The organism is Streptomyces sp. NPDC014676 (genome assembly GCF_043084105.1).
Taxonomy (GTDB): Bacteria; Actinomycetota; Actinomycetes; order Streptomycetales; family Streptomycetaceae; genus Streptomyces.
Genome location: NZ_JBIBZI010000005.1, coordinates 195,645 through 252,383 on the forward strand (window position 1 = coordinate 195,645; position 56,739 = coordinate 252,383).

The 56,739-nt window shown below is 72.0% G+C and carries 48 protein-coding genes, 2 tRNA genes and 4 pseudogenes (2 of these 54 running past the window's edge); 23 read left to right on the forward strand and 31 right to left on the reverse strand.

The window, feature by feature from the left end:
• Window positions 1-52, forward strand: the 3' end of a protein-coding gene (locus ACF1DX_RS16355) for an endonuclease/exonuclease/phosphatase family protein (RefSeq protein ID WP_391791841.1). It extends 914 nt beyond the left edge of the window; the window shows 52 of its 966 coding nt (coding positions 915-966); its start codon lies beyond the left edge, outside the window; it ends in the stop codon at window positions 50-52.
• A 76-nt stretch (window positions 53-128) separates the two neighbouring features.
• Here the strand turns inward: ACF1DX_RS16355 and ACF1DX_RS16360 are convergent.
• Window positions 129-202 (reverse strand) — tRNA-Pro (locus tag ACF1DX_RS16360).
• Between the two features lie 99 nt (window positions 203-301).
• On the opposite strand from ACF1DX_RS16360, the gene ACF1DX_RS16365 reads away from it, so the two are divergent.
• Entirely contained in the window at window positions 302-832 is a 531-nt protein-coding gene (locus ACF1DX_RS16365; protein ID WP_391791842.1) for a DUF309 domain-containing protein, read from the forward strand.
• Between the two features lie 55 nt (window positions 833-887).
• Complete coding sequence (gene cobF, locus ACF1DX_RS16370; protein ID WP_391791843.1) at window positions 888-1,661, forward strand: precorrin-6A synthase (deacetylating); 774 nt, start codon at window positions 888-890, stop codon at window positions 1,659-1,661.
• A gap of 255 nt (window positions 1,662-1,916) precedes the next feature.
• Here cobF and ACF1DX_RS16375 read toward each other — a convergent pair whose 3' ends face one another.
• A complete protein-coding gene (locus tag ACF1DX_RS16375; RefSeq protein WP_391791844.1) occupies window positions 1,917-2,666 on the reverse strand; it encodes a cobalt-precorrin-6A reductase in 750 nt (249 codons plus the stop codon).
• Window positions 2,667-2,787: 121 nt separating this feature from the next.
• On the opposite strand from ACF1DX_RS16375, the gene ACF1DX_RS16380 reads away from it, so the two are divergent.
• Window positions 2,788-4,191 carry a diacylglycerol/lipid kinase family protein gene (locus ACF1DX_RS16380; RefSeq protein WP_391791845.1) on the forward strand — a complete coding sequence of 468 codons (1,404 nt, stop codon included), beginning with the start codon at window positions 2,788-2,790 and terminating at the stop codon, window positions 4,189-4,191.
• Here the strand turns inward: ACF1DX_RS16380 and ACF1DX_RS16385 are convergent.
• Entirely contained in the window at window positions 4,177-4,950 is a 774-nt protein-coding gene (locus ACF1DX_RS16385; RefSeq protein ID WP_391791846.1) for a sulfite exporter TauE/SafE family protein, read from the reverse strand. The genes ACF1DX_RS16380 and ACF1DX_RS16385 overlap by 15 nt on opposite strands.
• A 75-nt stretch (window positions 4,951-5,025) precedes the next feature.
• Window positions 5,026-6,213, reverse strand: a complete 1,188-nt coding sequence (locus ACF1DX_RS16390) for a thiolase family protein (protein ID WP_391791847.1) — start codon at window positions 6,211-6,213, stop codon at window positions 5,026-5,028.
• A gap of 329 nt (window positions 6,214-6,542) precedes the next feature.
• On the opposite strand from ACF1DX_RS16390, the gene ACF1DX_RS16395 reads away from it, so the two are divergent.
• From ACF1DX_RS16395 to ACF1DX_RS16415, 5 genes are all read left to right on the forward strand, one after another.
• Window positions 6,543-7,025: a Dps family protein gene (locus ACF1DX_RS16395; RefSeq protein WP_391791848.1), complete on the forward strand. Its 483-nt coding sequence runs from the start codon at window positions 6,543-6,545 to the stop codon at window positions 7,023-7,025.
• A gap of 40 nt (window positions 7,026-7,065) precedes the next feature.
• Window positions 7,066-7,398: a DUF3140 domain-containing protein gene (locus tag ACF1DX_RS16400; protein ID WP_391791849.1), complete on the forward strand. Its 333-nt coding sequence runs from the start codon at window positions 7,066-7,068 to the stop codon at window positions 7,396-7,398.
• 5 nt (window positions 7,399-7,403) lie between these two features.
• Window positions 7,404-8,060, forward strand: coding sequence for an endonuclease (locus ACF1DX_RS16405; RefSeq protein ID WP_391791850.1), 657 nt, complete (start codon window positions 7,404-7,406; stop codon window positions 8,058-8,060).
• Between the two features lie 117 nt (window positions 8,061-8,177).
• On the forward strand, window positions 8,178-8,990 hold the full coding sequence (locus ACF1DX_RS16410; protein WP_391791851.1) for an SAM-dependent methyltransferase: 813 nt from the start codon (window positions 8,178-8,180) through the stop codon (window positions 8,988-8,990).
• Between the two features lie 31 nt (window positions 8,991-9,021).
• Window positions 9,022-9,549 carry an NUDIX hydrolase family protein gene (locus tag ACF1DX_RS16415; RefSeq protein WP_030868386.1) on the forward strand — a complete coding sequence of 176 codons (528 nt, stop codon included), beginning with the start codon at window positions 9,022-9,024 and terminating at the stop codon, window positions 9,547-9,549.
• Between the two features lie 11 nt (window positions 9,550-9,560).
• Here the strand turns inward: ACF1DX_RS16415 and ACF1DX_RS16420 are convergent, their stop codons facing one another.
• The 9 genes from ACF1DX_RS16420 to ACF1DX_RS16460 form a co-directional block, all read right to left on the reverse strand.
• On the reverse strand, window positions 9,561-10,739 hold the full coding sequence (locus ACF1DX_RS16420; RefSeq protein ID WP_391791852.1) for an ABC transporter ATP-binding protein: 1,179 nt from the start codon (window positions 10,737-10,739) through the stop codon (window positions 9,561-9,563).
• Between the two features lie 25 nt (window positions 10,740-10,764).
• Complete coding sequence (locus ACF1DX_RS16425) at window positions 10,765-11,598, reverse strand: carbohydrate ABC transporter permease (RefSeq protein ID WP_391791853.1); 834 nt, start codon at window positions 11,596-11,598, stop codon at window positions 10,765-10,767.
• Complete coding sequence (locus tag ACF1DX_RS16430; RefSeq protein ID WP_391791854.1) at window positions 11,598-12,506, reverse strand: carbohydrate ABC transporter permease; 909 nt, start codon at window positions 12,504-12,506, stop codon at window positions 11,598-11,600. The genes ACF1DX_RS16425 and ACF1DX_RS16430 overlap by 1 nt, the downstream gene beginning before the upstream one ends.
• Before the next feature lie 5 nt (window positions 12,507-12,511).
• Window positions 12,512-13,795: an ABC transporter substrate-binding protein gene (locus ACF1DX_RS16435; protein ID WP_391791855.1), complete on the reverse strand. Its 1,284-nt coding sequence runs from the start codon at window positions 13,793-13,795 to the stop codon at window positions 12,512-12,514.
• 254 nt (window positions 13,796-14,049) lie between these two features.
• Window positions 14,050-14,123 (reverse strand) — tRNA-Pro (locus ACF1DX_RS16440).
• Between the two features lie 81 nt (window positions 14,124-14,204).
• Entirely contained in the window at window positions 14,205-14,591 is a 387-nt protein-coding gene (locus ACF1DX_RS16445) for an MmcQ/YjbR family DNA-binding protein (RefSeq protein ID WP_030868398.1), read from the reverse strand.
• 30 nt (window positions 14,592-14,621) lie between these two features.
• Entirely contained in the window at window positions 14,622-15,167 is a 546-nt protein-coding gene (locus ACF1DX_RS16450) for a GNAT family N-acetyltransferase (protein ID WP_391791856.1), read from the reverse strand.
• Window positions 15,164-15,751 carry a helix-turn-helix domain-containing protein gene (locus ACF1DX_RS16455; RefSeq protein WP_391791857.1) on the reverse strand — a complete coding sequence of 196 codons (588 nt, stop codon included), beginning with the start codon at window positions 15,749-15,751 and terminating at the stop codon, window positions 15,164-15,166. Before ACF1DX_RS16455 ends, ACF1DX_RS16450 begins: the two co-directional genes overlap by 4 nt.
• A 349-nt stretch (window positions 15,752-16,100) precedes the next feature.
• The gene (locus tag ACF1DX_RS16460; protein ID WP_391791858.1) at window positions 16,101-17,066 is read right to left on the reverse strand and encodes a FecCD family ABC transporter permease; all 966 of its coding nucleotides are present in this window, start codon (window positions 17,064-17,066) and stop codon (window positions 16,101-16,103) included.
• Window positions 17,067-17,131: 65 nt separating this feature from the next.
• On the opposite strand from ACF1DX_RS16460, the gene ACF1DX_RS16465 reads away from it, so the two are divergent.
• Window positions 17,132-17,980 (forward strand): YncE family protein, encoded by an 849-nt coding sequence (locus tag ACF1DX_RS16465; protein ID WP_391791859.1) that lies wholly within the window; start codon window positions 17,132-17,134, stop codon window positions 17,978-17,980.
• On the opposite strand, the gene ACF1DX_RS16470 is transcribed toward ACF1DX_RS16465, so the two are convergent.
• From ACF1DX_RS16470 to ACF1DX_RS16505, 8 genes are all read right to left on the reverse strand, one after another.
• Complete coding sequence (locus tag ACF1DX_RS16470) at window positions 17,943-18,533, reverse strand: ATP/GTP-binding protein (protein ID WP_391791860.1); 591 nt, start codon at window positions 18,531-18,533, stop codon at window positions 17,943-17,945. The genes ACF1DX_RS16465 and ACF1DX_RS16470 overlap by 38 nt on opposite strands.
• On the reverse strand, window positions 18,514-18,912 hold the full coding sequence (locus ACF1DX_RS16475; RefSeq protein WP_385051205.1) for a DUF742 domain-containing protein: 399 nt from the start codon (window positions 18,910-18,912) through the stop codon (window positions 18,514-18,516). The genes ACF1DX_RS16470 and ACF1DX_RS16475 overlap by 20 nt, the downstream gene beginning before the upstream one ends.
• On the reverse strand, window positions 18,909-19,355 hold the full coding sequence (locus ACF1DX_RS16480) for a roadblock/LC7 domain-containing protein (RefSeq protein WP_030868408.1): 447 nt from the start codon (window positions 19,353-19,355) through the stop codon (window positions 18,909-18,911). The genes ACF1DX_RS16475 and ACF1DX_RS16480 overlap by 4 nt, the downstream gene beginning before the upstream one ends.
• Window positions 19,352-21,766: a nitrate- and nitrite sensing domain-containing protein gene (locus ACF1DX_RS16485; RefSeq protein WP_391791861.1), complete on the reverse strand. Its 2,415-nt coding sequence runs from the start codon at window positions 21,764-21,766 to the stop codon at window positions 19,352-19,354. Before ACF1DX_RS16485 ends, ACF1DX_RS16480 begins: the two co-directional genes overlap by 4 nt.
• Before the next feature lie 322 nt (window positions 21,767-22,088).
• The gene (locus ACF1DX_RS16490) at window positions 22,089-22,481 is read right to left on the reverse strand and encodes a VOC family protein (RefSeq protein WP_391791862.1); all 393 of its coding nucleotides are present in this window, start codon (window positions 22,479-22,481) and stop codon (window positions 22,089-22,091) included.
• A gap of 171 nt (window positions 22,482-22,652) precedes the next feature.
• The gene (locus ACF1DX_RS16495; protein WP_391791863.1) at window positions 22,653-24,785 is read right to left on the reverse strand and encodes a cellulose binding domain-containing protein; all 2,133 of its coding nucleotides are present in this window, start codon (window positions 24,783-24,785) and stop codon (window positions 22,653-22,655) included.
• A 489-nt stretch (window positions 24,786-25,274) separates the two neighbouring features.
• Window positions 25,275-25,760 (reverse strand): hypothetical protein, encoded by a 486-nt coding sequence (locus ACF1DX_RS16500; RefSeq protein WP_391791864.1) that lies wholly within the window; start codon window positions 25,758-25,760, stop codon window positions 25,275-25,277.
• Window positions 25,761-26,087: 327 nt separating this feature from the next.
• Entirely contained in the window at window positions 26,088-28,910 is a 2,823-nt protein-coding gene (locus tag ACF1DX_RS16505) for a SpoIIE family protein phosphatase (RefSeq protein WP_391791865.1), read from the reverse strand.
• Between the two features lie 1,016 nt (window positions 28,911-29,926).
• On the opposite strand from ACF1DX_RS16505, the gene ACF1DX_RS16510 reads away from it, so the two are divergent.
• From ACF1DX_RS16510 to ACF1DX_RS16525, 4 genes are all read left to right on the forward strand, one after another.
• Window positions 29,927-30,055 (forward strand): hypothetical protein, encoded by a 129-nt coding sequence (locus tag ACF1DX_RS16510; RefSeq protein WP_391791866.1) that lies wholly within the window; start codon window positions 29,927-29,929, stop codon window positions 30,053-30,055.
• Between the two features lie 144 nt (window positions 30,056-30,199).
• The gene (locus ACF1DX_RS16515; protein WP_391791867.1) at window positions 30,200-31,498 is read left to right on the forward strand and encodes a glycosyltransferase; all 1,299 of its coding nucleotides are present in this window, start codon (window positions 30,200-30,202) and stop codon (window positions 31,496-31,498) included.
• Between the two features lie 1,203 nt (window positions 31,499-32,701).
• On the forward strand, window positions 32,702-33,100 hold the full coding sequence (locus ACF1DX_RS16520) for an NUDIX hydrolase (RefSeq protein ID WP_391791868.1): 399 nt from the start codon (window positions 32,702-32,704) through the stop codon (window positions 33,098-33,100).
• A complete protein-coding gene (locus ACF1DX_RS16525) occupies window positions 33,097-35,088 on the forward strand; it encodes an ABC transporter ATP-binding protein (protein WP_391791869.1) in 1,992 nt (663 codons plus the stop codon). Before ACF1DX_RS16520 ends, ACF1DX_RS16525 begins: the two co-directional genes overlap by 4 nt.
• 358 nt (window positions 35,089-35,446) lie before the next feature.
• Here ACF1DX_RS16525 and ACF1DX_RS16530 read toward each other — a convergent pair whose 3' ends face one another.
• Both ACF1DX_RS16530 and ACF1DX_RS16535 read right to left on the reverse strand, forming a co-directional pair.
• Entirely contained in the window at window positions 35,447-37,447 is a 2,001-nt protein-coding gene (locus tag ACF1DX_RS16530; protein WP_391791870.1) for an endonuclease, read from the reverse strand.
• 64 nt (window positions 37,448-37,511) lie between these two features.
• Window positions 37,512-37,742 carry a hypothetical protein gene (locus ACF1DX_RS16535; protein WP_391791871.1) on the reverse strand — a complete coding sequence of 77 codons (231 nt, stop codon included), beginning with the start codon at window positions 37,740-37,742 and terminating at the stop codon, window positions 37,512-37,514.
• Between the two features lie 252 nt (window positions 37,743-37,994).
• Between ACF1DX_RS16535 and ACF1DX_RS16540 the strand changes: the two genes are divergently transcribed.
• From ACF1DX_RS16540 to ACF1DX_RS16565, 6 genes and pseudogenes are all read left to right on the forward strand, one after another.
• Complete coding sequence (locus ACF1DX_RS16540; RefSeq protein WP_391791872.1) at window positions 37,995-40,043, forward strand: trypsin-like peptidase domain-containing protein; 2,049 nt, start codon at window positions 37,995-37,997, stop codon at window positions 40,041-40,043.
• Between the two features lie 183 nt (window positions 40,044-40,226).
• Entirely contained in the window at window positions 40,227-41,384 is a 1,158-nt protein-coding gene (locus tag ACF1DX_RS16545; protein WP_391791873.1) for a hypothetical protein, read from the forward strand.
• 240 nt (window positions 41,385-41,624) lie between these two features.
• A pseudogene (locus ACF1DX_RS16550) lies at window positions 41,625-41,729 on the forward strand (IS630 family transposase); the annotation flags it as partial.
• 387 nt (window positions 41,730-42,116) lie between these two features.
• Entirely contained in the window at window positions 42,117-42,524 is a 408-nt protein-coding gene (locus ACF1DX_RS16555; RefSeq protein WP_391791874.1) for a hypothetical protein, read from the forward strand.
• A 47-nt stretch (window positions 42,525-42,571) separates the two neighbouring features.
• The gene (locus tag ACF1DX_RS16560) at window positions 42,572-42,880 is read left to right on the forward strand and encodes a hypothetical protein (RefSeq protein ID WP_391791875.1); all 309 of its coding nucleotides are present in this window, start codon (window positions 42,572-42,574) and stop codon (window positions 42,878-42,880) included.
• Between the two features lie 633 nt (window positions 42,881-43,513).
• Window positions 43,514-43,612 (forward strand): annotated as a pseudogene (locus tag ACF1DX_RS16565) (IS481 family transposase); the annotation flags it as partial.
• On the opposite strand, the gene ACF1DX_RS16570 reads toward ACF1DX_RS16565, so the two are convergent.
• The 3 genes and pseudogenes from ACF1DX_RS16570 to ACF1DX_RS16580 all read right to left on the reverse strand — a co-directional run bounded on the left by ACF1DX_RS16570 (window position 43,613) and on the right by ACF1DX_RS16580 (window position 47,189).
• Window positions 43,613-44,131, reverse strand: a complete 519-nt coding sequence (locus ACF1DX_RS16570) for a quercetin 2,3-dioxygenase (protein ID WP_391791876.1) — start codon at window positions 44,129-44,131, stop codon at window positions 43,613-43,615.
• 848 nt (window positions 44,132-44,979) lie between these two features.
• A pseudogene (locus ACF1DX_RS16575) lies at window positions 44,980-46,163 on the reverse strand (XdhC family protein).
• Window positions 46,164-46,799: 636 nt separating this feature from the next.
• A complete protein-coding gene (locus ACF1DX_RS16580; RefSeq protein WP_391791877.1) occupies window positions 46,800-47,189 on the reverse strand; it encodes a winged helix-turn-helix transcriptional regulator in 390 nt (129 codons plus the stop codon).
• Window positions 47,190-47,274: 85 nt separating this feature from the next.
• Between ACF1DX_RS16580 and ACF1DX_RS16585 the strand changes: the two genes are divergently transcribed.
• A complete protein-coding gene (locus tag ACF1DX_RS16585; RefSeq protein ID WP_391791878.1) occupies window positions 47,275-48,174 on the forward strand; it encodes an LLM class flavin-dependent oxidoreductase in 900 nt (299 codons plus the stop codon).
• Window positions 48,171-49,481: an FAD-binding oxidoreductase gene (locus ACF1DX_RS16590; RefSeq protein ID WP_391791879.1), complete on the forward strand. Its 1,311-nt coding sequence runs from the start codon at window positions 48,171-48,173 to the stop codon at window positions 49,479-49,481. Before ACF1DX_RS16585 ends, ACF1DX_RS16590 begins: the two co-directional genes overlap by 4 nt.
• Window positions 49,482-50,004: 523 nt before the next feature.
• On the opposite strand, the pseudogene ACF1DX_RS16595 reads toward ACF1DX_RS16590, so the two are convergent.
• A pseudogene (locus tag ACF1DX_RS16595) lies at window positions 50,005-50,779 on the reverse strand (transposase).
• A 387-nt stretch (window positions 50,780-51,166) separates the two neighbouring features.
• Between ACF1DX_RS16595 and ACF1DX_RS16600 the strand changes: the two are divergent.
• Window positions 51,167-52,546 (forward strand): MFS transporter, encoded by a 1,380-nt coding sequence (locus tag ACF1DX_RS16600; protein WP_391791880.1) that lies wholly within the window; start codon window positions 51,167-51,169, stop codon window positions 52,544-52,546.
• A 43-nt stretch (window positions 52,547-52,589) separates the two neighbouring features.
• Here ACF1DX_RS16600 and ACF1DX_RS16605 read toward each other — a convergent pair whose 3' ends face one another.
• From ACF1DX_RS16605 to lnt, 4 genes are all read right to left on the reverse strand, one after another.
• On the reverse strand, window positions 52,590-54,578 hold the full coding sequence (locus tag ACF1DX_RS16605; RefSeq protein ID WP_391791881.1) for a helix-turn-helix domain-containing protein: 1,989 nt from the start codon (window positions 54,576-54,578) through the stop codon (window positions 52,590-52,592).
• 87 nt (window positions 54,579-54,665) lie between these two features.
• Window positions 54,666-55,466, reverse strand: a complete 801-nt coding sequence (locus ACF1DX_RS16610) for a 3-hydroxybutyrate dehydrogenase (protein ID WP_391791882.1) — start codon at window positions 55,464-55,466, stop codon at window positions 54,666-54,668.
• Window positions 55,467-55,520: 54 nt separating this feature from the next.
• Window positions 55,521-56,000: an NUDIX domain-containing protein gene (locus ACF1DX_RS16615; protein WP_391791883.1), complete on the reverse strand. Its 480-nt coding sequence runs from the start codon at window positions 55,998-56,000 to the stop codon at window positions 55,521-55,523.
• 65 nt (window positions 56,001-56,065) lie between these two features.
• Window positions 56,066-56,739, reverse strand: the 3' end of a protein-coding gene (lnt, locus tag ACF1DX_RS16620) for an apolipoprotein N-acyltransferase (protein WP_391791884.1). It continues 940 nt past the right edge of the window; 674 of the gene's 1,614 nt are visible here — the last part of the coding sequence; the start codon falls outside the window, past its right edge — the gene reads right to left on this strand; the stop codon is at window positions 56,066-56,068.

A 56,739-nucleotide genomic window follows, 5' to 3' on the forward strand; every position in this document is an offset into this window, starting at 1 on the left:
CGCCACCGGCAGCGACCATCTGCCGGTGACCGCGCGCATCACACTGCGTTGAGGGGACTTCGGGGGAACGACGCGAAGGCCGTATCGGAAGTTTCCGATACGGCCTCGTCGACCCGCTGTGTCGCAAGTCGGGACGACAGGATTTGAACCTGCGACCCCTTGACCCCCAGTCAAGTGCGCTACCAAGCTGCGCCACGTCCCGGTGCGCTCACGTGCGGTGAACCGCGTGATCGCGCGAACAGCACTTTACCCCACACCCCCGGGACACCCCGAATCGGGCCGGGCGCGGGACAATCGGCGTATGGGCAGCACGGAGAACACGTCGTCGGGCCGGACGGCCGCCGCGCGGGACCGGGACAGCGAGGGGCGGGCGCGCAACGCCCGGCCGCGGGACGGGCTCGGGCGGCCCCTGCCGTACGGCGCGCCGGGGGTGCCCCGGCAGCCCGAGGGGGTGGTGCGGCGGCCGGAGGAGAGCGTCGCGGAGGCGCAGCGGCTGCTGGACGAGGGGAAGCCGTTCCACGCGCACGAGGTGTTCGAGGACGCCTGGAAGTCCGGTCCCGAGGAGGAACGCGAGCTGTGGCGGGGGCTGGCCCAGCTCGCCGTGGGGCTCACCCACGCCGCGCGCGGGAACGTCACCGGCGGGGCGCGGCTGCTGCGGCGCGGGGCCGGTGCGACGGAGGCATGGGCCGCGGAGGCGGGGGCCGGACGCCGGCCGCACGGGATCGATCTTCCCGGTGTGATCGTCTGGGCCCGGGAGCTGGCGGCCGAGGTGGAGGCGGGCGTCCCGGTGGACGCGGGGGCGCGGGCGCCCCGGCTGCGGGGGGTCTCCTGACGGAGGGGCCGGGTGCGGTGCACGGGCCGTCGGTGCCGTGCGGCAGACTCGGGGCGTGCGAGAGATTCATGTCATCGGTATCGGCGCGGGCGACCCCGACCAGCTGACCCTGCAGGCGGTCAGGGCGCTGCGGAGCACGGACGTGTTCTTCATCCTGGACAAGGGCGAGGCGAAGGCGGACCTGACCCGGCTGCGCCGGGACATGCTCGACACGCACATACCGGAGGGTGGCTACCGCGTCGTCGAGGCACGTGACCCGGAGCGGGACCGGGCGGCCGGCGGATCGGCCTACTCCCCCGCCGTCGGGGACTGGCGCAGCGCCCGCGCGGACATCTACGAGCGGATGATCTCCGAGGAACTGGGCGAGGACCAGACCGGGGCGTTCCTGGTGTGGGGGGATCCGGCGCTGTACGACAGCACGATCGGCGTCCTCGAGGAGGTCCTGGAGCGCGGCGGCGTCGCCTTCGACTACGACGTCGTGCCGGGCATCAGCAGTGTGTCGGCGCTCGTCGCCCGGCACCGGACCGGGCTCAACCGGGTCGCCCGCCCGGTGCAGATCACCACGGGGCGGCGGCTCGCCGAGGGGTTCCCGGAGGGCGTGGACGACGTGGTGGTGATGCTGGACGCCCACCAGAGCTTCCGCGCGTACGCCGACCAGGACGTCGACATCTACTGGGGCGCCTACATCGGCACGCCGGACGAGATCCTCGTCTCCGGGCCGCTGGCCGAGGCGGCTCCCCGTATCGAGCGGCTCCGCGCGGAGGCCCGCGAGCGCAAGGGCTGGATCATGGACACGTATCTGCTGCGCCGCAGACCGGCCGAGGGCTGAGCGTCCGGTCGGGTGTGCCCCGGCCGCCGATCCGCCGGGGCACACCCGGGCGGAGTGCCGGGCCGCCGGGAGCGGCCAGTCGGCGCGGGGCCCCGGGACGCCGTCGACGGCGGTCACGCCGCACGGCGGAGGCGGGCGGCGCACGGCGACGGCCCGGAAGCCCGGGCTGCGGGCCTCGGTGAAGGTGACGCTCGGCCGCGTCCCGCGCGGCCGGGCATGGGCTGCGCGGCCGGGCGTGAGGGCGAGCCGTCCGGCTCAAGGCCGGGCGAGGGCGTCCAGCCGGCGCAGGACCGCCGGTACGTCCTCGACCGCCGTGACGCCGTCCGGCAGCGGCGGGCGTCGAACGACGACCACCGGGAGGCCGAGGTCGCGGGCCGCGGTGAGCTTGGCGGCGGTCGCCGCGCCGCCGCTGTCCTTCGTCACCAGGACGTCGACGCGGTGGTCGCGCAGGAGGGCCGTCTCGCCGGCCACGGCGAAGGGGCCCCGGGCCAGCAGGACGTGTGTGTGCGGGGGCATGGGCGGCTCGGGGGGCTCGACCGACCGGACGACGAAGCTCAGGTCCGTCAGGTGGGCGAAGGCCGCGAGGCCGAGGCGGCCGGTGGTGAGGAACACCCGGTGTCCGAGGCCGGGAAGCAGGCCGGCCGCCGCCGTCAGTGAGCGGACCGGGTACCAGCGGTCGCCGGGGCCCGGCTGCCAGCCCGGCCGGCGCAGGACGACCAGCGGGACCCCGGCCACGGCCGCGGCCCGCGCCGCGTTCACCGTGATGGCTTCCGCGAAGGGGTGCGTGGCGTCGACGACCGCGTCCACGCGCTGTTCGCGCAGCCAGTCCGTCAGTCCCTCCGCGCCGCCGAAGCCGCCGACCCGCACCTCACCGGCGACCGCGCCCGGCCGCCGTACGCGTCCGGCGAGGGACGTCGTCACCCTGGTTCCGGGACGGACGGACAGCTCGCCGGCCAGGGCGCGTGCCTCGGTGGTGCCACCGAGGACCAGGACGTGGGAGGACATGGCGCCGAGGGTACGAGGCCCGGATGCCACGACCGGCACCGGCCCGCCGGACGAAGATCGGCATCCGGCCGCACGTACGTACGCACACGTCCTACGATGACGCCGGGTGACGGGAGGAAGCATGACCGTGGAGTGGAGCAGGCGTGGCTATCACGCCCAGCGATGGGCGGCGCGGGGGGCGCTGGCCGCCGCCGCGCTCGCGGTGGCGGCCCCCCTCGTCTACGGCGGGCTGCGCGGCCTGCTGCTGCTGGTGTGCGGGATCGCGGGAGTGGGGCTCAGCGCGGCCGCCGTGTGGTGGACGCTGACCCTGCGGGGCCCGCTGCGGTGGGTGTCCGCGCTGATCGCCGTGTGCGTGCCGGCCGGTCTGATCGCCCTGTTCGCCGTGACCCTGTTCTGGTCGCTGCCGGTGTCCCTGGCCCTGTGGGGGCTGGCGGTGTGGAGCGGGCGGTTCGCGCTGCGCGGCGCGGGCGGCGGGCAGGCCCAGGTGCGGGAGCGGCGGCTGCCGCCGCCCCGGCGGCCGGTGCTGATCATGAATCCCCGGTCGGGCGGCGGCAAGGTGGGCCGGTTCCGGCTGCGGGAGAAGGCGGAGCGCCTGGGCGCCCGGGTGGTGCTGCTCGAACCCGGCAAGCAGCACGACGTCACCGCGCTGGCCCGGGCCGCCGTCGCGGACGGCGCGGATCTGCTGGGCGCCGCCGGCGGCGACGGCACGCAGGCGCTGGTGGCGGCCGTGGCCGCGGAGCACGACATCCCGTTCCTGGTGATCAGCGCCGGGACGCGCAATCACTTCGCCCTGGACCTCGGGCTCGACCGCGGTGACCCGGCCGCCTGTCTCGACGCGCTCACGGACGGTGTCGAGCTCCGTGTCGACCTGGGTTTCGCGGGTGAGCAGCCGTTCGTGAACAACGCCTCCTTCGGCGCGTACGCGGCGATCGTGCAGAGCCCCGCCTACCGCGACGACAAGATAGGCACCAGCCTGGAGATGCTGCCCGGTCTGCTCACCGGTCGGCAGGGGCCCCGGCTGGTCGCCCGCGCGGGGGACACGACGCTCATCGCGCCGCAGGCCGTGCTGGTCAGCAACAATCCGTACCGCACCGGCGACCCCTTCGGCCTCGGGCGGCGGGAACGGCTCGACTCCGCCGCGCTCGGCGTCCTCGGGGTGAAGCTGGAGGGCGCCATCAGTGCCGCCGCCCTGCTGCTGAACCCCGAGCCGAGCGGGCTCACCATCGTCACCGCCACCGAGGTCGTCATCGAGGCGGACCGTGCGGAGATCGAGGCCGGGGTCGACGGGGAGGCCATGATCCTGCCCGCCCCCGTCCACTGCCGCATCGCACCCGGCGCACTGCGCGTCCGGGTCCCGCGCAGGCGGCCCGGCGCCGCGCAGGCCCCGCCGCGCATGGACTGGCGGCGGCTGCGCAAGCTGGCGGCGACGGTGGGCCGTACCGCCGCGCCGAGCCGGCTCCACCACTTCCACGAGGCACCCCGCGAACCGCGGCAGCCGGCCGGTCCCCGCTCAGGACACCAGTAGCTGGACGCCGCCCACCACCGTCGCCGCGATCACCAGCCGTTCGAAGAGCCGCTGGTTGATCCTGTTCACCGCCCACGTGCCGAGGAACGCGCCGGGCACCACGAACAGCACGAGCGCCGCGTCGAGGAGGAGCGAGTCGGCGTCGATCAGGCCGAGACCGGCGCTGAAGGGCAGCTTGGAGGTGTTGACGATCAGGAAGAAGAACGCCGAGGTGCCCAGGAAGCCGAGTTTCCGGAAGCCCGCGGAGAGCAGGTACATCGACATCACCGGGCCGCCGGCGTTGGCGACCATGGTGGTGAAGCCGCCGAGGACGCCGTAGGAGCGGGCCTTGGCGCGGCCGGCCCGGGTGGTGACCCCGTCGGGCTCCTCCTCCGCGCCGGCCGTCCGCCGCCGCCACACCGTCACTGCGGCCATCAGCAGCAGGATCGCCCCGATGGAGATCCGGACGATCCCGTCGTCCGCCCACACCAGGAACAGGGTGCCCACGACGACGCCCGCCGCGACCGCCGGGAACAGCCGCCACAGCGTGGGCCAGTGGGCGTGCCGGCGGTAGGTGAGGACGGCGAGCACGTCCCCGGCGATCAGGATGGGCAGCAGGACACCGGTGGATGCCTTGGCGGGCAGCACGGCGGCGAAGACGGCGAGGCTGACCGTGTTGGCCCCGCTGACGGCGGTCTTGGAGAAGCCGACGAGCAGGGCCGCGAAGGCGAGCGCGGCGAATTCCCAGCCGTCGAGGTGCCAGGGCGTCATCATGTTCATTACGAGGACAGATGCTATGTGCAAGCATGCGATGCCCGTAAGGACCGTCTCACCCGATGGCTCCAGGGGTGCCGGTCAGTGCCTCTCGACCAGCACCGCGCTGCCCTGTCCCACGCCCACGCACATGGTCGCCAGTCCGCGTCCGGCGCCGGTGCGGCGCATGCGGTGCAGCAGGGTGGTGAGGATGCGGGCGCCGGAGCAGCCCAGCGGGTGGCCCAGCGCGATGGCGCCGCCGCTGGGGTTGACCCGCTCGGGGTCGATGCCGAGCTGGTCGACACAGGCCAGGGCCTGGGCCGCGAACGCCTCGTTGAACTCGGCCCCCTGGAGGTCGCCGACGGTCCAGCCGGCGCGGGCGAGCACCTTGCGGGTGGCGGGGACGGGGCCGATGCCCATGACGTCCGGGTGGACGCCGGCGGAGGCGCCGGCGACGTAGCGGCCGAGCGACTCCAGGCCCAGCTCGTTCAGGGCCTCCTCGCTGACCAGGATCAGGCCGGCGGCGCCGTCGTTCATCGGGGAGGCGTTGCCCGCGGTGACGGAACCGCCGGCGCGGAACACCGGCTTCAGCCGGCCCAGCTTCTCGAGGGAGGTGTCCTCGCGGACGCATTCGTCGGCATCGACGACCACGCCGTCCGGGCGGGTCACGGGCAGGAGTTCGTCGTCGAAGTGACCGTGTCCGCGGGCTTCGGCGGCGCGCTGGTGGCTGCGCAGGGCGAACTCGTCCTGCCGTTCGCGCGGGATGCCGTACCGGGCGGCGACCTCCTCGGCGGTCTCGCCCATGGCCAGCATCCCGTGGAGGTCCTTCATCGCGGGGTTGACCAGCCGCCAGCCGAGGCGGGTGTCGGCGGTCTCCATGCGGTGCGGGAGGGCCTCGTCGGGGCGGGGCAGGACGAACGGGGCGCGGCTCATCGACTCGGAGCCGCCGGCGACGACGATGTCGGCCTCGCCGGCCGCGATGGTACGGGCGGCGGTGGTGACGGCCTCGAGGCCGGAGGCGCACAGCCGGTTGACCGTGGCGCCCGGCACGGACTCGGGGAGCCCGGCGAGCAGCGCGGCCATGCGGGCGACGTTGCGGTTGTCCTCGCCCGCCTGGTTGGCGGCGCCCCAGTAGACCTCGTCGATACGGGCCGGGTCCAGCGCGGGCACGTCGGCGACCAGGCCGCGGATCACGGCGGCGGCGAGGTCGTCGGGCCGTACGGCGGAGAGGGCTCCGCGCAGTTTGCCGATGGGGGTGCGGCGGGCGGCCGCGAAGTGGACGGGACGCACGAGGGGACTCCTGACCGATGCCGACGGCTGTGCCGCGGTGCCGGTGACCATCCTTAATTAGCACCGCTAGTTTTTGACTATAGACCGCCGGGCGGCTCTCTGGGAAGCTCCCCCGTCGGCCATGGGCCGGGTTTGCGCCCGGGGGCCGGGGGCACCCGCGCGTTCACGGAGTGGTTGCGGAGCGCGGCCTGTACGGGAGGGGACCCGGAGCCGTCCTTCCCCGTCGGACCGACGGGGCCGGCGTCGCGGGACCTCGCCGCCGGCGAGAAGGGGCGCGAGGCACCGCTCCGTCCGACCACGGACGATTCGAGAAGGAGGAACAGCACCCCATGACCGTTGTGAGGAGCACCCTGCCCGACGAGGCCCGCCGGGTTTCCTGCGAGGCCCTCCAGGACACCCTGGTGGACCTGCTGGGGCTGTCGCTGATCGGGAAGCAGGCGCACTGGAACGTCGTGGGTCCACGGTTCCGTTCCATCCACCTCCAGCTCGACGAGGTGGTCTCCGCCGCGCGCACCCACGCCGACACGGTGGCGGAACGGGCGGCGGCGCTCGGTGTGCCGCCGGACGGCCGCCCGGAGACCATCGCCAAGGTCTTCTCGCTGCCGGCCCCGAACGAGGGCTGGCTGCGCGACTCCCAGGCCGTGGAGGTGATGACGGAGGCGCTCGGCACGGCCGTCACCCGCCTGCGCGAGCGCATCGACGCCACCGAGAAGGCGGACCTGGTCACCCAGGACCTGCTGATCTCGATCACCGCGGACCTGGAGAAGCAGCGCTGGATGTTCGAGGCGGAGAACTTCCCCGGCGAGTCCTGACCGTCACGGCGCCGGAGCACACGTACGTAAGGGGCACATCATGAGCGACGCCCTCGAGATGGACGCGCTGTGGGACGACTTCCACCGCGTGGTGAACATGACCTCGGCGGAACTGGCGGCCTGGCTGCGGGTGAGTGACGCCGGCGAGACGACCGAGCCGCTGCCGGACCGGGCGGGCAGCGAGACGGGACAGCACGTCCTCGCCATCCTGCAGAAACGCCGCACCGACCTCACCGAGGACGATCTGCGGGTGATGGAGGAGGTCGTGGACACCGTCACGGCGCAGACGGACCCGGAGAACGAGCCCGTGGCCGAGGACACGTCCCGCCGGCACCGTCTGATGACGCTCGGCCACGACCCGCTCAAGCCGTAACCGCTGTGGCCGGCCGGGACGAGCGGGTGGTCCGTGCCCTCGTCGACGCGCACGGCCGGACCTACGCGGAGGAGGCCGGCATCGGTCTGAAGGACACCCCGCAGCCGCTGTACCGGCTGCTGGTGCTGGCCCATCTGCTCAGCGCCCGTATCAAGGGGTCGATCGCCGTGGCCTCCGCCCGTGCCCTGCACGAGGCGGGGCTGCGCGATCCCGGCCGCATGGCTCGGGCCGGCCGGCGGGAACGGGTGGACGCGCTCGGCCGAGGCGGCTACCGGCGCTACGACGAGCGCACCGCGACCCAACTGGGCGACGGGGCCGGGCTGCTGACCGAACGCTGGGGTGGCGACCTGCGCGGGCTCCGCGCGGAGGCGGACGGCGACATCGGCGAACTGCGCCGCCTGCTGCGGAAGTTCCCCGGTATAGGCCCGGCGGGCGCCGACATCTTCCTGCGCGAGGTCCAGCGCGTCTGGCCGGAGGCGGCACCGCTGCTGGACGCCAAGGCCCTTGACGGCGCACGGCGCTTGGGGCTGCCGCAGGAACCGGACCGTCTCCTCGCCCTCGCGGGACACACCGAACCGGCCGTCCTGGCGGCGGCGTTGGTCCGCGCGGCGATCGACGAGCACGTGGCCGAGGACACACTCAGCCGGGCCGAGGACACGTGACCTCACGTCAACAGGGCTTTTCCCCTCCCCCCATTCGCGGGACAACGTGATCACCACGCGGCACAATGGCCGCGGCGGCCCGATCACGGCCGCGTGGGCGAGGAAGAGGGAGAGACCGTGAGTGAGAGCCACACCCCGCCGAGCGGCTCGGCGAGGCTGAACACCGGTGTGGCGCACAACGCGCGCGTGTGGAACTACTGGATCGGCGGCAAGGACAACTACGAAGTCGACCAGCGGGTCGGCGACCATGTCGCCTCGATCAACCCGGTGATCCGGGACATCGCCCGCGCGGACCGGGACTTCCTGGGCCGGGCGGTGACGTATCTGACCCGCGAGCGCGGTGTGCGGCAGTTCCTCGACATCGGCACCGGTCTGCCGACGGCGGACAACACCCACGAGATCGCGCAGCGGATCGCGCCGGACTCACGGATCGTCTACGTCGACAACGACCCGATCGTGCTCGTCCACGCCCGCACCCTGCTGACCGGCACGCGTGAGGGCGCCACCGACTACATCGACGCCGACGTGCACGACCCGGACGCCATACTGGAACGCGCCGCCGGCACCCTGGACGTCACGCGGCCCGTCGCGGTGATGATGCTGGGGATCCTCAACTTCGTGCTCGACACCGACAAGGCCCGGGAGATCACCCGCCGGATCATGGCGGCGGTGCCCTCCGGCAGCTTCCTGGTCCTCACCCACCCCACGTACGACCCCGAGGTCGGCGGCGAACTGCAGGTCCCCGCCATGGAGTTCTGGAACGCGAACGCCACTCCCCCGATCACCGCCCGGAGCGCCGCGGACATCGCCGCGTTCTTCGAGGGTCTTGAACTGGTGGAGCCCGGTCTGGTGTCCTGCTCGCAGTGGCACGCCGCCTCCGACTCCGCCGTCGCGGTGCCGCAGTACGGCGCGGTGGCCGTGAAGCCCTGACCGCTGAAAGTATGATCAAGCAATGTCTGACATGACCGAAACCACGCCGGGCTGGCTGTCCTCCGACGATCTGGAGATGGCACGCGCCCAGATGCCGATCCTGTACGTCGAGGCCGTGCCCGTGCGCGTCGACGACAGCGGTGAAGTCACCAGCGTCGGTCTGCTGCTGCGCATCGGGCCCGACGGAACGGTCAGCCGGACTCTGGTCTCCGGCCGGGTGCTGCACCACGAACGGGTCCGGGACGCCCTGCTGCGCCATCTGGAGAAGGACCTCGGCCCGGTGGCGCTGCCCCGCGTCCCGGCGTCGTTGCAGCCGTTCACGGTCGCGGAGTACTTCCCCACGCAGGGCATCACCCCCTTCCACGACCCTCGTCAGCACGCGGTGTCGCTGGCGTACATCGTGCCGGTGACGGGTGACTGCCGGCCCCGGCAGGACGCCCTCGACCTGGTGTGGTTCAGCCCGCAGGAGGCCGTGTCGCAGGCGGTGCAGAGCGAGATGCCGGGCGGTCACGGGGTGCTGCTGAAGCAGGCGCTGGCGCACGCGGGCTGCGTCATCTGAAGCGGAGTGCGTCAGCTCTCCGGGTGGGTCAGGTTGGTCCCGTTCGACGGGTCGAAGACATGGGCCTTGGCCATGTCCACCCGGAGCTCGACGGGTGCGCCCTCGCGGGCGCGGGTGGCGGCGTTCAGCCGGGCCACGATCTGCTGGGCCGCCCCGGCGCCCGCGTCGCGCAGGCCCGAGTCCGTGGCGAGTTCCTCCAGTTCGGCGGTGGTCACCGGGCCGCCCTCGGCGCTGAAGTAGACGTACGCGTCGGAGCCGAGGGACTCCAGTACGTCCACGGTGGCGGTGACGACGGGGCCGCCCGTCTCACGGGCCAGGCTCGCGTCCTCGAAGGCCTCGGGGCGCAGCCCCAGGATGACCTCGCGGGGCGCCTGCCGCTGTTCCAGCGCCCGGCGCGCGCGGTCGTCGAGCGGCAGGTCGCCGAGCGGGGTGCGCAGGCCGCCGGCGGTCAGGGAGGCGTTGACGAAGTTCATCGCCGGGGAGCCGATGAAGCCGGCGACGAACAGGTTGCGCGGCATGTCGTAGAGCTCGGCCGGGGTGCCGACCTGCTGAACGAGGCCCTGCCGCATCACCACGACCCGGTCGCCGAGCGTCATCGCCTCGGTCTGGTCGTGGGTGACGTACACGGTGGTGGTGCCCAGACGGCGCTGCAGCCGGGAGATCTGGGTGCGCATCTGCACGCGCAGCTTGGCGTCCAGGTTGGACAGCGGCTCGTCCATCAGGAAGGCCTTGGGGTCGCGGACGATCGCCCGTCCCATCGCCACCCGCTGGCGCTGGCCGCCCGAGAGGTTGGCGGGTCTGCGGTCCAGGAACTCGCCCAGGTCGAGCACCCGGGCGGCCTCCTCGACCTTGCTGTCGATGACGGCCTTGTCCACCTTGGCCAGCCGCAGCGGGAACCCCATGTTCTCCCGCACGCTCATGTGCGGGTACAGGGCGTAGCTCTGGAACACCATGGCGACGTCGCGCTCCTTGGGGGCGAGGTCGTTGACGACCCGGCCGCCGATGCGCAGGGTGCCCTCGGTGATGTCCTCGAGCCCGGCGATCATGTTCAGGGTGGTCGACTTGCCGCAGCCGGACGGGCCGACCAGGATCACGAACTCGCCGTCGGCGATGTCGAGGTCCACCTCCCGCACGGCGAGCGATCCGTCGGGATAGCGCTTGGTGACTCCCTCTAGGACGATCTCGGCCATGGGCGGCGCCTCCTTGCCTTCACGCTCATCCCTTGACCGCCCCGGAGGTCAGTCCGGCGACGATCCGCCGCTGGAAGAGCAGGACGAAGATGATGATCGGGATGGTGATCACCACGGCTGCGGCGGCGATCGACCCGGTGGGCTGCTGGAACTGCGAGCTGCCCGTGAAGAACGCGATCGCGGCGGGGACCGTGCGCGCGGACTCGGTGGAGGTCAGCGAGATCGCGAACAGGAAGTCGTTCCAGCAGAAGATGAACACGAGGATGGCGGTGGTGAACACGCCGGGCGCGGCGAGCGGCACGATGACCAGCCGGAAGGCCTGCGCGGGCGTGGCCCCGTCCACCTTGGCGGCCTTCTCCAGGTCCCAGGGGATCTCCCGGAAGAACGCCGACAGGGTGTAGATCGCCAGCGGCAGCGAGAAGGTCATGTACGGGATGATCAGCCCGGGCCAGGTGTCGAAGATCCCGATGATCCGCTCGATGTTGAACAGGGGGGAGACCAGGGAGATCGGCGGGAACATGGCGATGAGCAGCGACATGCCGATGAGGACCTGCTTGCCGGGAAACCGCAGCCGGGCCACCGCGTAGGCGGCCATGGTGCCGAGGATCACCGCGATCACGGTGGCGATCAGGGCGATGCCGATCGAGTTGACCAGCGCCCGGGTGAACTCGGAGGTCGCGAAGATGCCCCGGTAGTTCTCCCAGGTCCAGTCCCGGGGGATGTAGTTGCCGTCGGTGAGGGTGCCGGGGTCCTTGAACGACAGCGCGGCGATCCACCACACCGGGAACAGGGCGTACAGCACCACCACGACGTTGACGATGCCCCAGCGGGTGGCGTGGGACTTGCCCGCGGCGGCCATCAGCGCTTCACCTCCGCGCCCGGTGCGGCGGCGCCGAACAGCTTGACGAAGGTGAAGGCGATGATCCCGACGCAGAGGAAGATCAGGACCGAGATAGCCGACCCGATGCCCAGGTTCAGCGCGGTGAACAGGTTGTCGTAGCCGAGGATCGACAGGGAGCCGGTGCCCTGGGCGCCCGAGGTGAGGACGTAGATGTTGTCGAAGATCCGGAAGGCGTCGAGGGTACGGAAGAGCAGGGCGACCAGGATGGCGGGTTTCATCAGCGGCAGCATGACCTTGGTGAACCGCTGCCAGGGGGTGGCGCCGTCGACCATGGCCGCCTTGAGGGTCTCCTCGGGGACGAGGGCGAGGCCGGCCAGCAGGAGCAGCGCCATGAAGGGGGTGGTCTTCCACACCTCGGCGAGGACGATCAGCCACAGCGCGGGCCACTGTTCGGTGAGCGGGGCGTCGCCGCTGGGCAGCAGCTCGGCGAGGTAGCCGAGTTCGGGGGTCCAGGCGTACTGCCAGGAGAAGGCGGCGACGACGGTGACGATGCCGTACGGGACGAGGACGGCGGTGCGCACCGTGCCGCGCGCGAAGAGCGTGCGGTGCATCACCAGGGCGAGGCCCATGCCGAGGACGAGTTCGACGGCCACGGACACGGCGGTGAGGAACACCGTGACCCAGAAGGCGTCCCACCAGAACGGGGAGGACAGCACCGCGCCGTAGTTGCTCAGGCCCACGAACTCGGCCCGTGCCGGGAAGCGCAGGTCGTAGCGCTGGAGGGACAGGTAGACCGCGTAGCCGATGGGGTAGGCGGTGACGGCGGTCATGACGAGGACGGCCGGCGCGCACAGCAGCCAGCCCAGCCGGCGCTCCTGTCTGGCACCCGCGGAGAGCGCCTTCCTGCCCTTCGCCGGCTGTGCCATGGTGCTCACGGGATCACGCCCTCGGATCGCAGGGCCTGGTCGATCTGTTCCCCGATGGTGTCGACCGCGCTCTCGGGGTTGATCTCCGACGGCGGGGACAGGGTGTGGGAGACGGCGATCGACACGTTCTGGTAGGCGGGGGTGAGCGGCCGTACGCTCGCCGACTCCAGGGAGGTCAGGACCTCCTTGGAGAAGGGGTACTGCTTCATGAACGCCGGCTCGTCGTACAGGGCGCGCAGGGTGGGCGGGAGTCCGCCCTCGAGCGCGGCGGTGAGCTGGTTCTCCCGGTTACGCAGGCACAGGGCCGCCTCGAAGGCCAGGCCGGGGTGGCGGGAGTAGGCGCTGACGGCGAGGTCGATGCCGCCGACGGTGGGCCGGGACGGGCGGCCGGCGTCGACGCGGGGGTAGGGCGCCCAGCGGAAGTCCTTGAACAACCGCGGGTTGTTGCTTCTCATCGACGGATAGACGAACGGGTAGTTGAGCTCGAAGGCCGCGACGCCGGACTCCATGGCCAGGCGGTTCTGGTCCTCCATCTGGTTGGGCAGGGAGGGGTCGGCGGCCGGGGAGTCCGCGAGGTCGCGCATGATCGAGGCGGCCCGTACGGCGGGCGGGCCGAGGGAGGGCCCGGTGGCGCTCGGGTCGAGGACGGAGCCGCCCGCGCTGTTGACGAGGGAGTTGAACCAGACGGTGAGGCCCTCGTACTGGGCGCCCTGGATCTCCACGTAGTGCGGTTCGCCCCGCCGGGCGAGCTCGCGGGACATGGTCAGCATCTCGGACCAGGTCTTCGGCGGGGTGGGCACCAGGTCCGCGCGGTACCACAGGAGCTGGATGTTGGTGTTGTACGGGACGGCGTACAGCTTGCCCTTCCAGGTGGCCGTCTGCAGGGGGACGCGGAGCGTGCCCTCGGTGGCCCGGCGTTTCGCCTCGCCGGTCCACTCGCGGATCCAGCGGGCCTCGGCGAACTCGGCGGCCCAGGTGACGTCGAGGCCCAGGATGTCGAGGGAGTCGTCCTCGGCGGCGAGCCTGCGCACCAGTTGCTGGCGCTGGCCGTCGGCGGCGCGGGGCAGTTTGTGGTAGCTGATGCGGTAACGGCCGCCGGAGGCCCGGCTGCAGCGGTCGGCGGCCTGCTGCAGGGCGCCGGAGTCGTCGGGGAAGTTGTACCAGTCGAGGGTGGGCCGGGAGGCGTCCTCACCGCCGCCGCAGGCGGCGAGCGCCGAGGCCAGCAGGGTCAGCGCGACCAGCGTCCGCGTCCGTCGCGGCCTTCCGGTACGTCCGCGCCTCGCGTGCACGCGCTCCACACCTCGCTTCCGGGATCGCAGCGCGGGTGTCCGAGCCCGCGGCGGCGCCTACCCGGCGAACATTAAACAGGACATAGGTCGACATCAAGGACATTCTCCGATGACTCGCCCGTGGCACTCGACAGGCGGGGGCCGGTCCGGTCCGGGCGCGACCGTCGGGACCCGGCCCGGCCGTCGTGCGGAGAAATGACGAAAAGGCCGTACCGGGTCTCCCCGATACGGCCTCCGACCTGCTGTTCGGCAAGTCGGGACGACAGGATTTGAACCTGCGACCCCTTGACCCCCAGTCAAGTGCGCTACCAAGCTGCGCCACGTCCCGTTACCCGTCTGACCTGGGGATTCCCCCGGCCGAACGCGCACGGAAACCATACCGCACTCCAGGCGGTGATCGCGCATCCGTTTACGGCCGCGGGCTCTTCCCGGAGTGCGCCTCCCCGGGCGGCAGGCCCAGCCGGGGGTGCGCCTCGAGGAGCCGGGGCGGGGCCGCCTGGCGCCAGGAGTCGGCGAGGATGTCGCGCAGCTCGTCCTCGTCCTCCAGGGCGGCGAGGCGGACCCTGACCCAGGCGAACTGCGCCTCGTGGCCGGCGATCCAGAACTTCTCCGGCTCGGCGAGGGCCAGTTCGTCGCGCTCCTCCTTGGGGCAGCGCACGGCGATGGAGGTCTCGTCCTCGGGCAGGGTGGCGAACATCTTCCCCGCGACCCGGAACGTGGGCATGTTCCAGGCGACCTTCTCCGTGGTGTCCGGCAGGGACAGGGCGGTCCGTCGTACGTCTTCTGCATCCGGCATGGCAGGCACCGTAGCGGCCGGCACTGACACTCACCCGGGGGCGGGCGCCGCGGGGTCCGCCCCCGGACGCTTGTAGTAGACCGTCGTCGGCCGCAGCACCCCGGCGGGGTCCGCCGCGTAGTCGGGGATGGCGCCGACGGGGGTCCAGCCGGAGGAGCGGTAGAGGTGCTCGGCGGGGCTGCCGGTCTCGGTGTCCAGGTGCAGCAGGGTGATGCCCCGCGCGACGGCCGCCTCCTCCGCGACGGTCAGCAGCCGCCGTCCGAGGCCCCGGCCGCGGGCCGCGCGGTGCACCATCAGCTTCACCAGTTCCGCGCGGTGGGCGCTGTTGGGCTTGTCGGGGAGGGCGAGGCTCACGGTGCCCAGCACCCTTCCGGGTTCCTCGTACGCCACCCACACCACGAGCCGGCCCGCGGCGACGGCCGCGGACCGCCCCTTCCACCAGCCGGCCGCCTCCGCACGGCCGAGCGGTGCCAGGAAGCCGACGGAGGCGCCGCCGTCCACCGCGTCGGCCAGCAGTTCGGCCAATGACGGGATGAGGCCGGTCAGGCGGGCCGCGTCCAGCGGGACGATGTTCACGGCCGCACCACCGCCAGCACGTAGCGCACGGCCCCGGGGCCGGGGCAGTGGAACCGGGTGGGGCCCCAGACGCGGAGCCTGAGGCAGTCGCCGTCGCCGAGACGGTGCCCGACGTCCCGGTCCGTCACGGCGAGGGCCCCTTCCAGGACCCAGATGTGCTGTTCCAGGCCGGGTACGGGCGGCCTGTCGTAGGCGATGTCCGCACCGGCGTCGAGCCGGCCCTCGACGAGTTCGCCGCGCAGCCCGCCGTGCGGCGGGGACACGGACCGGCGGACGAAACCGGAGGCCCTGTCCTCCCACACCGGCTGGTCGGCGGCCCTCACCAGCGGCGCGGGCTCCGCCTCGATCTCGCTGAGCAGTTGGGACATGGTCCGCCCGTAGACGGCGCACAGCCGGTTGAGCAGGGAGGCGGTGGGGCTGGTCTCCGCGCGCTCGGCCCTGGAGAGGGTGGACCGGCTGATCCCACTGCGCTCCGCCAGCTCTCCGAGCGACCAGCCGCGCTCGCCGCGCAGCTCGGCCAGGCGCCCGCCGAGCCGGACGTCGACGGGGTCCGGGATGGTGTCACCGGTTTCCTCGCGTTTCACATACGGGATTCTATCCCGTATGTGAAACGCGAGGAAGTGGTCACCGGCCGGCTCTGGCCACGTTGTTGTACAGCCGTCTCAGATGCTTGGCCACGGGGCACTGCGTGCCGTCCGCGCCGCATTGACGGCAGCTCCGAAGGTGCTGTTCGTAGTCCTGACGGGCCTGCTCGAGGCGGTCGCACGACGGCTGCATTCGGCTTCCTGAAGGTCGTCCGGGCACCACGGATCACGGGCGCCGCAAGGGGATGGGGGCCGCCTCGACCGGTTGCCTGAGGCGCTTACATCAACTTTGATCTTGTTACTCGTAGTACGGCAAACCGGGCCGGCGAGCCGTGGTCCCGCAGGCGTTTCACAACCGGGCGCCGCGGCGCTCACCGCGCAGCAGCCACGCCAGGTAGACGCCGCCGGCCACACCGGTGAGCACGCCGACCGGCAGCAGTGCCGAGCCGGTCAGCCACTGGGTGACCAGGTCGGCGGCGGTCACCAGGAGCGCCCCCGTCCATCCGGCGGGCAGGACGTTCGGCCCCACGGCCCGGGTCACGCGGCGTGCCAGCTGCGGGGCCGCCATCGCCACGAACGGGATCGGGCCGGCCGCCGCGACGGCCAGCGCCGTGAGTCCCGTACCGGCGGCGAGCAGGACCAGGCGGCTGCGCTCGGGCGGCACCCCGAGCGCGGCCGCGGTGTCGTCGCCCATCTCCAGCATCGTCAGCCGCCGCGCGCGGACCAGGACGACCGGGAGCAGGACCAGCGGTCCGAGCGCCGCGACGCGTACGTCGGTCCAGTCGCGGGCGTTGAGGGAGCCGATCATCCAGCTCGCCGCCTGGGCGGCCTTGCCGATGTCCGCGCGGACGTACAGGAAGCTGGTGGCCGCGCCGAGCACGGCGGACGCGCCGATGCCGACGAGGACCAGCCGGTAGCCGTGCACGCCGCGCCGCCAGGCCAGCAGGTACACGGCGGCGGCCGCGGTCTGCGCGGCTCCCGTGTCGAGGACGATGATCGCGACGAGTGCCCCGGCCGAGGCGCCGTTGCCGAAGCCGATGACGTCCGGGCTGCCGAGCGGGTTGCGGGTCAGCGACTGGAACACCGCGCCCGCCGTGCCCATCCCGAAGCCGGTCAGCGCGGCCACCAGGGCTCGCGGCAGGCGCAGACCGAGCACCACGAAGTCGGCGCCCGGCGGCCCCTCTCCGGTGAGCGTGCGCACCACCTCGGCCGGGGACAGCGCGTAGCTCCCGGTGCCGAGGGCGAGCACCGCGGTGCCGGCGGTCAGGAGGGCGAGCGCCGCGCACACCCGCAGGGCTCGGGTGTCGTACCGCACCGACCAGCGGCCCGTGCGCGGCAGGCCGTGCCGTACGCGGAGCCGGGGACGACGAGCATGACACCGTGTGGACGACCAGCACCCGCGACAACAGCGTCTCCGTCCACAGCCAGCGCACCGGCGAGCGGCTGGCCGGCCTGCCGGGCGTCGCCCACGCCCGCGAGATCGTCGTCGACGAGCGGCACGACACGGTCTGGGCGAGCGGCTACGGCGACGGCACGCCGGTCGCCTTCGACTCCAGGACGTTCGAGGAGAAGAAGCGCGTCACCATCGAGGGCGCGGGCCCGGCCGTCCTGGCCCTCAACGAGGAGACCGGCACCCTCTACGCCGCCGATCTGGGCAACGACCGGCTCATCGAGCTGAAGCGCGGCTCCACGACCCCGCGTTTCCTGCCGGCCGGCGACGGCCCGGTCTCGGTGTCGCTCTCGAGGAACGGCCGGACGGCCTACACCGCCGACCAGACCTCGGGCACCCTGTCCGTGATCGACCTGCGCGAGGGCACCGTGACCACGTCCGTGGCGACCGGCGCCGGCGCCCTCTCGGTGGCCACCGACGAGCGCTCCGGTGACGCCGTGGTGGTCAACCGCACCGCCGCCACCGTCACGGTGGTCGACCCGCGCGAGGGCGTGGTCGAGGAGACCGTGGCCACCGGGGCCAACCCCAACCACGTGGAGATCGCCGACGGCACCGCCTACGTGACCGACAAGTCCGGTGCCACGCAGACCGAGGACACCCTGACCCGCATCCGCCTCGCCCGCTGGGGCATCGACGGGGGGCGGCCGGGCCCGCCGGCCGCCCCCGTCCTCACCACGCGGCCTCCGCGGTCGGCCACGTCCGCATCGGCGGGTGAGCCGGGTGGCGACCGCGCTCCAGGGATCACATGGCCGGCTGGGGCGCGGAGCGGCGGGCCATGAGGTGTTCGATCAGGGTGAGCAGGACATCCCTGCCGTCGGTCCGCTCGCGTGCGTCGCACATCACCAGGGGGACCTGGGGGTCCAGGTCCAGGGCTGTGCGGATTTCCTCGGGCGTGCGGTCGCGGACGTTGTGGAAGCAGTTGACCGCGACGACGAACGGGACACCGCGGCTTTCGAAGAAGTCGATGGAGGCGAAGCTGACCTCCAGGCGGCGGGTGTCGACCAGCACCACCGCTCCCAGGGCTCCGAGCACCAGGTCGTTCCACATGAACCAGAAGCGTTCCTGGCCGGGGGTCCCGAACAGGTAGACCACCAGTTCGTCACTGACGGTGATGCGCCCGAAGTCCAGGGCGACGGTGGTGGTGGTCTTGCCGTCGATGCCGACCAGGTCGTCCACGCCGACGCTGGCCCGGGTCAGGTACTCCTCGGTGTGCAGGGGGGCGACCTCGCTGACCGCGCCGACCAGGGTGGTCTTGCCCACGCCGAAACCGCCGGCGATCAGGATCTTCACGGCCTGGGCCGTCTGTGCCGGATCAGAGCCCGCGGAGCCCATCTCTCACCGCCTCAAGGATCGTCATGTCGGGGAGGGTGCCGTTGTGCGCGAAGGCCAGGGGTGGCCGGGCCCGTACCCGGCCGGCGTCGATCAGATCGCCGATGAGGATCTTGGTCACCGACACCGGCAGGTCCAGCTCGGCGGCGATCTCGGCCACCGCGACGGGCCTGCGCGCGCACAGGCGCAGGACGGTGCGGTGTTCCGGCTGCAGTGCGGGCCGGCCGGCCGCGGTGTCCGTACCGGACGTGGTCCGTACCGTGATCAGAGTGATCAGGGTCAGGTCGTCACGGCCGGCGGTGGTGCGGCCGCCGGTGATGGTGTAGGGGCGGACCAGCGGTTCGTCCGCGTCGTCCTCCAGGTCCTCCGTCCAGTGCCTCACTCGCCGGCCCCGGGACCGGCGGGCGGGGACGGGTCGGACCGCGGGGTGCGTTCGTCGGTGCCCAGCTTCTGGCCCACCTGCTGGACCAGGGTGTGCATGGCGACCGCCATCACCTCGGCGTCGACCTCCTGGGAGGCGACCACGGCCAGGTGGGTGCCTCGGCCGGCCGCGGTGACGAACAGCCACAGGTCGGCCATCTCGACGATGACCTGGTGGACCGGACCACCCTGGAAGAGCTGTCCGACACCACGGGCCAGGCTCTGCTGACCGGTGGCGATCGCGGCCAGGCGCTCGGCGTCGGAGCGTTCGACGGTCTTCGAGCGGCTGATCACCAGGCCGTCGTCGGACAGCACGATGGCATGCCGGGTACCGGCGACCTGGTCGACCAGTCCGTCGAGGAGCCAGTCCAGGTCTGCGTCGGTGGCGGTGGTTCGCTGAGTCATCCTCGGTCTTCCCTCGTGGGCGGTTCGGACTGGTCGGTGCCGGGCGCGGACGGCCGCGCGCCGGCGGCGCGGTTCTTGCGGGACTGCCGCTGGAAGGCGCCGATGGTGGCGCCGGAGCGGGCCGGGGCGCTGGGCGGGGCCTGGGAGACCGGGGGGTCCTGCGGGGCCGGCGCGCGCAGCTCGGCCACCAGGCTGGCCTGGCGCGTCCGGCGGGGCAGGGGCGCGGGCCCGGTCTGCGGGGCCGGCGGACCGGCGGGGGCCGGCGCCGGTGCGGCGACGTCGGCCATCGCCTGTCCCCGCGACCGTACCGGCAGGCCGGCCGAGCCGTCCGCGGGACGGGGAGGGGCATGCCGGCGCGGCGGGGGGAAGGAGGGGCCGGCGTCCTTCGGTGCCGGGCCGTCGGCCGCGTCCGGCACCGATCGGGGCCGCTCGGCCACGAGGTCCTGCGGGACGAGGACGATGACGCGGGTGCCACCGAACGCCGAGGGCCGCAGTTCCACCTGCAGGCCCAGGCCCGCCGACAGGCGGGCCACCACGTACAGGCCCAGGCGCACGTCGTCGGCGCGGGTCATCACGTCCATCTGCGGGGGCGCCTGCATCAGGGCGTTGACGGCCTCGTACTGCTCGGCCTCCATGCCCAGTCCGCGGTCCTCTATCTCCACCGCGACACCCCGGCTGACCGGTGCCGCCTTGATCTCGACCGGAGCCGGCGGCTTGGAGAACGCGGTCGCGTTCTCCATCAGCTCGGCCAGGATGTGGATCAGCGGCCCCACCGCCCGCTCGGAGATCCACGGCCGGCCCTCGACGTCGATCTCGATGCGCCGGTAGTCCTGGACCTCGCCCTGCGCGGCGCGCAGGACGTCCAGCAGCGGCACCGGCTTGCGCCAGCGGCGCCGGGGCTGGCCGCCCGCGAGGATCACCAGGTTCTCCTCGTAGCGGCGCAGCCGGGCGGTGAGGTGGTCCAGGTCGAACAGTCCTTCCAGCAGTTGCGGGTCCTCGTGCCGGCGCTCCAGCTCGTCCAGCTTCTTCAGCTGCAGGCCGATCAGGAGCTGGGTGCGGCGCGCGATGCGCTGCAACAGCCGCTCGAAGCCGCGGTGCTGCTCCGCCTGGCGCACCGCGGTGTGCACCGCGGTGCGGCTGGCCAGGTTCAGCACCCGGCTCAGCTCGCCGAGCTCGTCCGAGGCCGGGGACAGTTCCGGGACCTCGGCGTCCACGTTCACGTCCTCGCCCCGTTCGAGCCGGGTGACCACCTGCGGCAGCCGCTGTTCCAGGTCCTGCGCCTGACCGTGTACGGCGAGGACGCGCCGGCGCAGGACCCTGGTCAGCCGCCAGGTCATCAGCACGACCAGGACGACGGCGACCAGGCCCAGGGCGGCGACGGAGTACAGGTACAGCTTCAGCTGCCGCACGGCGGCGGCGCCGGCGGCGTCGGAGACCTGGCTGTGCACGACGATGAGTTCCTCGAGACGGGCGATCGAGGCGTCCGCCGCGGTCCGCCACTCCTTGGCACGGGCCGGGGACAGCGCGACGCCCTCACTGCCTGAGGCCTGCAGCCGTTCCTCCAGCGCGACCCGCGTCCGCCATTCCTCGCTTTTGGTCATCGCCGTGTAGAGCCGGCTCTCCTCGGCGTCGAGGTTCGGTGCCACGCGCGACTCGAGCAGGTATTCGTGGGTGCCGACGGCGTCGGCGACCAGGTCGTGGTCCTCGTCGGACAGCCGGCCCGAGGGCCAGCTCCGGGCCAGCACCGCGTCCTCACGATTGATCATGTCCACGGCCCCGTTCAGGTCGAACAGGACCTGCGACAGGCCGGTCACCTCGCCGTTGGCGCCGCGGGAGATCGCCGCGAAGACCTCGGTGCCGGCCGCGACGGCCTCGGTGTAGTAGGTGAACGCCCGCTCCTCGTCGGCGGTCCCGGCGTCCACCGCGCGGCGCTCCTGCGCGAGCCTGCCGGTCACCCGCACGGTCCGGGAGATCGCGGCGGCCAGGCCCTGCTGGCCGTCGCTGGTGTCCGCGGAGGCCAGCGGTTCGAAGGCGCGCAGGGCGCGGTCGGTGTCCGTGCGCTGCCGGGTCAGGGCGGTCCGGGACGCCTCGGGCGCGGCCAGCGCCTCCTGGGTCAGCCGCCGCTCCCGCTGCAGGGCGTTGAACAGGGCCGCGTTGCGCGGGCCCACGGTCGTCTTCAGGTCGTGCTGGGCGTCCTGCACCCGGTACTCGCTGCCCAGTTCGTACGTGGCCAGGCCCCACAGCGCGACCAGCGCCACGCTCGGTACGAGCAGCAGCACCAGCAGCACCGTGCGCAGTGGCAGACGGCGTTCACCGGCCGCCCACGGCTGCTTGTCCGTCGCACCCTTCCGTCGGCGGCCGGCCCGCGCGCTGTTCCTTCCGCGCCGCCCGTCCCTGTTCGATCCGCTCACCCGCAGGACACTCTCCTCGTCACTGGTCAGCCGCACCTGTGACGAGAACGCGCCAGACAGTAGCGGTCGGTGGCCTGATATTAGCCATACAGTGCGCGAAGGTCGAAAACGCATTCGACGGCGTAAGTGGATGTGGCCCGCCGAAACGGACCTGTCACCCCGTGACGGAACATCTGATTCCGGTGTTCCGTCACCACGGCCTGTCGCCCTCGCAGGCGCCGTCGGGCCGTCCAAGCCGGTCCGACGGCAGCGGGAGGGGCAGGTGGTCCATGGCCGAAGGGAAGGGGGGGACGGTCCGTGCCGTACCGCTCGACGGCCTCGGTCAGTCCTCCTGGAGCACGGCGAGGACGTTCCCGGCCGGGTCGGTGAACCACGCGATCGCCGCGGGGCCGTCGCCGCCGACCCGGACGACGCCCTTCTCGTCGTGGTCGAATTCCGCGTACCGCTCCAGGGTGACGCCGCGCCGCTCCAGTTCGGCGACGGCGGCCACGATGTCGTCGACGGGGAAGTTGAGGATCGTGAACGTCGCGGGGGTGTGCGTCTCCTTCGGGTAGACGAAGACCCGCGCACCGCTGCCGAGCGTGAGGGCCAGCACCCGCATGTCCCCCTGTCCGGTCTCCTCCACCTGGAGGCCCAGGGTCTCGCCGTAGAACCGGCGGGCCTCGCCGAGGTCGTCGACCGAGAAACCGCTGAACGCCTGCGCCTGACCGAACATGCTCCGTGTCTCCTCCGTGGGTGGACCGTCCCGCACGTCTCAGGCCACACCATGCGCGCCGGGCGCGCCACGCGGGCGACGGCCGGATGGCCGTGCGCTCTCACCCCCTGCGAGGAGACCGGCCCGCCCGGGAGCGGGTCACCCTGCCACCGGTCCCGGGCGGGCCTGGCGTCAGCCGCCCGAGCAGACGGCGCCGTTGAGGCGGAAGACCGTCGGCTGCGGGTTGGGCCCGTCGTTGGCGCCGACGAAGCCGAACGAGGCCGTCGACCCGCCGCCCCGGGCCAGCACTCCGGCACCCTCGGGGGCGGTCACCCGTACATGCGTGTCCGTCTGGTGGAACGTGGCGTTCCAGCCGGAGGACACCGACTGGCGGTCGGCCGGCCAGTCCCAGTCCACGGTCCAGCCGGTGATCGGGGTGTCCGAGAGGTTCCGGACGGTGACCGTGGCCACGAAGCCGTTGCCCCAGCTCGTGTCGCGGTGGTAGGTCACCGCGCAGGGGGCGTCCGGCGGGGTGCCGGTGGTGAAGGTCAGCGGAGTGGACGGGCCGGAGAGCCGGCCCGAGGCGTCGGCCGCCAGCACGTTGACCGTGTGGGTGCTGCCCGGGGGCAGGTTCCGCAGGGTCACGGACGTGCCGGTGGTCTCGCCCACCACGTGGGTGTGCGCGCCGTCGCGCTCCTGGACCAGGTAGCGGGTGACGCCCGCCGCGCCCTCCCAGGACAGGCTCGCGGTGGTGTCGGTCACCGCCTCCAGCCGCGGCGTCCCCGGGGCCCGGGCGTCGGAGGCGCCGGGCCCCGTGCCGGTCTTCGGGGTGAGGGTGACGGTGAGCATCCCGTACGGCGGCACGGTGACCCGGGAGGCGGACGCCGTACCGTCGGTGATGTCGGTGATGTCGCCGTCGCCGCGTGCGTAACGGCTGACCTCGGGTGCGGCGGCGGACGGGGTGAAGCCCGTGTACGCGAGGTCCACGGTCCGGGCGGCGTCCGGGTCCTTGTTGACGAGCAGGACGCTCAGCCGTCCGTCGCGACGGTGCACGGCGTGGGCGGAGACGTCCTGCGCGGAGGACGCGGCGGCGACCAGGGTGTCGCCCGCCGTACCCAGTTCACTGGTCATCTTCATGCCGTAGTACGGGTGGAACGGCGTGTTGGGCGCCGGCTCGCAGACGTCACCGGCGCAGGCGCCGCTGGAGAGCATCCCCATGTCGCCGTAGTCGGTCTCGCCGTCGACGGTGGTGATCTGCCCCGCGCCGTTGTGGGTGTTCCACCAGTCGACGGTGAACACGCCGTTCTCCAGGGCCGTCAGATACGCGTCCGCGGCGAACAGCCCGTTGGGGCGGGCGGTGAGCATGGCGCCGCCGGTGTTGGTGTTGATCTCGGTGAGGGCGATGCCGATGCGCGGTGAGCCGGCGCCCGCGTACCGGTCGAGCTGGCTGCGGACCTCCCGCAGTTCGCCGGGCAGCCTGGTCAGCCTCGCCAGGGCGTCCTCGGCGGTGGTGTCGGCGCCGCCCGCGTACCAGTGGACGCTCACGAAGTCGATGACGTCGGTGACTTCGGAGAGCACGGTGTGGTTCCAGTCGCCCGGATCACCCTCGCCGACGATGCCGTCCGGCCACTCGCCCGGGGTGGTGAGGACCGCGCCGATCTTGACGGTGGGGTCGACGGCCTTCATGGCCTCGGCGTAGGCGCGGACCTGACGGGCGTACTCCCGGGGGCTCTTGTCCACGTGCTCGTCGTGCTCCCAGCCGCTGCCGTAGTGGCCGTTGCCGTAGATCTCGTTGCCGATCTCCCAGTACTTCGCGTCGTAGTCCTTGGTGACGTTGGCGTACCGGACCCAGCCGGCCGCCTCCTCGGGCGTGCCGGAGCCGTAGTTGGCGATCAGGATCGGCTGGGCGCCGGTGGCGCGGACGGTGCCCATGAAGGCGTCGAAGCCGGTGCCGGGGGCGACGTATCCGCCGGGTGCCGTGTGCGTCTCCCAGTGGTAGATGTCCGCGTACGAGCCGCCGGGGTAGCGCATCGCCCCGACGTCGGCCGCCTTCATCAGGCCGGCGACCTCGGGATCGTTCATGTGCGAGTCCCAGATGGCCGTGTTGACCCCGCGCGCGGTGTCGGACATGCGGCCCAGCGACGCCTGCGTGTTGACCCGGACGTCGACGTCCGCCGCGGGGGCCTCGGGCGCGGCGGCCGACGCGACACCGGTGGCGTTCAGCGGGGACAGCAGGGCGAGCGCGGCGGTCAGGGCGGCGGCGGTGCGTACGAGGTGACGGGTGCCGGTACCGGCCGGCCGGCCGGATCTCTGCGGTAAGGACATGGGGGATCCTCCCTCGGGGTCCGGCGGCGCGGACGGGGCGGCGTGTGCCGGACCGTGCGGCCGGACGGGCGGAGTGCCGGTGCGGCAGCAGGACGTTCCGCGCCGATGGCACAGGAAGCGGTGCGGGGTTCGGTGCGGTCGTGCACGGGCGTCGCGCGGCGGAACCCGCCGATGGGAGCGCTCCCATGATGAGAGTGGTGTGACGTCCTGTCAACAGAGGGGCGGACTCGGTGGCAACGCCGTCCCGGCCGTACCGCGCCGGCGCGGGCGAGGCCGTGCGGGTCGTCCGGCACGCGCTCACCGCCGGGATCAGGACGGCGCTCCCTCTCCCACCGCCTGCGCCGTCGCACGGGCCGCCCCCCTCCCGGGCTCCAACCGCACCACGATCCCCTTCGACGTCGGCGTGTCGCTCCGGACAGCGGGCGGCGGACCGGCGTCGTCGCGGGGGGGGGAGCCGAAGCTCTGGACTTGCTCAAAGGCCGCTTCAGGTCACCGGAACGCGGGGCATCCTGCGGACAGCCGGTGCGCTGGCCCGGCGGAACGGGGGGACATCATGCTGATCGTGTTCGTGTGGGTGAGCGGGTGCGTACTGGCGCTCGTCGCGGTGGTCACCTGGATGGTGCGCCGGGCATGGCGCCGCGCCTGGGACGATCTGGGCACGCGGGCGACCGCGTTCGGCCCGGGTGCCGGGACCGGCCCGTACGGCGGAACGCCGGCGCACGGCGCCGGCGGCTCCTCCGCCCACCCGTCCTGGTGGGAGACGGGCGCGGGCGGAGGTTCGTCGAGCGGCTGCTCCGGCGGCGGTTCGCCGTCCTGCGGGAGCGGTCCCTCGTCCTGCGGCAGCGGTTCGTCGTGCGGCGGCAGTTCGTCGTCCTGCGGCAGTTCGTCGTCCTGCGGCAGTTCGTCGTCCTGCGGAAGTTCGTCGTCCTGCGGCAGTTCCTGCTGACTCGGGAGGCAGGCCGCTCGCCGCGCCACCTCCCCGCCCGACGCTCCGCTGCGCGCGTGGCACCCGGCAGGCGGCAGGCGGGGCACCTCCCGGCCTCCGGGAAAGCGGCGGGGGCCGCGCCGGGTGTCCTGCGGCCGGGACGAGCAGCCGTCGGCCGCGGCGGCGGCCGGTACCCGGACGCTGCGGCTCGACGCCACCACCGGCGTCAGCGACGTGGTGACCCGCGCACAGCCCGCACGCGCGGCCGCGCTCCGGGCCGGTGCCGGTGGTGGTCCGTGTGCGGGATCCGCCGCGAACGGGCACCGGACCCGTGCCGGCGCACGACACCCCGGGGGCCGGTCCGGGCACCGTCCTCGTCAGAGGGGGTCGTCGTTCCATTGGTCGAGCAGGGCGGCACCGAAGTCACCGGTTTCCGCCGCACCGCCGTGAAGGGACTGCTCGGTCCAGATGACCTTGCCCGCAGGGGTGTGGCGGGTGCCCCAGCGCTCGGCGTACTGGGCGACGAGGAACAGGCCGCGGCCGCCCTCGTCGGTGGTCCTGGCCCGGCGCAGGCGTGGTGAGGTGCTGCTGCCGTCGGACACCTCGCAGATCAGGTTCCGGTCGCGCACCAGCCGCACGGTGATCGGGTCGCCGCCGTAGCGAACGGCGTTGGTGATGAGCTCGCTGAGGATCAGCTCGGTGGTGAAGCTGATGTCCTCCAGACCCCAGTCCGCCAGTTGCCGGGCGCAGGCGGCACGGACCGGCGCCACCGCCGCGGGGTCGCGGGCCACGTCCCACTCGGCGAAGTCCGAGGGGGCGAGGCGGCGTGTGCGGGCCACGAGCAACGCGATGTCGTCGCTCGGCCGGTCGGGCAGCATGGCCTCGATCACCGCCGTGCAGAGGGCCTCCGGGGTGCGGTCGGGCCCGGTCAGGACGGCACGCAGCGCCTCCAGACCGGTGTCCGGGTCGCGGTGGCGGTTCCGGTCCCGGTCCCGGATCAGCCCGTCGGTGTAGAGCACCAGTTCCGAACCTTCGGGCAGGGTCAGCTCCGCCGCCTCGAAGGGCAGGGCCGCGCCCAGGCCCAGCGGCGGGGAGACCGGCAGGCGGGGAAAGGTCACGGTCCCGTCCGGACGGACGACCGCGGGCCCCGGGTGCCCCGCGGTGGCGGCGGTCACCTGCCCGGAGACGGGATCGTAGACGGCGTACAGGCACGTGGCCCCGGTGATCTCCTGCCCGTCCTGCTCCTCGGCGGCGGCCTCGTGGGTGTCGATGTGGGCCACCAGTTCGTCCAGATGGCTCAGCAGCTCGTCGGGCGGCAGGTCCAGGGCGGAGAAGTTGTACACGGCGGTGCGCAGCCGGCCCATGGTGGCCGCGGCGTGCAGGCCGTAGCCGACGACGTCGCCGACGACCAGCGCCACACGGGCGCCGGACAGGGGGATGACGTCGAACCAGTCGCCCCCCACCCCCGCCCGGGCCGGCAGGTACCGGTAGGCCGCCTCCAGCGCGTTCTGCTCGGGCATGCCCCGGGGCAGGAGGCTGCGCTGCAGGGTGACGGCCATGGTGTGCTCACGGGTGTAACGGCGGGCGTTGTCGATGGCGGTCGCCGCACGGGCGGTCAGCTCCTCGGCGAAGGACTTGTCCTCCTCCTCGAACGGTGCGGAGGTGTCCGCCCGCCAGAAGCGGGCCACTCCCAGCAGTGCCTCCCGCGCCCGCATCGGCGACACGACGAGGGAGTGGACTCCCCGCTCCAGCACCCGCCGCCCGTCCTCGGGGTCCTGCGCCCACCAGCCGTCGGACGTCCTCAGATCCGTCTCCAGGACCGCCCGGCAGTCGGCCGCCGCGGCGACGCCGGGGCCGGCGGACGAGAACCGGATCGGCTCGCCGACGGGAGAGAGGCCGTAGTCACCCTCCCGGCCGTGGACGACGGTGCGCCGCAGCTCGGTGCCCCCGCCGGGCGGCTCCTCGCCCCGCAGGACGGAATCCCACAGCTCCACGGTGACGGCGTCGGCGAACCTCGGCACGGACACCTCCGCCAGTTCCTGAGCGGTACGCGTCACATCCAGCGTGGTGCCCATCCGTATCCCCGCCTCGTACAGCAGCTTCAGCCGCTCCCGTGCCACCTCCGCCCGCCCCGTCACCGTCGCCAGCTCCGTGGTGTCCCGAAGCGTCACCACGCTGCCCGCCCGGCCCCCGTACGGAGCCGTGGACCGTTTGTTCACCGCCAGCAGCCGGTCCCCGACCAGACGCACCGCGTCCGTGACCGGCTCGTCCGACGCCAGCAGCCGCGCCGTCTCCTCGTCCGGCCCCAGGTCCGCCACCCGGCGCCGCTCCACGTTCGCCGGGAGGTCCAGCAGCCGTCGGGCCTCGTCGTTGGCCAGCAGCACTCGCCCTTCCGCCCCGGTGATCAGTACGCCCTCCCGCACGGCGTGCAGCACCGCGTCGTGGTGTTCGTACATCCGGGTCATCTCCGCCGGGCCCATGCCGCGCGTCTGCCGCCACAGCCGGCGCGACACCAGTGCCGCTCCCACGATGGACAGCACGAGGGCGGCCGCGCCGGCGGCGATGATGATCGGCAGTTGCCGATCGACCATGTCGCCCACGTTCTCCACCGTGATCCCCGCGGACACCAGGCCGACCACGGAGCCGTCGGCACCGGTCACCGGGACCACGGCCTGCACGGCCTCCCCTTCGCCGGCGGGCAGCGCCGGTCCGCCGGCCCGCTCGACGACGGTGCGGCCCTCCAGCGCCGGTTCGATGGTGCCGACGAACTTCTTCCCGATCTCCTTCGGATCGGGGTAGGTGAGACGGACACCTTCGGTGTTCATGACCACGATGAAGTCCACGCCCGCCCGCTGCCGGGCCGCTTCGGCACGCGGCTGGAGGACGGCCGTCGGATTCCGGGCGTCCAGCGCCTCGGCCGTACCCGGAGCGTTCGCGAAGGATTCGGCCGCCGTCACCGACACGTGCTCGGCTTCTCTCCCGCTGTCCTCGTCGGCCTGGACCACCAAGGCCACCACCGCGGCTCCGACCAGCAGCAACACGGTGACGACCTGGAGCAGGAACGCTTGCCCCGCCGTGGTGCGCGGGCTCAGCAGTGAACGCGGCCCCGGCTTCGGTCCGCGACGCGAACCGCCGGTTCCGAGTTGGTCGAAGCGGTCTCGCGACCGTCGGTTCGGGCGGAATGACCGCTCTCCTTCCATGACCAATTTCTACCTCGCTTTGCGATCCGGAAGCGACAGCCGGGAGCGACTGCCGGAGCCGGCCCCGGACCGGCACCGGACGGCCCCGCGTGCGCCCACGGCGTCCTGGAGATCGCAGCCGGGCGCGCGACGACGGCCGACGGGCCGGCCACGAGCGGGACCGCGCGAGTGATGCGGAACACCGGCCCGGCAGGGGTACGGCTGCGTCGCGGGCCCCACGCCGCGGTCGCGGACACGGCCCGTGGGCAGGGGCCCGTCCGCGTGCCGTACGCGCCACACGGCACGGCACCTGGGAGGAACGCCCGCGACCGCTCCCCCGCTCCTCCGGGTCCCGAGCGCACCGTCGCCGCGTCCCCCGTCGACACCACCCTCGAGTGGTACGACAACTCGTCCGATCAGGCACGGCCGGCCGCGGATCTGACGCCGGGAACCGATGAGCGTCACCCACCGTGGCGCGGGCTGCGGCACCGGATCTCCCTCGAACAGCCCGGCACCGACACGGCGAGGACCCGGACCACACGCCCTGGGTGCCCTGGATGCTCTGGAGGCCGGGCGCACGACCACGGCAGGTTGCCGCCGGTTCCCCGGCGTTCTTCTCGGACAGCCACCCGGTTCCTGTCGGTCCATGTCCGATGACGGCCAGGATCAGCGGTGGACCCACCCCGGCCTGACAGAACGTTCCTGCGCTCCGGTGGGAGGGGAACCGTCGGGAACGGTCCACGGCTCGGAGAGGACGCGCGTGGTACCCCTGCGAGCGACCCTGTTCCGGGTGTTCCCCGATGACCCCGTGCCGCTGATCCTGGTGCACCGCATCGTGGGCGAAGGCCGGGCGGTGGCTCCGCCGTCGCGCGACGTGGCCGAGGTCCGCACCGCGCGCCTCACGGGCAACGCGCCCGACCGGCGGCCGCTGCCGGTCCAGCACGCCGGCTACACCCTGCGGCAGCGGCAGGTGCCGGGCGACGACGACGCGCACCGCCGGTCCGATCGGGCTCGACGTCATCGTCGACACCCCGCACGTGCTGCGCGAACCCACCGGCGGCGCGCACTTCACCCCGTGCACGCCGCTCGCCGACCCGGTGGCGCAGGGCAGGCCCGGCCGCAAGACCGGCGAGGGGTTCCACCGCTGCGCGCCCCAGCGGGCCTGACGGTCATGGCCCGGCGGGCGCACCCCGAGAGACCGCGGAGGCGGGGTGACCGGCAGGTTCAGGGCGCCGGCCCCGGTGGTCTTGCCCGGCATTCGGATCCGGTGCGAGACTTCGGAACACCCTTCAGAATCAAAGGAGTTGGGCTTGTCGCCTACGGGAGGACCGGCACGGCCCCTGACCGTCCTCTTCGCACCGGAGAGCGCGTACGGGCCGACGAACAACTGCGTGGGGATCGGGGACGTCCTGCGCCGCCGGGGGCACCGTGTGGTGTTCGCCGCGGAGGCGTCCTGGAAGGGCCGCCTCACGCCGTTCGGTTTCGAGGAGGAGCTGGTCGATCTGGCCCCGCCGCCCGAACAGCCCCAGGGAGCCGGCCAGTTCTGGAAAGACTTCATACGCGACACCGCACCCGAGTTCCGGAAGCCGACCATCGAGCAGCTGGGCACCTGGATCAAGCCGGTGTGGGAGGAGCTGATCTCCGGCGCCCGGTACTGCGAACCGCGGCTGAAGGAGATCATCGACCGGGTCCGGCCGGATGTGATCGTCGAGGACAACGTCGTGTGCTTCCCGGCGTTGACCACGGCGGGCGTTCCTTTCGTTCGGATCGTCTCGTGCAACCCGCTGGAGATGAAGGGTGAGCGCGTTCCGCCGCCGTTCTCCGGGCACCCGGCCGGGGACCGGAGCGAGTGGGACGGGTTCCGCGCCGCATACGACCGCACGCACCGGGGTCTGTGGAGCGACTTCAGTGCCTGGGTGACCGAGCAGGGCGCGCGTCCGCTGCCCGACCTGGAGTTCATCCACGAGGGCAATCTGAACCTGTACGTCTATCCCGAGGCGGCCGACTACACGGACGCCCGCCCGCTGGGCCCCACCTGGCACCGGCTGGACTCGTCGGTCCGCGAGACGCGGGAGGAGTTCACGCTGCCGCCCGGCCTGGCAGGCGGCAGCGGCGCGCTGATCTATTTCAGCCTCGGATCGCTCGGCTCGGCCGACGTGAACCTCATGCGCGGGGTCATCGCCTCGCTCGCCCGCACCCCGCACCGCTACATCGTCTCCAAAGGCCCGCTGCACGAGGAGATCGAACTGCCGCCGAACATGTGGGGCGAGGAGTTCCTGCCGCAGCCCCGGATCCTCCCGCTCGTCGACCTCGTCATCACGCACGGCGGCAACAACACGACCACCGAGGCCCTCCACTTCGGCAAGCCCATGATCCTGCTGCCGCTCTTCTGGGACCAGCACGACAACGCCCAGCGCATGGCCGAACTGGGTTACGGCGTCCGGCTCGACCCGTACCGCTTCACCGACGACCGGCTCCACGGCGCGATCGACCGCCTGCTCGGCGACACGGCCCTGCGGCGCACCCTGACCGAGACCGGTGAGACGATCCGGGCGCGCGACGGACTGCACACGGCCGCGGGCCTGATCGAGCGGGCCGCCACGGGGTGACCCCACCGGCCCCCGGGCGGGCCGGTCCCTCCTCCCCCGGCCCGACGGTGTGACGCCGTCCCTCCAACGGTCTTACGCGACCTGCGGATACACCCGCTCCCATGCTCATGTCCGGCTCGGCGCGTCCGGCCGGAAGGCTCCCCGTGGACCAGCGGACCGTGCGGGTGAGGATTGATCCGGCGATCGGCGTCGCACGGGCCGGCGACAGCTCCGCGGCGTTGTTCATCGGCCTGAGTCACCGCGTCAGAAGCCGCTTCCCCCTGGTTCCCGCCAAGGCGGTCACCGGCCAGGCGGCCCGCTTCCGGGGTTGCGGTCACCGCCCTGCCGCCCTGCCGCCCCCGCTGTCGGCCCGCCGCGGCACCGCTTCCGCGGGCCGGTCTCGGCCAGGCCCAGCGCGCGGCCGCCTCGCTCCTGGCCGATCCGGAGCCCTCGACCGCCGTGTTCCAGGCCCGGGCGGGCCCGGCCGCCCGGGCACTCGCCACCAACGGGCCTCACACGAACCCTCTCCTCTCAGCTCTCGCCGAAGTCGCTCGGTTCGGTGGCCGGTAACGCAGGTCTCGGTGCCCGCACCCTGCCCGCGGACCACCAGTGGTCCCTGTCCACATCCTCGCCCTCGGCGAAGCCGAACCGAGGCGACTTCTCCAAGACGACAAGGCGGCACCAGGCAATCCCCCGAAGGAGGTACCGCAACCCACATGAGTGATCGAACACCGCATCACAACCCACCTCACCCGGCCACAGAGGGAGAGGGCCCGGTATTCGAATTCCAGTTCTAGATTTCGCCCGTCTCCACCCGTTACGGGGATACGAGAACCGTCGTTATCCGATCACCAGTCCGCATCGCACCCCGAGGAGCCCTCATGAATCCCGTACACCTTCCTGCGCTCGTTCCTCCCGCGTTCGAAAACACCACCGGCACCTCGGGCACCCCTCTGCACTCCGCCACCGACCGCAACGCCCTGCCCACCCGTGGGTCACGACCGGGTACGCGGTACCTGGCATGACTCGCGCCACCATCCCGCTGAAGCCGGCACATCCGGACAAGGGGTACGGCCGTCAGCCCGTCGCGGCTGACGGGGTGCTGAGAGCGTTCGCTGCGTTCGATGCCGCGAGCGCTCTTGCCTACGGTCTCCGGCACGGTGATGTCCTCGTGGCCGCGAGGGGCCGAGGCGCCGTCGAACGCCCGGTGCGGGAGGGCCGTCCGTGAGCGAGGAGCCTCACCTGCTGATCACCGATGCCGCCCAGGTCCTGCTCCGGTCCAACGGCGCCGCCCTGTGCGTGCGCCGCACGGCGGACGCCGCGCGGCGCGAGGCGAAGAAGGAGGCGGGGGTCGTCATCAGCGCGGAGCAGCAGGAGTCCTGCGGTCTCATGCACCACCACGAGCCCGGCAGCGGACCGGACCGGATCAACACCGTGTCCGTGACCCGGTCGTGGACGGGTGAGCCGTACAACGCCGAGCCGGACAAGCACGAAGGGCTCTTCCGGGTGCCGAGGGAAAGACCGTCACTCGACTGCCACCCCTGCACCACCACGACCTTCCACATGCTCACCCACGGCCCGTCCTACCGGGCCACCGACCGGCCCGCGGGAGGCGCCCGGTGAAAAGGTTCTTCGGACCGGTCACGATGGCCGACCCGCAGGTCTCCGACGCCGAACACGAACTGTTCGGCGGTCCCCTGCGCTACGACATGGGATGGTCCCGGCACGAGCACGCGACCTTGGACCTGACCATGATGTCGGCGCTGCGCTCCATGCCCGCGCTCGTCGGCGCCACGCTGCGCATGGCCTGGCAGGCCGACCGGCGTGCCCTGCTCTCCGTCGGAATCAGCGAGATCGGCCAGGGCATCGCCGCTGCTGCCGGCCTGCTCGCCGTCAACGCCGTCATGCACGCCCTCCTCGCCGGCAGCGGCAGCGCCGCCGACCGGCTGCACGCCCTGCTGCCCGGCCTCCTGGCCGCCGCGCTCATCGGCGTCGTCAACTCCGCCCTCTCCGCCTGGTCCACGTCCCGCGCCGGGCGACTGGAGCCCAAGGTGGAGCGGATCGCCACCACCCAGTACCTGGCCGCCGCGGCCAAGGTCGAACTGGAGGCCATCGACGACCCCGACTTCCGGCGGCTCGTCGACATCGCCCAGCACGGTCCCGGCTCCGCCCGCCGCATGATCAGCTCCTGTGTCGCCGCGCTGAACGGCCTCATCTCCCTGATCACCACCGCCGGCGTTCTGGCCGTACTGCACCCGGTGCTGCTGCCCATGCTGATCCTCATCGCCGCCCCGCGCGGCTGGGGCGCCATGCGCGTGGCCCAGGAACGCTATGTGTCGGTGATGAGCTGGATCGAGCACGTGCGGGCCGGCCGCCTGATCGGCAACCTGCTCACCGAACGCAGCGCCGCGCAGGAGGTCCGCCTCCACGCGGTCGGTCCCTTCCTCCTCAGCCGCTACGAGCGCATGGCCGAGAGCGCCGAAGCCGAGCAGGAACGCCTCGCCTCCAGCAAGGCGCTGACCGAGTGGGTGGCCTCCGCGCTGTCCGGCCTGGCCATGGCCGCGACCTACGGCGCCATGTTCTGGCTGATCATGGCCGGGCACATGAGCCTCGCCGTCGCCGGGACCGCCGTCATCGCCGTACGCACCGGCTCGGCGAGCCTGGGCGCGCTGGTCATGAACATCAACCAGCTCCACGAGGAGAGCCTCTACGTCCGCGACCACGGCCGCTTCCTCACCGAGGCCGGCCGGCGGACGCTGCCCACCGGCGGGGCGCCCGTACCGGAACGGGTCGAGGAGATCGTTCTGGACCGGGTGACCTACCGCTACCCCGACCGGGACACGGCCGCCCTGGACGGGGTGTCCCTGACCCTGCCGATGGGATCGGTCACCGCCGTGGTGGGCGAGAACGGTTCCGGCAAGAGCACCCTGATGAAGATCCTCTCGGGCATGCTGCTGCCCGCCTCCGGCACACTGCGCTGGGGCGAGGCGGATCTCACCGGCCTCGACCGGGCCCAGGTCTTCGAGCGGGTCTCCCTGCTCACCCAAGACTTCCAGCGCTGGCCCATGACCGCCGCGATGAACATCCGCCTCGGCCGCCCCGGCCACCCCGCCACGGACGACGATCTGAAGCCCTCGGTCGACTACGCCGTCGCCGGCCCCGTCATCGCCAAACTCCCCGAAGGACTGCGCAGTCTGCTGGCCCGCGTGTTCCGCGGCGCCATCGAACTGTCCGGCGGCGAATGGCAGAAAGTCGGCCTGGCCCGCACGCACTGGCGCAGTTCCACCTCACAGGCGGACGGCGTCCTCATCGTCGACGAGCCGACCTCCGCCCTCGACCCCGAAGCCGAGATCGAAGCCTTCGACCGCATCCGCCGCCTCGCCGCACCGAACCGGGCCGTCGTCCTGGTCACCCACCGCATGTCGGGCGTCCGCCACGCCGACCACATCTACGTCCTCAACAACGGGCACCTCGTCGAGCACGGCACCCACGCCGAACTCATCGCCGCCCGCGGTCGGTACGCCGCCATGTTCGACGCCCAGGCCGCCCAGTACGCCCCGACCACGGCCATCCCCCACCCCGCCGCGCCCACCGCTTCGGAGCAGGTATGACCCGCATGACCGGCACACGGAGCGGCGCCCACCGTCGTGTGTCCACCGCGACTGCGGCCGGCCGTGCGGACACCCGTCTGGTGGTGGTCCGCGGCAACTCGGCGTCAGGCAAGTCAAGTGCGGCCCAGGGCCTGCGAGATCACTACGGCCGCGGGATCGCGATCGTGGGCCAGGACGTGATCCGCCGGAACGTGCTCAGGGAACACGACACCGCGCGCGGCCACCGCGCGCATCGACCCGGACGCGCCGCCCGGCGAACTGCTCGCCGGCCTCCGCCGCATCTACCCGCCCGCCAAGGAAGCCCTCGGCGTTCTCGCCCTCGCGTTCGACCACCGCCCTGCCCGGTCCGGCCATCCGCTCAGGCCCAGACCTCCGAGAAGTCGATGTCCGGCGCCCACTCGGGGTGGTCTATGAACGGGTTGCGGTTGCCCTGTATCTCCGCGATGGCCGCGTTGCGGTGCAGTTCGTACTCGGTGGCCGGCTCCCGCTGGTGCCAGTCCAGGAGGATGGGCAGCCGGTCCTGGGTGAACTCCTCGTTGTCGCCGACGAGCTTCGGGTAGCGCAGCAGGAAGTAGAGGGTGGCCCTGGCGACGGCGCCCCGGTGGTGCTCCGGTTCGAACCCGTTGCCCTCCCGCAGCCCGCAGTCCTCCCGGTGGACCTCGTCGAACTGAGGGAAGTCCATGTACGGGATGTTGCCGCGGAAGCTGTTGCAGGCGATCTCGCACGCGAACAGATGGTGCAGGTCACCGCGCATCGGCTCGCGCTTGCGGAACCAGGACTGCGGCACGACGTGTTCGCAGTTGAACGGCAGCGACGCCTCGAGGGCGTCCAGTTCCGCGGCCAGCTCGGCGGGTCCCGCGGAGCTCTCGCGCAGCAAGAACTCCTGGAGCCCGCGCAGCCGTGCCGTCTCCGTGGCGATGTCGGCGCGGATGAACTCCTCCGGGCTGAACGTCTTGCCCGAGTACACGCTGCGCAGCCGCCGGTCCGGGTGCAGGTCGACCCACGGGTAGACCATCCGGGACGGGTCGTAGGACGGGCGCCGCTCGTGGGTCTCCTTCAGCAGTTCGGTCAGCGTCTCGCGCAGCGCTTCGCCGCCCGCGCCGGTGTCCACGCCCGCGTAGTAGGCGTCCCGTGCGGCGACGTCGGCGCGGGCGTCGTAGTAGACGAGCTCCTCCCCCAGCCGGAGGTTGAACAGTGCCGCGTTCAGGTCGCGCTGGGCGGCGTCGTCGACGACGGAGACGGTCTCCGGCGGCCCCGGAGGGGTGCCGACGCCGGGCGTCGCCATGCCGGGGGCGAGGAACAGCCCGTCCCTCAGCCGGGCGGCCGGGCCTGTGAGGGTGAGCCGGCTGACGGCCTCGAGCACACTGCTGATGCGCACGCCCTCGTTGGCCTTCCAGGCCAGCCGGTGCTCGCCCATGTCCGCCTGCCAGAGCGACCCGTCGACGGCGAGGAGGCGGCCGTCGCCGTCGGTCTTCGGAACGGCCGAGTGGTGCAGCGCCACGACCTCCCACTGGTCGTTGAAGACCGGGGAGCCCGACGAGCCGGGAGCGGTGTCGGTGACGTAGTGGACGAACCGGTCCAGGACGTCGACGACCTGGTTCTCCCGCAGCGCGAGCTGCTTCGGCTCCCCGCCGGGGTGCTGGATGATATTGACGAATTCCCCGAGTACGACCTTTCCTTCCGTCCCGTCCAGGGGCAGCCAGCGGAAGTCGGCGAGTGGTGCGTTCGACTCGTTCCGTTCGGCGACGGCAACGATGCTGAAATCGAGTTCCCGGTCGGTCGCGAAGAATTTCTGCGGTTCCAGAGCGAAAACCACGGGCTCCAGCGGGCGTCCGTCGAGATCCGCCTGGTAGTTGAATTCGATCTCGGCACGCGAGGCCTCGTCCGCTGTGCGCAGGACGTGGTTGTTGGTCATCAGCAGCGAGGGCGACACCATGAATCCGGTGCCGTGGCGCACTCCGCCGGGGACCCTCAGTGCGATCCGGCCGATCGACCGGGCGGCCAGATACCCTCCCTCGAGGAAGGCCACGCCGGTGAGGTCGTTGCGGCCCATCAGCCGTTCCAGACCGAGGACATCGGCGCCGAAGGCGTCCGGCCTCAGCGGCAGTGTGCTGCCCGTGGTCGTCCGCGGGACCGTTTCGACGCGTTCGACCGACCTGGCGAGCGACCAGTCGGCGTTCAGCCGCGCCAGCCGCTTGGTGACCCGCTCGGGATCGTCGGCGTACAGCACACCCCGGCGGTCGAGGGTCAGCCGCGCCTCCTCCCGCCGCGCCGTCCGTTCGTCGAACCGCCTCGCCGCCTTGTCCAACTGGGCCAGGTAATCCGTCTCCACCCGAGACACGTGTTCTGCGATGGTCATGACTGATTTCCTCCGTGTCGGCTCCTCCTTTCCATTGTGCGCGGCGGCCGCGAGGGAATCACCCTCACATTTCGATATTCGGTTCAAATATCACCTCTTCAATCAGGGAGGCGGTCCGGTGGAGCAGTACGGGAAATTCGCCGGCCGCCGTGCGGGCCCGTGTGCGGATCCGCCGCAGGCCCGGAGGGAGCCGGACGGCACCGGTTCGCCGGTCGCGCACGGCCCCGACGCGCCGCGCTTCCGCACCGCCTGACACCTCGACGCGGTCGTCGCGCCGCGGCATGAGGCGCATCATGGAGATGAGGGTGCGCGACGCGGCGGACGCCGGTGTCGTCCGAGGTGCCTGCCGGTGCGGCCCTCGGCCAGGCCATGGGCCGGTACTTCACAGCGGGCGGACGGGCGGTGGCCGCCCCGGCGAAGCCGCGTGGAACAGGCACGGTCTCGCCGGTCCCGGTCCCGCATCCGGTGACAGGTGCTTCCCACCCCGACGGACCGACCACCCACCTCGTCCGGTGCCGCGCCCTCGGACAACGGGACGGTGGGAACCATGGGACTCACGGGCGGTTTCCGTGACGAGCGGGTACGCCAGGCGGCCGCCGCGGCCGCCCGGTACGACGAGAGCGCCCAGGAGCGGGCAGAGGTCGAGCGGCGGCAGGACGCGGGGGTCGGCTTTCCCGACTCGCCGGAGGCGCTGGCCGCGCGAACGGCCCGTCTGCTGGAGCGGCAGGCGGTGCCGGCCGCGATGGTGATGGAGGCCGTCCGCTCCGAGCCGCTGGCCGCGCCCGAGGCGTTCGAGCGGATCCTCGGGGCGTCCAAGGAACTGCAGGCCTGGAGCTTCCTGCCGCGCGGCGCCCGGGCCGCCCGCAGCGTCGCGAGGATCTCGGCGCGGGAGAACGGACGTGAACTGCCGGTGGGCACCGGGTTTCTGGTCTCTCCCCACCTGCTGATGACCAACCACCACGTCCTGCCCGACGCGGAGGCCGCCCATGGCTGCTTCGCCGAGTTCGACGCCCAGGTCACCGTCGACAACACGCCGCAGGCGCCGGCCCGGCTCGAGTTCGACCCCGACGGCTTCTTCACGGCCGACCGGCACCTCGACTACGCCCTGGTGCTGGTGGCGCCCGGCCCGGACGGGAGGCCGCCCGGCGAGACGTTCGGCTGGAACCGGCTGAGCGCGCGGCAGGGCAAGCTGGTGATCGGCGAGCCGGTCAACGTCGTCGGCCATCCGATGGGGCGGCTGAAGGAAGTCGCGGTGCGCGACAACGCGCTGCAGGTACGCCTGGACGACTTCCTCCACTACCGCACCGACACCGAGCCCGGGAACTCGGGCTCTCCCGTCTACAACGACCAGTGGGAGGTCGTCGCCCTCCACCACAGCGGCGTGCCGAGGACCGACGAGCAGGGCCGTCCCGTACGCCGTGACGGGCAGGTCTGGCAGCCGGGCGACGGTGAGGACGCCGTGGACTGGATGTCCAACGAGGGCGCGCGCACCAGCGTCATCCTGAAGCACCTCGCGTCCCTGCCGTTCACCCCCGCACAGCGCGAACTGCTGGCCGGCATGGGGCCGGAGTCGGGTCTCGACGGCGCCCCGGCGGCCCCCGGTCCTGCGGGCGCCCGCGCCGGTGCGGTCTCCGTCCGCACCACGGCCGGCGTCGAACGGACGTCCGCGGAGGCCGTCGGCCGGCACGACCGGGGCCTGAAGGCACGGGACGGCGCGTTCGGCGGCGGCCGGCACCTCGTCTTCCTGCACGGCCGCTCCCAGCAGCACAAGAACCCCGAGGCGCTGCGCCGGAACTGGGCCGCCGGCCTCAACCAGGGGCTGGTCCGGGCGGGACTGCCGACGGTCGCCCCGGCGGACGTCTGCTTCCCGTTCTACGGTGACCGGCTGGCGGACGCCCTTGACGGACATGAGTCCCTCTCCCCTGCCACGACGGCGCCGACGGCCGTGCTCCCCGGTTCTCCCGGGGCCCGCGCGGTGTACGACGAGATGGTCCGCGAGGCTGCCGAGAGGTGGTATGCGCCGCCGGGCACGCGGGACGGGGTGGAGAGGGCCGAAGGGCTGGGCCTGGACCCGCTGGTCGGCGCCCTGTGGCGGCGGCTGGACTGGCTGGCCGCCCGCAGCGACGTCGACGCGTGGACCATCTCCCTGGTCTTCCGTGATGTCGCCGCCTACCTCGACGACCGCACCATACGCGAGGAGGTCCTGAACTGCGTCCTGGAGACGGTGCCCCAGGACGGCGAACTGGTCCTCGTCACGCACAGCCTGGGCACGGTCGTCGGCATGGATCTGCTCACCCGGCTGCCGCCCGGTGTGCGGGTCGTCCACCTGACCACCGCGGGCAGTCCGCTCGGCATGGACAGCGTGTACCGGCGGCTGCTGTCCGGCGGACCGGGTCACCCGGACAAGGTGGCGGACTGGCTCAACGCCTGGTGCCCGACGGACCCGGTGGCCATCGGCTGCCCCCTTGCCGACGACTGGCCCGACGGGCCGACGGACCTCGCCGTCGTCAACGCCCGTGAACGGGCGCACGACATCGTCGAGTATCTCGCCCACACCGAGGTGGCCCGCTCGATCGGCGATCGCCTCACCGCGTGAACGACATGCCCGATGGCGTCTTTCTGCGAAACGCCGACATCGCGGGCGACAAGGGCGGTGAACCGTCGTCCGGCGTGAACGGCGGCAAAAGCCCTGGCCACCGAGCGGACCGGGGGACGAGCACCGCCGGTCGAAGGCGCCCTTCCGCGGGCGCCGTACGGCAACGACGGGAGGAGGCGCTCCATGGCGAGCGACGCCCGGCGCTCCGGGCCGAGGGCCACGGACAACGGCGACGACGGCGCACGACCGGCGACGGGCGCGGGACCGGAGAGGTTGCGCCGCGGCCGGTGGACGGGCACGCCCGAGAAGGGCTTGTGGGAACTCCGGGAGAGCCTGAACTCGCGCATCGGCGAGCTCGAGGCGCGGCTTCGGACCAAGGCCGAGCGGGGGCAGATCCCCCGGGAGGAGCAGGCTCTGGCCGACCAGGCCCACGAAGAGCTGAGGGCGGCACGGGACACGCTCTGCCACCACCATCGCCGGCGGCTGCCCGCGGCTCACCTGACCGTCGCGCAGACCCACTTCGACGTGGCCCACAACCTTCTGCTGCGGCTGTCGTCGACGGACGAGATCACATCGATGATGCCGGGCCTGGTGGCCTTCGTCCGGGAGCACCTCCCGGTCGGCGACGCGCGGAGGGCGCGGGTCGAGGAGATCGCCCTGTCGGTCCGCAGCGGGACGCCTCTGGAGCCGGCGCAGCGCGAGGTCGTCGTCGACAGCATGGCCGTGGCCCGTCTGGCCCATCTGAAGGAGCGGCTGCGGGTACGCAACTTCACCTATGTGGTCTACGGAGTGGCGATCGCTCTGACCGTGATCGTCGCCCTGGTGGGCGTCTTCGGGGTGCTGGCCCCGGGCACGGTGCCGCTGTGTTTCAGCCCGGAGGGTGTGGGGGTGGTCTGCCCCACCGGGAGCGACACCTCCGAGCGGAGCCGGGAAGGCGACATCGACGCGCTGCAGGCGCAGGTCGCCTCTTCCTGGGACTACGCGGTCGTGGAGTTCGTCGGCATCATCGCCGCCGCGGTGGCGGCCGCCGCGTCCCTGCGGCGGATCAAGGGCACGTCCACCCCGTACAACGTGCCGGTCGCGCTGGCCCTGCTCAAGCTCCCGACAGGCGCGCTGACCGCGGTGCTGGGGCTGCTCCTCATCCGCGGGGAGTTCGTCCCGGGCCTGCAGGCCCTCAACTCGTCGGCGCAGATCATCGCCTGGGCCATCGTCTTCGGCTATGCCCAGCAGTTGTTCACCAAGTTCGTCGACAACCAGGCGCAAAGCGTCCTGAACTCGGTGGGCGGGCCGAACAACACGGCCGGCAAACCGGTCCAGGACCCCCGGACGCCGGCCGCGTGACGGACGTCAGGCGGAGGGGCCGGTCAGGTGAGCCCGCCACCGGCCTCCACCCATGCGGTGTCCACAGGGCGGGCTGACCGCTGAACGGCAGCACTTCCGCGAGGGGTTACGGCTCGGGGTGGCCGAGAGGTTCGCCCAGGGCGAGGCGAGCTCGTTGATCGCCGGGGACCTGCGGGTCAGCGTCCGCTCCGTGCAGCGATGGCGGCAGACGCGGGACGAGGGCGGTCCGCGGGCTCCGCACACCCCGTCCAGCGCATCCGCCGCGGCTTACGGCACATCCAGTACCGCAGCGACCTCATGGACGGCTGCCCCGCCGAGACCGGACTGACCGTCCGACCCGCCTGAGCGGCCATGCGACGTTACGAGTTCAACCTCAGTAGCAGGGAGCGGAAGCGGTCCGGCAGGGCATCACCGCATGTGTGGGGGCGGTCGGCCACCGCGTGATCCTGTTCCGAAACGGACAGGAAATGTCACAGGGGTCCGCTCGCAGCCGGAGGTGTAGCCCATGAGGGGGAATCGCATCGCCGGCAGAGCCAGCCGGACGCGAAGGAAACGCTCCGCACGGTAACCAGGGACTCGTGACGTCTCGATCGAGGGCCGGAGCCGAAGCTCTGGCGTCGCACCGGGAATTCCTGTCCGGACACAGGAGGGGCCTGGTCGCTCGGGCCGGATCCCCGAAGCCCGGCCCGCACCCGGACGTCTTCGGACGCAGCACCGGCGGAAGGAAAAGGCATGGCGGTCTGCATTCACCACATCACGCTGCGCCCTGAAGCGGACGAGGACGCGTTCAACCGCTTCGTCGCCGAGGAACTTGTCCCTGCCGCGCGGACGTTCACGGACCGTAGGGCGGGGTTGCATGACGACCGCCATGTGATCCTCAAGGACCACAGCGAAGAGCGAACCTACTTGTGGATCATCGAGTGGACCCTTCAAGGAGGCGAGAGCCCTGATTCCTTCGTCGTGGCCGTCGGGCCACGGCTGAAATCGAAGCTCGACGCCTTCGCCGTGCACTCCTTCAAGCTCTACGCTGTCGTGGCGCGGTCCAGCCGTGAATCCATCGTGACACCGACCCTCGACGTCCCCGGTGAACTCACCGACTCCGAAGGATGGCTCGGCGAAGACAGCTGGAACGTCGTGTGAGCATTCCGCCGGACAGGTGCCGTTGAGACCGCACGCGTGCGTTCCGGGTGTTCCCCACCAGATCGTTCACACACCACCAACGACCCAGAACCCAAACCGTTTCTGATCAATACCAGCGGGCCCTCGACCTGGACCGCGAGTTCGGCGACCGGTACGGCGAGACGGAGATCCTGTGCCATCTGGGGGACACGCACCTCGCCACGGACGACCTGGACGCGGCCCTGCTGGCCTGGCAGCACGCCCTGAAGATCGCCGACGAGATCGGCCACCCGGCTGCCGACGACCTCCGGGGCAAGCTCGGCGACCTGGCACGGGACACGTCCGACGCGGGGACCGGCCGACGCACCGGAAACTGACCTCCCCCGACGCGCACAGCGCCTCGGTGAGCAGATGCACCATGGGGGCGGGACCGGATCGCCGGGGTCCTGGCCATCTTGGACATGCGGACGGTTTCCGCCGGGCCCTCGAAAGTCCTGGCGGTGCCCGGGCGGAGAACACTGCCCGGGCACCGGCCGCGGCGTCGATCGCGTCCGCCTTCCGGCGTCGCCACCGGGCGGTCCTGTCGGATTGGTCGACCCCGGTGACCGTGATGCCTCCACGGTGCAGGGAGCGCGTCGACCCGCGGTCCTCACCGGGCGTGACGGTTCCCGCGCCATGTGCTGCACATCGACGGAATCCTCGCTCCGTGTCCTTGGCAGCGGAGAGCCGGAGTACAACGGTGCTCGCACCGAACGCCACACGCCGTCATAGCCACTGCGCGCAGGAGTTCCGCCCGAAGCCTGCCGACGGGGCTTCGTCGTCTCACGCGCTCTCACACAGGTGTTCTATCCCGGGAGGTTGTGGACGGGTGAGCCAGGTCTCGACTGGGGGATCTTGAACGGGTGAGGGCCTTCCGGTTCGGTGTGGAGTGCGACGTCTACACCAACAGAAAGGCCCTCGTGCCCCACCGCAATGCCCCCCTGACCGAGACCGAACGGCGCGACGCCTTCCCCGGCCGGCTGCACACCTACAATCACCACCGCGGACACACCGCGCTGAAAAGCCAACCACCCGCCAGCCGCGTCCCCAACCTCACGGGGCAACACAGCTTAGTCCTCGGGAAGGATCGTCACATGCTGCTCGAGCAATCCGTCCACCAAGGCGGCGTAGCGCTCGGGGCCCCAGGGCGGTGACTGCTTCCCAGGCTCGGGCACGTCTCCGTTCTCGATGAAGAACCCCTCGTGCCCGCCCGGGGTGTACAGGAAGAGCATTCTCGCGTCACTGTCCCCCACATTCTTGAACCGGTGACGCGTTCCGCGGGGGATGAAGACGAAATCCCCCGGGCCCGCCACCTGGAGGGCGTCACCGTTGAGGAACTCGAGCTGTCCGGACAGGACGTAGAACGCCTCGTCCTCCTTGCCGTGGCTGTGCGCCACGGGACCGGCCCCGGGCGGCACCACGGCCTCGGCGAAACCGAGGGAGCCGTTCGTGTCCTCGGCCGTGACCTTGATCGTGTACGTGTCACCCGCGAGCCATCGCTGGGTACCCTCGGAGTGCCGGACGAAGACGCCGCCCCGCGCGGTCCAGCGCGGGTCGTCCTTGCTGGGAACGGGGAACGGGAAACTCATTTCATGCTCCTCAACAGCTGACGGGAGAGAACCGGCACGAAGTGCACGCGCCGGGGTCGGCAGTGGGTGCCGCGGGACCGGATCAGTGACCCGGCTGTCGCCTCAGCCCCCCCAGCCGGGGCGCGCAGTCCACGGCCGGCCGCCGTGCATCCAGAGTGCGCCGAGCACCTCTCGAGAACAAAAGACAGATAAGTACCTTACTTTTTGTAAGTCAATCTTCGGTGATCAGTGCGAGCGAGGAGACGGACGAACAGATGTGGGATCGCGCCGGTATCGAGCACCGCAATGCACACGGGAGCAGCACCGGTCGAGCCCCCGGGACACGGCGGGGCCGCGTCGATCGGCTGCACCTCGGATCCGCTGCGCAGGGTGAACCGCCCGGACGGTTGAGCGGGTAGCAGTCCCCCTGAGACAGGGGGAACGGCTTCGGGCCTCGGTGCGGACCGTCCGGGCGCCGGCGGCAGCGGGTGCCCGGGTGACGGTCTCCACTCCTCGGCCGGAGGCCGCCGAGCCGCTCGTCCGGGAGTCCGCAACGCTCCACGGCGCGGGTGCAGTCCGGCCGGCGCCGCTCAATCTGGCTGATTGGTCATCGGTTGCCGCCTTCCGGCAACTTGCGTGGACCGCTGAACGTCCTCGTGGCCAACGCCGGAATCATGGCCCTGTCGACGCGGGCGCTGTCTGCGGGAGGCTGGGAGATGCAGATTTCCACCAATTTCCTGGGCCACTAGTGCCGTTCTGCAAGACTCCCGCCCAAGGCGCCCTGCAGAGCCTCCGCGACGAGAACTGCCTGAATCAGGCATGGGACGGGATGAGAGAGCGGATGGAGATGCCGCCGTCGACCAGCGCGGTCAGGCCGCCGGACGGGGTCGGCTTGGGGTGACGGCCTCGGCTGGCTGCGGAGCGTGCTGTGCGCCGGTCGCCGTGTCGCGATGGATGGGGGTACGCGTGCCCGTCAGCGGCCGGCCGGTGCCGCCATGCCGATCGGCGACGAACTCCGCTGCGATGGACAGGGTGGTCTCTTCGGGCGTACGGGCCCCGAGATCGAGACTGATCCGCGAGCGCAGCCGGTCCGGCTCGCGCTGTGTCACGCCGACTTCGCGCAGCCGTTTGAGACGGTCCTCGTGTGTGCGGCGGGACCCCATCGCTCCCACATGGGCCACCGGCAGCCTCAGCGCGCGTTCGAGCAGGGGTACGTCGAACTTGGCGTCGTGCGTGAGCACGCACAGCACCGTGCGCTCGTCGACCTCGGCGGTCTCCAGGTAGCGGTGCGGCCAGTCGATGATCACTTCGTCTGCTTCCGGGAAGCGGGCCCCGGTGGCGAACACGGGTCGCGCGTCGCAGACGGTGACGTGGTAGCCGAGGAACTTGCCCACCCGTACCAGCGCCGCCGCGAAGTCGATCGCGCCGAAGACGATCAGGCGCGGCGGTGGGGCGCTGGACTCGACCAGCAGGGTGAGCGGCTCAGCCCAGTGGGTCCCGTCTCCCCCACTACCAGGATGCCGGTACGCCCCGCCTCGATCATGGCCCGTGCCCCTGCGGCCGCGATGCGGGTGAGCTGCGCCCGGTGGTCCAGCACTCCCTCGTACGTTCCGTCGGGCCTGACGACCAACTGCCGGCCCATCAGTTCGGCGGGGCCCCTGACGGTGCGGACCAGGGCTATCGTCCGGCCCGAGCGCACAGCGGACAGGACGGACACGAGCACTTCCCGCGCCGGCTCTCCGTCCCGCACCGGCGTGACCAGGATGTGCAGGGTTCCGCCGCAGGTCAGGCCCGCGGCGAAAGCGGTCTCGTCGCTGCACCCGAAGCGTTCCAGGACAGTCCGGCCGTCTTGCAGTGCCTGTCGGCAGAGCTCGTACACCGCGCCTTCGACACAGCCACCGGAGACCGAGCCGACGGCCGTCCCCTGGTCGTTCACCGCCAGGGCCGGACCGGGTTCGCGGGGTGCGCTGCCGCTGACCGAGACGATCGTGGCAACCGCGAAGTCATGCCCCCGCCCGACCCAGCGGTGGAGGTCTCCGGCGATATCCAGCATCTCTTACTCCTCTGGGCTGTTGTTCCCGCCCCGCGCTGCTCACCGGGCTCGCGGCCCGGGCTCCCGTCACTTGTCGGACGACGTCGTGCGTCTCCGTCACTGACCGGCACGTCACCTTCCCACCGGCCGGCAGCACCGGCGGGAAGGCGACGGCCACTGGTTGCCAGGACGCAACCAGGCGCGGCGCGTCCGGCTTCGTCCACCAGCCTCCGGCGGCGCGGACCGGCGAGACCTTGCGCCAGATGGCGACGTCGTCGTACGGCACCTCCGGCCCGGCTTTCCGCACCGCAGCGATGGGAGCCTGCGCGCCCGGCGTGGAGGGCGTCGGGCGCGGGGGGGCGAGGATGGCTCAGCGTTGCGCTTGGCCTTGCCCGCGACGTCCGTGTCCACGGTGCAGTCGAGCTGGAGCGCGGCGTCGTGCACCGTGGGGTGAGTGCCCGGATCTCAGAACCAAGGCGGTGCGGAGGGCGTCACCCCGCGTGGGTGGATGACCGCCGAGTCGGTCCGGCACGGGCGCACACAGGTTCTGCAGTCCGGAGGAGGGCGGATCCCTCTCCCGGGGCGCACGGCGCACGTCTCCGCCACACCACGCCGGTGTTCCCGGAGGGGTGATACCGACGTCGGTGTGTGCGGAGGTCAGCGTGTGGCATCACCCGGCTCGGACACGGCACCCGCGCCTGTGACACCGGCCTGGGCGGCCCGCCGCATACTCCACTCGGCCAAGGGCTGCAGGGCGTCGATCAAGGCATGACCTGCGGGCGCGAGGCTGTATTGGATCTGAACGGGCGTGGTCGGGATCACCGTCCGCCTGATGAGGCCCTGCCGCTCTAGCTCCTTGAGCCGCTGGGAGAGCAGGCGGTCGGAGATGCCGTCGATCACGGCTCGGTATTCGCCGAATCTCCTGGCACCCTGCGAGGCGGCGACCAGGATCGAACCCGTCCACCGGCGACCGACCAGCTCGATGGCCTCCTGGAAGCTCGGGCAGGTGTCGTCGTAGATGGAACCGCGCTCAAGTTCTGGCGGCACGCTATCACTCCTCAAGTTACTTATAAAATATTAGCACCTTACAGGTCGTTTGCCCGGGGCGGCCGGCCGTCGCAATGTGATGTGCATGACCGACTACGGACACCAGCTGTCGTTCGGCTTGCACCTCACCCCGGCAGCGGAAGCACTCGAAGAGACCCGTCGGCTCGCACACCAGGCCGACCAGGCCGGACTGGACTACCTCGCCGTCCAGGACCACCCGTACCAGCCCGGTCACCTGGAGACCTGGACGCTGATCAGCAATCTGTCGACGGCGACGAACCGCGTCTCGTTCCTCACCGACGTGGCCGACCTCCAGCTACGGCCCCCGGCCATGCTCGCCAAGGCCGCTGCCTCGCTGAGCGTTCTCACCGGCGGCCGCGTGCAACTCGGGGTCGGCGGCGGCGCGTTCGCCGAGGCGATCGCTTCGATGGGCGGACACCCGCGCCGCGGCGCGGAGATGGTCGCCTTCACCGAGGAATCCCTACACCTCATGCACAAGGCCCTGGCCGGCGGCGTGGTGCGATTGCAGACCGATCACCACGCCGTGACGGGCTATCACGCAGGCCCACTGCCGCCGGCGCCGGTGCAGCTGTGGCTGGGGGCCCAGAAGCCGAAAATGCTCGCCGTGACCGGCCGGGCGGCCGACGGCTGGATCTCCCCGCTGAACGTCTACGTGCCTCCCGAGGAGGTGCTCACGCGTCAGCAGATCATCGACGACGCGGCCACGGCCGCAGGGCGCGATCCGCGATCCATCCGGCGCATCTACAACGTCCTCGGCAGCATCGGAACGAACGGTGCCGGCCAAGGGCTCGTCGGGGACGTCGACGTGTGGGTCGACGCCCTCAGCGACTGGGCCTTGCGACTGGGCTTCGACACCTTCGTCCTCTGGCCCGCGGGGGAAGCGGAAGCGCAGCTCGCTCTTTTCACCTCACAGGTGGTACCCACCGTACGCGCACGCGTCGCGGCCGTCAGGGGGCAGCGATGAACCTGAACCTCGACACCACGCCGGCCGCGCTGACCGGCAAGCTGATCACGCCGACCGATCCGCGCTACGACGACTTCCGGTCCACTTACACCACGGTGGGCCACCCGGCCGTCGTCGTCGTACCCGAGTCCGCCAGTGACGTCGCCGCCGCCCTGCTGATGGCACGGGACCGTGGCCTTCCCCTCGCGGTGCGCAGCGGTGGGCACGGCCTGGCCGGCAGAGGCACCAACAACGAGGGGCTGGTCATCGACCTGCGGCGGTTGAACAAGGTCACGGTGCTCGACCACAGGAAGCGTCTCGTCCGTGTCGAGGCCGGTGCCCGCTGGGCACAAGTGGCGCAGGCGCTCAGTCCGCACGGCCTGGCCATCAGCTCAGGAGACCACGGCAACGTCGGCGTCGGCGGGCTGGCCGTGGGCGGCGGTGTCGGGTGGCTCGTCCGCCGCTTCGGTCTGACGGTCGACCGTGTGCGTGCCGTCGACGTCGTACTCGCCGACGGCTCGGTGGTGCGCGCGGACGCGCAGAACGAGCCGGACCTCCTGTGGGTGATGCGCGGTGCGGGCGCGGGCGCGGGCGTAGCCGTGGCCTTCGAGATCGAGGCGATGGAACTGCGCTCCGTGGGATATGCGCAGATCGCCGCCCGCGTCGATCCGGCGGGTCAGGTGCTTCAGCGCATGGACGCGGTCCTGAGGGACGCGCCGCGGGAGCTCACGACCGCGCTCATGCTGTCCTCGCAGGGGGCCGACACGCATGTTTTCATCACCGCGGTCGTCGCCACGGACGATCAGCAGGCAATTCGCCGTGCGATCGAGCCTCTCCTCGGCATCGGTGATGCGACGCTCCAGCAGGCTCTCGTCACGCCGTACAGGAGCCTGGTGCCACGGCACCACCTACACGCCAATGTCGGGCAGATGGCTTCCTCCACGTCGAATGGCCTGATCACGGACATGACGCCCACCGCGGCCCGCGCCATGGTCGACGCGGTGAGCGGCCCCACTCCCGTGCTGATCCAGATGCGGTCACTCGGCGGCGCGGTCGCCGACATCGATCCCTCGGCAACCGCGTTCCCCCATCGGCATCAGCGGTCTCTCGTCATCGCCTCGTCCTTCCCTCCCTACGGGCACGAAGCGCTGGGCAAGGCATGGGAACCGGTGGCGGAGCACACGCAGGGGGCGTACGTGAACTTCGAGAGCAACCCGGACAAGGCCGCGTTCGACCGCACCTATCCGGGATCCGTCGGTACCCGCGTGACTGAGTTGTGGAAGCGCTATGACCCCGAAGGCGTGCTGCGAACCGGGGCTCGATCATAGGACGCGAGTGCGGTCCGCACCGTACGTGACCGTACCGTCTCCGGCGAACACGCCGCTCGCGCAGGCGTTCCCCACCGCGCAGACGGGCTGACCCGACACACCGACTCGCTGCAGGACCCGCTGGGCCAGGAACGAGCCGCCGTACGGCGAACCGGCGAAACCGGTGTCGGGGCGATCCGGACGACACCGGCTGCCTGGACCGTGCGTTCCTTACCGCCTTGAGAGCGCGACCGAGGGGTTCGTCGTTCCGGCATCGCATCGCTCGACGGAGACCGGCCGGGTGCGACACGTGCTCTCCGCGTGCATGACTGCGATCCTGCAATGGCTCCGCTCGCCGTTTCAGGCAGGTCGGCCGGCAGCTCCGCGCGCGATCTTCGCCAGGAGGGCGGAGATTTCCTCGGGCATGGAGAGGAACGGCGAGTGACTGCTCGCCAGGCGATGGATCTCCGTCGCCCTGGCGGCGAGGGACTTCTGGCGCTCCACAGGCAGCGCCAGGTGATGTCCCTTGTCGTGGTGTAGGCGATCAGTCGTCTGACGTGGCGGGCAGGACGGTCGGGGTATCGGGGTAGAGGGCCTCCATGCTCTCGTTGGAAAGGTAGCGGCGGGGGAAGGCGATCCATTCGTCGTGGAGTTCGGCGAGGACCGCGGTGGCGAGGCGGAGGACGGCGGTCGGGTTGGGGAAGGCCTGGACGACGTCGGTGCGGCGTTTGATCTCCCGGTTCAGCCGTTCCAGCGGGTTCGTGGACTGGATCTTCTTCCCGTGCTGGTGGGGGAAGTCCGCGAACGCGGTCAGGTCCTCCTTCGCCGAACAGGTAAGGGAACCGGATGTGGTCCAGCGGGCGGGTGCGGAAGGCGTCGAGCTGTTCGTCCAGGTCCGCGCAGATCCGGGATACCTCACTCTTGGATATCCCGGTGTCCGAGCCCAGGGCCTTGACCAGGTGGTCGACCGAGCGGGTGGACACGCCGTGGACGTACGCCTCCATGACGACCGCGTAGAGAGCCTGGTCGATGCGCCGCCGGCGCTCGAGAAGGCTCGGGAAGAAGCTTCCGGACCGCAGTTTCGGGATCGCGAGTTCCAGGTCGCCGGCCTGCGTGGTCACCGTCTTCTCCCGGTGCCCGTTGCTCCAAGTGGTGCGGGCGTCGGTGTGCTCGCCCCACTCCGCGCCGATCTTCGTGGTGGCCTCGGCCTCGATCAGTTCCTGCAGCAGCCGTTCGGCGACCTCACGGACGAGTTCAAGACCATCTGCCGAACGTAGTGACTCAAGCAGGCGAAGCAGGTCACGCCGGGACAAGGACACCGTGCACCCCCTGGGGTCGAACCGTCCGTTCACTCCGGGCAGTTGCACGGTGGCCTGCCGGTTGAGCAGGGAGCAGACACCGGCAGGCGGTGCACCCGAGGGAGCGGAACCCGCGCATTCAACCGCGGAGATCCCCTACACCACCCAGCGGGACGCCATCCGGGAGTCAGCACCACACCGTCGAATCACCCTGAACCACGCGTCCCGGACGGCACTTGTTTCGACCACCATCGCGCTCCTGAGACGCCTTTCCACAAGTCGGCATGGTGGCCACGCGCATAGCCGGCCCTCGAACTATGTTGTCCCGCCACATGTGCGCCTGACCTGCGGATTCCTACGGTGTGGCGACACGCAAACGTCCCCGTCACACCCCAGGAAGTGGTGCCGATGTCGTCGCCCGCAACCGCTCCACCAGCCCCGGACAACCTCAAGCGCGTCGTCGCCGCGTCCCTCATCGGCACCACCATCGAGTGGTACGACTTCTTCCTCTACGGCTCCGCCGCCGCGCTCGTCTTCAACAAGTTGTTCTTCCCGGACTCCGATCCGCTGGTCGGCACGCTGCTGTCGTTCCTGACGTACGCCGTCGGGTTCGCCGCGCGGCCGCTCGGCGCGCTGGTCTTCGGGCACTACGGGGACCGGCTCGGGCGCAAGAAGCTGCTGGTGCTGAGCCTGCTGATGATGGGCGGGGCGACGTTCGCGATCGGGTTGCTGCCCACGCACGCGACCGTCGGCAGCGCCGCGCCCGTACTGCTCACCGTGCTGCGTCTGGTCCAGGGGTTCGCGCTCGGCGGTGAGTGGGGCGGTGCCGTGCTGCTGGTGTCCGAGCACGGGGACGCGCGGCGGCGCGGGTTCTGGGCCTCGTGGCCGCAGACCGGTGCGCCGGCGGGGCAGTTGTTGGCGACCGGTGTGCTGTCGCTGCTGACCGCCGTGCTGTCGGACTCCGCGTTCGGGGCCTGGGGCTGGCGGATCCCGTTCCTGCTGTCCGGGGTACTGGTGATCGTCGGTCTGTGGATCCGTCTCTCCGTCGATGAGTCGCCGGTGTTCAAACGGGCGCTGGAGCAGGCCGAGGCCCGCAAGGCGGATGCGGGCGCCGAACGGATGCCGGTCGTGGCGGTCCTGCGGCACCACTGGCGTGACGTACTGGTGGCGATGGGGGCGCGCATGGCGGAGAACATCAGCTACTACGTGATCACCGCGTTCATCCTCGTGTACGCGACCACGTCCGCCGGGGTCTCGAAGCAGACCGCGCTCAACGCGGTGCTCATCGCCTCGGCGGTCCACTTCGCCGTCATCCCGGCCTGGGGCGCCCTGTCGGACCGGCTCGGGCGGCGTCCGGTGTATCTGATCGGCGCGGCCGGGGTGGGGCTGTGGATGTTCCCGTTCTTCGCGCTGATCGACACCGGCGGTTTCGGCAGCCTGCTGCTGGCGGTGACCGTGGGTCTGGTACTGCACGGGGCGATGTACGCGCCGCAGGCCGCCTTCTTCTCCGAGATGTTCGCGACCCGGATGCGCTACTCCGGTGCCTCCATCGGCGCCCAGTTCGCCTCCGTGGCCGCGGGCGCGCCGGCGCCGCTCATCGCCACGGCGCTGCTCTCGGACTACGGCAGCTCCACGCCGATCTCGCTCTACGTCATCGCGGCGAGCCTGCTGACGGTCGTCGCCGTGGCGGCCGCCGAGGAGACCCGGCACCGGGACCTGGCGTACGCGGACCCGTCGGGTGGCGCGGACGAACCGGTCGAGGCGGTCCGGGACGCGCGCACCGTCTGATCCCGCACGGCACTGACCTCCGTACGCGCTCCGCGTACGGAGGTCAGTGCCGTGCGGGAGGCGGTGTGCCTCCGGACAGGCGGTGCAGGCGCAGGGCGAGCTGGATCTCCAGGGCCCGGGCCGGGCTCTGCCAGTCGTCGCCGAGGAGGCGGCCGACGCGTTCCAGCCGCTGGGCGACCGTGTTGACGTGGACGTGCAGTTCGTCCTTGGTGCGGGCGGGGCTCATGCCGCAGGCGAAGTAGGCGTCGAGGGTGCGCAGCAGCTCGGTGCCGCGTCGTTCGTCGTACGCCACGACCTGGCCGATGGTGCGGGTCACGAAGCCGGCGATGTCCCGCTCGCCGGCCAGCAGCAGCCCCAGGAAGCCGAAGTCCTCGGCGGCGGAGCCGTCACCGGCGCGGCCGAGGAGGCGGAGGGCGTCCAGGCAGCGGCGGGCCTCCGCGTAGGCCGACGCCACGGTGTCGGGACGGGCGGTGAGGTGTTCGACCGGGGCGGACGCGCCGACGGTGACCGGTTCGTGGACGGCCGTGCCCAGGTGGCGGGCGGTGCGGCGGGCCAGCTCTGTGGCGGTGTCGCCGGGGGTGAGGGGCAGCAGCAGGACGGTGCCGCCGTCGCGTGCGGCGGCGAGGCCCTGCCGGGTGGCCGCGAGGTGGGAGGCCGCGGCCCACAGCCGTCTGCGGGCGTCCGCCTCCTCGTCGGCGTCGGCGGCGGAGCCCTCCAGGCGGGCGGCGAGCACGGTGTGGGTGGCGTCGAGGTCGGCGTGCAGCCGGGCCGCGCGCTCGCGCAGCAGGCGCGGGTCCCGGTCACGGGCGTCGAGCAGGTCGTCGAGCAGCTCGCCGCGGACGCGCTGTTCGGCCTCGGCGGCGGAGCGGCGGGCGAGCAGCAGCAGTGAGGTGACCATGGCCGCGCGTTCCAGCGTGCGCTGGTCGACGGGGTCGAGGCCGGGGTGGCCGCGCAGGACCAGCGCGCCGAGGAGTTCGTCGCCGGCGGCCACCGCGGCGATCCAGTCGTCCCGGTGCCGTACCGCGTGGCCTTCCGCCCGTGAGGACTCCAGGGCCCGGCCGGGTGCCGCGGTGGCCTCGGTGAACTCGACCGTGCCGTCCAGTACCTGGGATACGGCGGCGGCCACGTCGTGCACCCCGCCGCCGCGCAGGACCAGTTCGGCCAGCCGGTCGTGGACCTCCGAGGCGCGCTCGATGACCGCGCTGCGGTCCTTGATGATCTCGTTGGCGCGTTCCAGGCCGGCGAGGGCCGAGCGGGTCTCGGCGAGCAGGTTGGCGGTGTCGATGGCGGCCGCGGCGAGGGCGGCGAAGGAACCGAGCAGGGCGATCTGCTCCCGTTCGAAGACCCGGGCCCGCCGGTCCGCGGCGAACAGGACGCCGATGACGTGGTGCCCCAGCGTCAGGGGCACACCGAGGATCGCGACGAGTCCCTCGTCCCGCACGCCGGTGTCGATGCTGCGCGTGTGCTGGAAGCGGTCGTCGCGGAAGTAGTCGTCGGTGACGTAGGGGCGGGCGGTCTGGGCGACGAGGCCGCCGAGCCCCTCCCCCATGCCGAGGCGCAGCTGCTGGAAGCGGGCGGCGACCGAGCCCTCGGTGACCCGCATGTAGGTGTCGCCCCTGGCCGGGTCGTTCAGGCTGAGGTAGGCCACGTCGGTGCCGAGCAGGGAACGGGCGCGCTGCACGATCGCCCGGAGCACTGCGTCCAGGTCGCGCAGTCCGGCGAGGTCGTGGGCGGTCTCGAAGAGTGCGGACAGCTCGGCCTCCCGGCGGCGGCGCCCCTCCAGCTCCGCGCGCACCCGCAGGGCGAGCACCTTGGCCTGCTGGAGGGCGGTGATCCGCTCGGCGGGCAGTCCCTCGGCGCGGGCGAGCAGCACCGGCTGCTCGTACGCCTCGGCGGAGGCGCCGCGCGCCAGCAGCTCCAGGAACGGCGTCTCGGCGCTGCCGGACGCGGGGCCGGCGTCGGGACGCGTCCGGCCCGGCGCTCCGGCGGCGGGGGCGGGACGCTCGGCGGACTGCACGTGATCGCGGGACATGCTCACAGGATTCCTCATCGCGCGGCCGCCCCGTCAGGCCTGTGGAGAACTCTGCCGGCCGACGGCCGGCCGCCGTCGGCCGATGTCTCAGTGCGCGGTCCAGCCGCCGTCCAGGACGAGTGAGGTGCCGGTCACGAAGGACGCCTGCGGGCCGCACAGATAGGCCACCGCCTCGGCGACCTCCTCCGGTTCGATGAGCCGCCGGACGGCGCTGTCCCGCAGTATCACCTCGGACAGGACACGGTCCTCGGGGATGCCGTGGGTCCGGGCCTGGTCGGCGATCTGCTTTTCGACCAGTGGGGTGCGCACATAGGCGGGGTTCACACAGTTGGAGGTGACGCCGTGGGGCGCGCCTTCGAGGGCGGTGGTCTTGGACAGTCCCTCCAGGCCGTGTTTGGCGGCCACATAGGCGGACTTATAGGCAGAGGCGCGCAGACCGTGGACCGAGGACACATTGACGATGCGGCCCCATCCCTGGCCGTACATGTGGGGCAGGGCGCCCCGGATGAGCCGGAAGGGTGCCTCCAGCATCACGGTGAGCACCATGTGGAAGACGTCGGGCGGGAACTCCTCGATGGGGCGGACCAGCTGCAGCCCGGCGTTGTTGACCAGCACGTCGGTGCCGGCGGCGGCGAGTTCGGCGGCGTCCAGGTCGGTGAGGTCGAGGACGTGCGGCTCGACGGCGCCCCCGGCGTCCCGGGCCGCCTCGGCGAGCGCCTCCAGGCCCGCGGCGTCCCGGTCGACGGCTCTGACCTCGGCCCCGGCGGCCGCGAGCCGCAACGCGCAGGCGCGGCCGATGCCGCCGGCGGCGCCGGTGACGAGGGCGGTACGGCCACCGAGGTCGAGTGGGGTGGCGTGGGGGGCCGGAAGGGCACGGGGCACGGTCATGTCTCGACCCTAGGCAGCACCCCCACAACGCCCCATGTGGGCAAGCCCTACAGTTCAGCCAGTTCCAGTGGGGTCGAACCATGTGGGTGCGTCGGACATGGCTTGCTTGATCCGGAAGCGCGCGAACTCGTTCAGTTCCGGCAGCGCGTCCACGGCGAACCAGCCGACGTCCAGCGACTCGTCGTCGTTGACCCGTGCCTCGCCGCCGAGGGCACGGCAGCGGAAGGTGATGTCCATGTACTGGCAGACGTCGCCGTTTTCGTACGTCACCGGGTCCAGCGCCTGGACCAGTACGACCCGCTCGACGGCACAGCGCACCGCGGTCTCCTCCTCGACCTCCCGCACGGCGCAGGCCGCGGGCTGCTCCCCGGGGTCGGGAATGCCGCCGATCACCGACCACTTGCGGGTGTCGGTCCGCCGGTTCAGCAGGACTCTGCCCTCGTCGTCGAAGACGAGGGCGGTGACCCCGGGGAGCCAGAGGAGCTGATGACCGGCGGAGGCGCGCAGGGCGCGGATGAAGTCAGGAGTAGCCATGCCCCCGACCCTAACCGGCCGGTCAGAGCCCTCCCCCGCGCTTCAGGGGGCGTGCGGCGGGCGTACTACCGCACGTCACCGGCGCGTCGCCCGCGCACCCCGGCGGCGACGGACCATCCCAGTCCGCCCGCGGCGGCCAGGACGAGGGCGATCTCCGGGAGGATGCCGAGGCGGGTGGCGGGAGTCCGGGAGGTGCGCAGCGGCACCTCCCGCACCAGCGAGTCGGCGACGAACATGCCGGTCCGCTGCGTGATCTCCCCGTCGGGCATGATGACCGCGCTGACCCCGCTGGTCACCGGCACGGTGACGGCGCGGCTGTGCTCCACGGCGCGGACCCGGGACATGGCGAGCTGCTGGTAGGTCATCTCGCTGCGGCCGAAGGTGGCGTTGTTGCTGGGCACCGAGATCATCTGGGCGCCGGCGGTGACCGTGTCGCGCACCGCCCAGTCGAAGGCGGCCTCGTAGCAGGTGACCAGGCCGACGCCGGCACCGTTCATGGTGAAGACGCCCGGCTCGCCGCCCCGGCTGAAGTCCCGGCTGACCATCGACGTCCAGTTCTCGTTGATCGCCCCCACCAGCGAGCGCAGCGGGAGGTACTCGCCGAACGGCTGGATCTGCCGTTTGTCGTAGGTGTCGACGGGGCCCTTCTCCGGGTCCCAGAGGATCTGCTCGTTGAGCAGCTCGCCGTCCCTGTCGACCACGCCGCCGACCGAGATGGGCGCGCCGATGGCCTTGGCCG

What these genes read in the sequence shown, in the direction of transcription:
- ACF1DX_RS16445 (WP_030868398.1), bottom strand. Translation starts at nt 14,591, where the DNA reads ATGCCGGATGCAGAAGACGTACGACGGACCGCCCTGTCCCTGCCGGAC.
- ACF1DX_RS16395 (WP_391791848.1), top strand. Translation starts at nt 6,543, where the DNA reads ATGACCGTTGTGAGGAGCACCCTGCCCGACGAGGCCCGCCGGGTTTCC.
- ACF1DX_RS16375 (WP_391791844.1), bottom strand. Translation starts at nt 2,666, where the DNA reads ATGTCCTCCCACGTCCTGGTCCTCGGTGGCACCACCGAGGCACGCGCC.
- ACF1DX_RS16380 (WP_391791845.1), top strand. Translation starts at nt 2,788, where the DNA reads ATGACCGTGGAGTGGAGCAGGCGTGGCTATCACGCCCAGCGATGGGCG.
- ACF1DX_RS16480 (WP_030868408.1), bottom strand. Translation starts at nt 19,355, where the DNA reads ATGACTCAGCGAACCACCGCCACCGACGCAGACCTGGACTGGCTCCTC.
- ACF1DX_RS16590 (WP_391791879.1), top strand. Translation starts at nt 48,171, where the DNA reads ATGAACCTGAACCTCGACACCACGCCGGCCGCGCTGACCGGCAAGCTG.
- ACF1DX_RS16585 (WP_391791878.1), top strand. Translation starts at nt 47,275, where the DNA reads ATGACCGACTACGGACACCAGCTGTCGTTCGGCTTGCACCTCACCCCG.
- ACF1DX_RS16415 (WP_030868386.1), top strand. Translation starts at nt 9,022, where the DNA reads ATGACCGAAACCACGCCGGGCTGGCTGTCCTCCGACGATCTGGAGATG.
- ACF1DX_RS16555 (WP_391791874.1), top strand. Translation starts at nt 42,117, where the DNA reads ATGGCGGTCTGCATTCACCACATCACGCTGCGCCCTGAAGCGGACGAG.
- ACF1DX_RS16420 (WP_391791852.1), bottom strand. Translation starts at nt 10,739, where the DNA reads ATGGCCGAGATCGTCCTAGAGGGAGTCACCAAGCGCTATCCCGACGGA.
- ACF1DX_RS16385 (WP_391791846.1), bottom strand. Translation starts at nt 4,950, where the DNA reads ATGAACATGATGACGCCCTGGCACCTCGACGGCTGGGAATTCGCCGCG.
- ACF1DX_RS16505 (WP_391791865.1), bottom strand. Translation starts at nt 28,910, where the DNA reads ATGGAAGGAGAGCGGTCATTCCGCCCGAACCGACGGTCGCGAGACCGC.
- ACF1DX_RS16540 (WP_391791872.1), top strand. Translation starts at nt 37,995, where the DNA reads ATGGGACTCACGGGCGGTTTCCGTGACGAGCGGGTACGCCAGGCGGCC.
- ACF1DX_RS16545 (WP_391791873.1), top strand. Translation starts at nt 40,227, where the DNA reads ATGGCGAGCGACGCCCGGCGCTCCGGGCCGAGGGCCACGGACAACGGC.
- ACF1DX_RS16425 (WP_391791853.1), bottom strand. Translation starts at nt 11,598, where the DNA reads ATGGCCGCCGCGGGCAAGTCCCACGCCACCCGCTGGGGCATCGTCAAC.
- ACF1DX_RS16490 (WP_391791862.1), bottom strand. Translation starts at nt 22,481, where the DNA reads ATGTTCGGTCAGGCGCAGGCGTTCAGCGGTTTCTCGGTCGACGACCTC.
- ACF1DX_RS16610 (WP_391791882.1), bottom strand. Translation starts at nt 55,466, where the DNA reads ATGACCGTGCCCCGTGCCCTTCCGGCCCCCCACGCCACCCCACTCGAC.
- ACF1DX_RS16570 (WP_391791876.1), bottom strand. Translation starts at nt 44,131, where the DNA reads ATGAGTTTCCCGTTCCCCGTTCCCAGCAAGGACGACCCGCGCTGGACC.
- ACF1DX_RS16535 (WP_391791871.1), bottom strand. Translation starts at nt 37,742, where the DNA reads ATGATGCGCCTCATGCCGCGGCGCGACGACCGCGTCGAGGTGTCAGGC.
- ACF1DX_RS16430 (WP_391791854.1), bottom strand. Translation starts at nt 12,506, where the DNA reads ATGGCACAGCCGGCGAAGGGCAGGAAGGCGCTCTCCGCGGGTGCCAGA.
- ACF1DX_RS16365 (WP_391791842.1), top strand. Translation starts at nt 302, where the DNA reads ATGGGCAGCACGGAGAACACGTCGTCGGGCCGGACGGCCGCCGCGCGG.
- ACF1DX_RS16530 (WP_391791870.1), bottom strand. Translation starts at nt 37,447, where the DNA reads ATGACCATCGCAGAACACGTGTCTCGGGTGGAGACGGATTACCTGGCC.
- ACF1DX_RS16470 (WP_391791860.1), bottom strand. Translation starts at nt 18,533, where the DNA reads ATGGGCTCCGCGGGCTCTGATCCGGCACAGACGGCCCAGGCCGTGAAG.
- ACF1DX_RS16400 (WP_391791849.1), top strand. Translation starts at nt 7,066, where the DNA reads ATGAGCGACGCCCTCGAGATGGACGCGCTGTGGGACGACTTCCACCGC.
- ACF1DX_RS16615 (WP_391791883.1), bottom strand. Translation starts at nt 56,000, where the DNA reads ATGGCTACTCCTGACTTCATCCGCGCCCTGCGCGCCTCCGCCGGTCAT.
- ACF1DX_RS16605 (WP_391791881.1), bottom strand. Translation starts at nt 54,578, where the DNA reads ATGTCCCGCGATCACGTGCAGTCCGCCGAGCGTCCCGCCCCCGCCGCC.
- ACF1DX_RS16495 (WP_391791863.1), bottom strand. Translation starts at nt 24,785, where the DNA reads ATGTCCTTACCGCAGAGATCCGGCCGGCCGGCCGGTACCGGCACCCGT.
- ACF1DX_RS16600 (WP_391791880.1), top strand. Translation starts at nt 51,167, where the DNA reads ATGTCGTCGCCCGCAACCGCTCCACCAGCCCCGGACAACCTCAAGCGC.